General features: G+C 39.9%; 64 protein-coding genes (2 of these 64 only partly in view). 20 read left to right on the top strand and 44 right to left on the bottom strand.

Annotated features, from left to right (window positions below; all coding sequences use genetic code 11):
• Positions 1–5, bottom strand: the 5' portion of a protein-coding gene (locus tag NAF01_RS08380; protein WP_035328635.1) for a hypothetical protein. The gene continues 190 nt to the left of window position 1, outside the view; only the first 5 of its 195 coding nucleotides appear in the window; it begins with the start codon at positions 3–5; its stop codon lies beyond the left edge, outside the window.
• A 195-nt stretch (positions 6–200) separates the two neighbouring features.
• Here NAF01_RS08380 and NAF01_RS08375 point away from each other — a divergent pair, with 195 nt between their 5' ends.
• Entirely contained in the window at positions 201–821 is a 621-nt protein-coding gene (locus NAF01_RS08375) for a YktB family protein (protein ID WP_048010625.1), read from the top strand.
• A 79-nt stretch (positions 822–900) separates the two neighbouring features.
• Here NAF01_RS08375 and NAF01_RS08370 read toward each other — a convergent pair whose 3' ends face one another.
• A complete protein-coding gene (locus NAF01_RS08370; protein WP_048010626.1) occupies positions 901–1,176 on the bottom strand; it encodes a UPF0223 family protein in 276 nt (91 codons plus the stop codon).
• Positions 1,177–1,218: 42 nt separating this feature from the next.
• Positions 1,219–2,178 (bottom strand): NAD(P)H-dependent flavin oxidoreductase, encoded by a 960-nt coding sequence (locus NAF01_RS08365; RefSeq protein ID WP_048010627.1) that lies wholly within the window; start codon positions 2,176–2,178, stop codon positions 1,219–1,221.
• A 242-nt stretch (positions 2,179–2,420) separates the two neighbouring features.
• On the opposite strand from NAF01_RS08365, the gene NAF01_RS08360 reads away from it, so the two are divergent.
• Positions 2,421–3,890: an aminotransferase class I/II-fold pyridoxal phosphate-dependent enzyme gene (locus tag NAF01_RS08360; protein WP_048010628.1), complete on the top strand. Its 1,470-nt coding sequence runs from the start codon at positions 2,421–2,423 to the stop codon at positions 3,888–3,890.
• Between the two features lie 47 nt (positions 3,891–3,937).
• On the opposite strand, the gene NAF01_RS08355 is transcribed toward NAF01_RS08360, so the two are convergent.
• Together NAF01_RS08355 and NAF01_RS08350 are read right to left on the bottom strand one after the other, a co-directional pair.
• Positions 3,938–4,066 (bottom strand): GapA-binding peptide SR1P, encoded by a 129-nt coding sequence (locus tag NAF01_RS08355; protein ID WP_048010629.1) that lies wholly within the window; start codon positions 4,064–4,066, stop codon positions 3,938–3,940.
• Positions 4,067–4,277: 211 nt separating this feature from the next.
• Entirely contained in the window at positions 4,278–4,577 is a 300-nt protein-coding gene (locus NAF01_RS08350) for a DUF3055 domain-containing protein (RefSeq protein ID WP_035328617.1), read from the bottom strand.
• 175 nt (positions 4,578–4,752) lie between these two features.
• Here NAF01_RS08350 and NAF01_RS08345 point away from each other — a divergent pair, with 175 nt between their 5' ends.
• Positions 4,753–5,187, top strand: a complete 435-nt coding sequence (locus NAF01_RS08345) for a DUF1885 family protein (protein ID WP_172581917.1) — start codon at positions 4,753–4,755, stop codon at positions 5,185–5,187.
• A 37-nt stretch (positions 5,188–5,224) separates the two neighbouring features.
• Here NAF01_RS08345 and NAF01_RS08340 read toward each other — a convergent pair whose 3' ends face one another.
• The gene (locus NAF01_RS08340) at positions 5,225–6,073 is read right to left on the bottom strand and encodes a polysaccharide deacetylase family protein (protein WP_250802124.1); all 849 of its coding nucleotides are present in this window, start codon (positions 6,071–6,073) and stop codon (positions 5,225–5,227) included.
• Positions 6,074–6,438: 365 nt separating this feature from the next.
• On the opposite strand from NAF01_RS08340, the gene NAF01_RS08335 reads away from it, so the two are divergent.
• Positions 6,439–7,947: a glycine betaine uptake BCCT transporter gene (locus NAF01_RS08335; protein WP_048010631.1), complete on the top strand. Its 1,509-nt coding sequence runs from the start codon at positions 6,439–6,441 to the stop codon at positions 7,945–7,947.
• A 68-nt stretch (positions 7,948–8,015) separates the two neighbouring features.
• On the opposite strand, the gene NAF01_RS08330 is transcribed toward NAF01_RS08335, so the two are convergent.
• Positions 8,016–8,261 (bottom strand): hypothetical protein, encoded by a 246-nt coding sequence (locus NAF01_RS08330; RefSeq protein WP_250802123.1) that lies wholly within the window; start codon positions 8,259–8,261, stop codon positions 8,016–8,018.
• A 273-nt stretch (positions 8,262–8,534) separates the two neighbouring features.
• Here NAF01_RS08330 and NAF01_RS08325 point away from each other — a divergent pair, with 273 nt between their 5' ends.
• Entirely contained in the window at positions 8,535–8,912 is a 378-nt protein-coding gene (locus NAF01_RS08325; protein WP_048010633.1) for an NUDIX hydrolase, read from the top strand.
• Between the two features lie 56 nt (positions 8,913–8,968).
• Here NAF01_RS08325 and lpdA read toward each other — a convergent pair whose 3' ends face one another.
• The 5 genes from lpdA to NAF01_RS08300 all read right to left on the bottom strand — a co-directional run bounded on the left by lpdA (position 8,969) and on the right by NAF01_RS08300 (position 15,176).
• Positions 8,969–10,378, bottom strand: a complete 1,410-nt coding sequence (gene lpdA, locus NAF01_RS08320) for a dihydrolipoyl dehydrogenase (RefSeq protein WP_048010634.1) — start codon at positions 10,376–10,378, stop codon at positions 8,969–8,971.
• Positions 10,379–10,384: 6 nt separating this feature from the next.
• Positions 10,385–11,731, bottom strand: coding sequence for a dihydrolipoamide acetyltransferase family protein (locus tag NAF01_RS08315; RefSeq protein WP_048010635.1), 1,347 nt, complete (start codon positions 11,729–11,731; stop codon positions 10,385–10,387).
• A gap of 84 nt (positions 11,732–11,815) precedes the next feature.
• Positions 11,816–12,793 (bottom strand): alpha-ketoacid dehydrogenase subunit beta, encoded by a 978-nt coding sequence (locus NAF01_RS08310; RefSeq protein WP_250802122.1) that lies wholly within the window; start codon positions 12,791–12,793, stop codon positions 11,816–11,818.
• A gap of 3 nt (positions 12,794–12,796) precedes the next feature.
• On the bottom strand, positions 12,797–13,912 hold the full coding sequence (gene pdhA, locus NAF01_RS08305; protein WP_048010637.1) for a pyruvate dehydrogenase (acetyl-transferring) E1 component subunit alpha: 1,116 nt from the start codon (positions 13,910–13,912) through the stop codon (positions 12,797–12,799).
• A 595-nt stretch (positions 13,913–14,507) separates the two neighbouring features.
• On the bottom strand, positions 14,508–15,176 hold the full coding sequence (locus NAF01_RS08300; protein WP_048010638.1) for a YkyA family protein: 669 nt from the start codon (positions 15,174–15,176) through the stop codon (positions 14,508–14,510).
• A gap of 264 nt (positions 15,177–15,440) precedes the next feature.
• Between NAF01_RS08300 and NAF01_RS08295 the strand changes: the two genes are divergently transcribed.
• Positions 15,441–15,575, top strand: a complete 135-nt coding sequence (locus NAF01_RS08295; protein WP_082139011.1) for a YjcZ family sporulation protein — start codon at positions 15,441–15,443, stop codon at positions 15,573–15,575.
• A 176-nt stretch (positions 15,576–15,751) separates the two neighbouring features.
• Complete coding sequence (gene def / locus NAF01_RS08290) at positions 15,752–16,303, top strand: peptide deformylase (RefSeq protein ID WP_048010640.1); 552 nt, start codon at positions 15,752–15,754, stop codon at positions 16,301–16,303.
• Positions 16,304–16,370: 67 nt separating this feature from the next.
• Here def and NAF01_RS08285 read toward each other — a convergent pair whose 3' ends face one another.
• Positions 16,371–17,147 carry a Cof-type HAD-IIB family hydrolase gene (locus tag NAF01_RS08285; protein WP_048010641.1) on the bottom strand — a complete coding sequence of 259 codons (777 nt, stop codon included), beginning with the start codon at positions 17,145–17,147 and terminating at the stop codon, positions 16,371–16,373.
• A 611-nt stretch (positions 17,148–17,758) separates the two neighbouring features.
• Between NAF01_RS08285 and NAF01_RS08280 the strand changes: the two genes are divergently transcribed.
• Both NAF01_RS08280 and rnjA read left to right on the top strand, forming a co-directional pair.
• Positions 17,759–17,971, top strand: a complete 213-nt coding sequence (locus NAF01_RS08280; RefSeq protein ID WP_048010642.1) for a DNA-dependent RNA polymerase subunit epsilon — start codon at positions 17,759–17,761, stop codon at positions 17,969–17,971.
• Positions 17,972–17,974: 3 nt separating this feature from the next.
• Positions 17,975–19,642, top strand: a complete 1,668-nt coding sequence (rnjA, locus tag NAF01_RS08275; RefSeq protein WP_035328584.1) for a ribonuclease J1 — start codon at positions 17,975–17,977, stop codon at positions 19,640–19,642.
• A gap of 74 nt (positions 19,643–19,716) precedes the next feature.
• Here the strand turns inward: rnjA and NAF01_RS08270 are convergent, their stop codons facing one another.
• The 3 genes from NAF01_RS08270 to NAF01_RS08260 all read right to left on the bottom strand — a co-directional run bounded on the left by NAF01_RS08270 (position 19,717) and on the right by NAF01_RS08260 (position 24,130).
• Complete coding sequence (locus tag NAF01_RS08270; RefSeq protein ID WP_048010643.1) at positions 19,717–20,376, bottom strand: potassium channel family protein; 660 nt, start codon at positions 20,374–20,376, stop codon at positions 19,717–19,719.
• A gap of 164 nt (positions 20,377–20,540) precedes the next feature.
• Positions 20,541–22,364, bottom strand: coding sequence for an ABC transporter ATP-binding protein (locus tag NAF01_RS08265; protein WP_226620012.1), 1,824 nt, complete (start codon positions 22,362–22,364; stop codon positions 20,541–20,543).
• 11 nt (positions 22,365–22,375) lie between these two features.
• A complete protein-coding gene (locus NAF01_RS08260; RefSeq protein WP_226620013.1) occupies positions 22,376–24,130 on the bottom strand; it encodes an ABC transporter ATP-binding protein in 1,755 nt (584 codons plus the stop codon).
• Positions 24,131–24,373: 243 nt separating this feature from the next.
• On the opposite strand from NAF01_RS08260, the gene NAF01_RS08255 reads away from it, so the two are divergent.
• On the top strand, positions 24,374–25,234 hold the full coding sequence (locus NAF01_RS08255; protein ID WP_250802438.1) for a mechanosensitive ion channel family protein: 861 nt from the start codon (positions 24,374–24,376) through the stop codon (positions 25,232–25,234).
• Positions 25,235–25,577: 343 nt separating this feature from the next.
• Here the strand turns inward: NAF01_RS08255 and NAF01_RS08250 are convergent, their stop codons facing one another.
• The 8 genes from NAF01_RS08250 to NAF01_RS08215 all read right to left on the bottom strand — a co-directional run bounded on the left by NAF01_RS08250 (position 25,578) and on the right by NAF01_RS08215 (position 31,463).
• Positions 25,578–26,702: an N-acetyldiaminopimelate deacetylase gene (locus NAF01_RS08250; RefSeq protein ID WP_250802121.1), complete on the bottom strand. Its 1,125-nt coding sequence runs from the start codon at positions 26,700–26,702 to the stop codon at positions 25,578–25,580.
• A 109-nt stretch (positions 26,703–26,811) separates the two neighbouring features.
• On the bottom strand, positions 26,812–27,522 hold the full coding sequence (gene dapD / locus NAF01_RS08245) for a 2,3,4,5-tetrahydropyridine-2,6-dicarboxylate N-acetyltransferase (protein ID WP_048010648.1): 711 nt from the start codon (positions 27,520–27,522) through the stop codon (positions 26,812–26,814).
• A gap of 102 nt (positions 27,523–27,624) precedes the next feature.
• Complete coding sequence (locus tag NAF01_RS08240) at positions 27,625–28,509, bottom strand: transcriptional regulator CcpC (protein ID WP_048010649.1); 885 nt, start codon at positions 28,507–28,509, stop codon at positions 27,625–27,627.
• Positions 28,510–28,654: 145 nt separating this feature from the next.
• The gene (locus NAF01_RS08235) at positions 28,655–30,154 is read right to left on the bottom strand and encodes an MDR family MFS transporter (RefSeq protein ID WP_250802437.1); all 1,500 of its coding nucleotides are present in this window, start codon (positions 30,152–30,154) and stop codon (positions 28,655–28,657) included.
• Positions 30,155–30,285: 131 nt separating this feature from the next.
• On the bottom strand, positions 30,286–30,732 hold the full coding sequence (gene cbpB / locus NAF01_RS08230) for a cyclic-di-AMP-binding protein CbpB (protein WP_250802120.1): 447 nt from the start codon (positions 30,730–30,732) through the stop codon (positions 30,286–30,288).
• Positions 30,733–30,803: 71 nt separating this feature from the next.
• Positions 30,804–30,947 (bottom strand): hypothetical protein, encoded by a 144-nt coding sequence (locus NAF01_RS08225; RefSeq protein ID WP_175609180.1) that lies wholly within the window; start codon positions 30,945–30,947, stop codon positions 30,804–30,806.
• A gap of 59 nt (positions 30,948–31,006) precedes the next feature.
• A complete protein-coding gene (locus NAF01_RS08220) occupies positions 31,007–31,147 on the bottom strand; it encodes a hypothetical protein (protein ID WP_197207492.1) in 141 nt (46 codons plus the stop codon).
• Between the two features lie 79 nt (positions 31,148–31,226).
• Positions 31,227–31,463, bottom strand: a complete 237-nt coding sequence (locus tag NAF01_RS08215) for a YkuJ family protein (protein ID WP_035328567.1) — start codon at positions 31,461–31,463, stop codon at positions 31,227–31,229.
• A 183-nt stretch (positions 31,464–31,646) separates the two neighbouring features.
• On the opposite strand from NAF01_RS08215, the gene NAF01_RS08210 reads away from it, so the two are divergent.
• Both NAF01_RS08210 and NAF01_RS08205 read left to right on the top strand, forming a co-directional pair.
• Complete coding sequence (locus NAF01_RS08210; RefSeq protein ID WP_250802119.1) at positions 31,647–32,597, top strand: MBL fold metallo-hydrolase; 951 nt, start codon at positions 31,647–31,649, stop codon at positions 32,595–32,597.
• 60 nt (positions 32,598–32,657) lie between these two features.
• Positions 32,658–32,894 carry a glutaredoxin family protein gene (locus tag NAF01_RS08205; RefSeq protein WP_048010652.1) on the top strand — a complete coding sequence of 79 codons (237 nt, stop codon included), beginning with the start codon at positions 32,658–32,660 and terminating at the stop codon, positions 32,892–32,894.
• Between the two features lie 38 nt (positions 32,895–32,932).
• On the opposite strand, the gene NAF01_RS08200 is transcribed toward NAF01_RS08205, so the two are convergent.
• From NAF01_RS08200 to NAF01_RS08190, 3 genes are all read right to left on the bottom strand, one after another.
• The gene (locus NAF01_RS08200; protein WP_197214763.1) at positions 32,933–33,634 is read right to left on the bottom strand and encodes a DUF3993 domain-containing protein; all 702 of its coding nucleotides are present in this window, start codon (positions 33,632–33,634) and stop codon (positions 32,933–32,935) included.
• A 259-nt stretch (positions 33,635–33,893) separates the two neighbouring features.
• Complete coding sequence (locus NAF01_RS08195; protein ID WP_048010654.1) at positions 33,894–34,133, bottom strand: hypothetical protein; 240 nt, start codon at positions 34,131–34,133, stop codon at positions 33,894–33,896.
• A gap of 75 nt (positions 34,134–34,208) precedes the next feature.
• Positions 34,209–35,423: an EAL domain-containing protein gene (locus NAF01_RS08190; protein WP_048010655.1), complete on the bottom strand. Its 1,215-nt coding sequence runs from the start codon at positions 35,421–35,423 to the stop codon at positions 34,209–34,211.
• Between the two features lie 197 nt (positions 35,424–35,620).
• On the opposite strand from NAF01_RS08190, the gene NAF01_RS08185 reads away from it, so the two are divergent.
• Entirely contained in the window at positions 35,621–36,403 is a 783-nt protein-coding gene (locus tag NAF01_RS08185; RefSeq protein WP_250802118.1) for a C39 family peptidase, read from the top strand.
• 44 nt (positions 36,404–36,447) lie between these two features.
• Here the strand turns inward: NAF01_RS08185 and fadH are convergent, their stop codons facing one another.
• Positions 36,448–37,212: a 2,4-dienoyl-CoA reductase gene (gene fadH / locus NAF01_RS08180; protein WP_163142979.1), complete on the bottom strand. Its 765-nt coding sequence runs from the start codon at positions 37,210–37,212 to the stop codon at positions 36,448–36,450.
• Positions 37,213–37,640: 428 nt separating this feature from the next.
• Between fadH and NAF01_RS08175 the strand changes: the two genes are divergently transcribed.
• Both NAF01_RS08175 and NAF01_RS08170 read left to right on the top strand, forming a co-directional pair.
• Positions 37,641–38,516 (top strand): metallophosphoesterase, encoded by an 876-nt coding sequence (locus NAF01_RS08175; protein ID WP_250802117.1) that lies wholly within the window; start codon positions 37,641–37,643, stop codon positions 38,514–38,516.
• Between the two features lie 278 nt (positions 38,517–38,794).
• Entirely contained in the window at positions 38,795–39,292 is a 498-nt protein-coding gene (locus NAF01_RS08170) for a L,D-transpeptidase family protein (protein ID WP_226620045.1), read from the top strand.
• A 61-nt stretch (positions 39,293–39,353) separates the two neighbouring features.
• On the opposite strand, the gene NAF01_RS08165 is transcribed toward NAF01_RS08170, so the two are convergent.
• A complete protein-coding gene (locus tag NAF01_RS08165) occupies positions 39,354–40,763 on the bottom strand; it encodes an RNA-guided endonuclease InsQ/TnpB family protein (protein ID WP_250802436.1) in 1,410 nt (469 codons plus the stop codon).
• Between the two features lie 353 nt (positions 40,764–41,116).
• Here NAF01_RS08165 and NAF01_RS08160 point away from each other — a divergent pair, with 353 nt between their 5' ends.
• From NAF01_RS08160 to NAF01_RS08150, 3 genes are all read left to right on the top strand, one after another.
• Entirely contained in the window at positions 41,117–41,725 is a 609-nt protein-coding gene (locus NAF01_RS08160; RefSeq protein WP_163142976.1) for a PadR family transcriptional regulator, read from the top strand.
• The gene (locus NAF01_RS08155; protein WP_250802115.1) at positions 41,722–43,002 is read left to right on the top strand and encodes an MFS transporter; all 1,281 of its coding nucleotides are present in this window, start codon (positions 41,722–41,724) and stop codon (positions 43,000–43,002) included. The genes NAF01_RS08160 and NAF01_RS08155 overlap by 4 nt, the downstream gene beginning before the upstream one ends.
• A 78-nt stretch (positions 43,003–43,080) precedes the next feature.
• Entirely contained in the window at positions 43,081–43,566 is a 486-nt protein-coding gene (locus NAF01_RS08150; RefSeq protein ID WP_172581916.1) for a YkyB family protein, read from the top strand.
• Between the two features lie 119 nt (positions 43,567–43,685).
• On the opposite strand, the gene NAF01_RS08145 is transcribed toward NAF01_RS08150, so the two are convergent.
• The 4 genes from NAF01_RS08145 to NAF01_RS08130 form a co-directional block, all read right to left on the bottom strand.
• Positions 43,686–44,591 (bottom strand): chemotaxis protein, encoded by a 906-nt coding sequence (locus tag NAF01_RS08145; protein ID WP_284709501.1) that lies wholly within the window; start codon positions 44,589–44,591, stop codon positions 43,686–43,688.
• Between the two features lie 247 nt (positions 44,592–44,838).
• Positions 44,839–46,158, bottom strand: a complete 1,320-nt coding sequence (locus NAF01_RS08140) for an MFS transporter (RefSeq protein ID WP_250802113.1) — start codon at positions 46,156–46,158, stop codon at positions 44,839–44,841.
• A gap of 46 nt (positions 46,159–46,204) precedes the next feature.
• Positions 46,205–46,669 (bottom strand): DinB family protein, encoded by a 465-nt coding sequence (locus tag NAF01_RS08135; protein ID WP_250802112.1) that lies wholly within the window; start codon positions 46,667–46,669, stop codon positions 46,205–46,207.
• A 108-nt stretch (positions 46,670–46,777) separates the two neighbouring features.
• Positions 46,778–47,308 carry an RDD family protein gene (locus NAF01_RS08130; RefSeq protein ID WP_250802111.1) on the bottom strand — a complete coding sequence of 177 codons (531 nt, stop codon included), beginning with the start codon at positions 47,306–47,308 and terminating at the stop codon, positions 46,778–46,780.
• Between the two features lie 278 nt (positions 47,309–47,586).
• Between NAF01_RS08130 and NAF01_RS08125 the strand changes: the two genes are divergently transcribed.
• Both NAF01_RS08125 and NAF01_RS08120 read left to right on the top strand, forming a co-directional pair.
• Complete coding sequence (locus NAF01_RS08125; protein WP_250802110.1) at positions 47,587–47,790, top strand: hypothetical protein; 204 nt, start codon at positions 47,587–47,589, stop codon at positions 47,788–47,790.
• A 110-nt stretch (positions 47,791–47,900) separates the two neighbouring features.
• Positions 47,901–49,055: an aminotransferase A gene (locus NAF01_RS08120; RefSeq protein ID WP_250802109.1), complete on the top strand. Its 1,155-nt coding sequence runs from the start codon at positions 47,901–47,903 to the stop codon at positions 49,053–49,055.
• A gap of 98 nt (positions 49,056–49,153) precedes the next feature.
• Here NAF01_RS08120 and NAF01_RS08115 read toward each other — a convergent pair whose 3' ends face one another.
• From NAF01_RS08115 to NAF01_RS08065, 11 genes are all read right to left on the bottom strand, one after another.
• Complete coding sequence (locus NAF01_RS08115) at positions 49,154–49,333, bottom strand: hypothetical protein (RefSeq protein WP_048010668.1); 180 nt, start codon at positions 49,331–49,333, stop codon at positions 49,154–49,156.
• 74 nt (positions 49,334–49,407) lie between these two features.
• Entirely contained in the window at positions 49,408–50,286 is an 879-nt protein-coding gene (locus NAF01_RS08110; protein ID WP_250802108.1) for an NAD(P)-dependent oxidoreductase, read from the bottom strand.
• A 173-nt stretch (positions 50,287–50,459) separates the two neighbouring features.
• A complete protein-coding gene (locus NAF01_RS08105; RefSeq protein WP_250802107.1) occupies positions 50,460–50,921 on the bottom strand; it encodes a hypothetical protein in 462 nt (153 codons plus the stop codon).
• Positions 50,922–51,423: 502 nt separating this feature from the next.
• Positions 51,424–53,139, bottom strand: coding sequence for a phosphoenolpyruvate--protein phosphotransferase (gene ptsP / locus NAF01_RS08100; RefSeq protein ID WP_250802106.1), 1,716 nt, complete (start codon positions 53,137–53,139; stop codon positions 51,424–51,426).
• Positions 53,139–53,405, bottom strand: a complete 267-nt coding sequence (locus NAF01_RS08095; RefSeq protein ID WP_048010672.1) for a phosphocarrier protein HPr — start codon at positions 53,403–53,405, stop codon at positions 53,139–53,141. Before NAF01_RS08095 ends, ptsP begins: the two co-directional genes overlap by 1 nt.
• A 437-nt stretch (positions 53,406–53,842) precedes the next feature.
• Positions 53,843–54,133, bottom strand: coding sequence for a hypothetical protein (locus NAF01_RS08090; protein ID WP_250802105.1), 291 nt, complete (start codon positions 54,131–54,133; stop codon positions 53,843–53,845).
• Positions 54,134–54,217: 84 nt separating this feature from the next.
• On the bottom strand, positions 54,218–55,015 hold the full coding sequence (locus tag NAF01_RS08085; protein ID WP_048010674.1) for an ABC transporter permease: 798 nt from the start codon (positions 55,013–55,015) through the stop codon (positions 54,218–54,220).
• 410 nt (positions 55,016–55,425) lie between these two features.
• Positions 55,426–56,064 carry an ABC transporter ATP-binding protein gene (locus tag NAF01_RS08080; RefSeq protein ID WP_250802104.1) on the bottom strand — a complete coding sequence of 213 codons (639 nt, stop codon included), beginning with the start codon at positions 56,062–56,064 and terminating at the stop codon, positions 55,426–55,428.
• Between the two features lie 134 nt (positions 56,065–56,198).
• Entirely contained in the window at positions 56,199–56,570 is a 372-nt protein-coding gene (locus NAF01_RS08075) for a cbb3-type cytochrome c oxidase subunit I (RefSeq protein WP_227886633.1), read from the bottom strand.
• Between the two features lie 151 nt (positions 56,571–56,721).
• Positions 56,722–57,465: an SDR family NAD(P)-dependent oxidoreductase gene (locus NAF01_RS08070; protein WP_250802103.1), complete on the bottom strand. Its 744-nt coding sequence runs from the start codon at positions 57,463–57,465 to the stop codon at positions 56,722–56,724.
• Between the two features lie 149 nt (positions 57,466–57,614).
• Positions 57,615–57,671, bottom strand: partial view of a hypothetical protein gene (locus NAF01_RS08065; protein WP_048008078.1) — the final stretch only. It continues 138 nt past the right edge of the window; only the last 57 of its 195 coding nucleotides appear in the window; its start codon lies off the right edge, out of view; its stop codon occupies positions 57,615–57,617.

The raw sequence follows: 57,671 nt of genomic DNA, 5'->3' as shown, positions 1-57,671 counted from the left end.
TTCATTAGACAGTACACCCCTTCCAAAAGTGTTTAATTTTCTGACTATTTTTACTTTTATCATATGAAGGACAATTCTCAGTTGCAACTAATTTGTGCGATAACCTAAAACTTTATTTCGCCTATTCTATAGGACTTTAAATTTTTGGATTGCTCCCGGTTATGCTACAATATTTGACAAAGCATACAGGAGGTCAGCTTATGTCTTTTTCCGGTTTCACAAATGATGATTTTGATGTCTTTAAAATAGATGGATTGGATGAAAGAATGGACAGGTTAAAATCTGTTATTAGGCCTAAATTAGAAGAATTGAGCCACCATTTTGCACCATCCCTCGCGAACCTGTCAGGAGATGAAATGTTCCCTCATGTTGCCAAACATGCGAGAAGAACAAAGAATCCGCCAAATGATACTTGGGTCGCATTTGCAAGCAATCCTAGAGGGTATAAAATGCTTCCACATTTCCAGATTGGATTATGGGAAACGCATGTATTTATCTGGTTTGCCATCATCTATGAAGCACCAGATAAAATGGCTGCAGGCAAGTTATTTGAGAACAGCCTGGACAAGATTTATAAAGAAATACCCAATGATTATGTCTGGTCCGGCGACCACACAAAACCAGATGCTGTTTTGCATGAGCAAATGGACAAGGAAGAATTGAGATCCATGTTTCAGCGTCTGCAAAATGTTAAGAAAGCGGAAATTCTTTGCGGCTATCATATTTCTCGAGAAGATGCCGTACGCATGTCACCTGATCAGTTTATTGAAAAAGCTGAATCTGTATTTAGAAATTTATTACCCCTATACAAATTGGCATAAACATGTTTTCAGAACGTGGATTTGGCAGTAAAAAAAACAAAACCTTCAGCAAGTTGAAGGTTTTGTTTTTTTTCAAAGTCTATTTCTGCATTTTTAATTTGTCCCCGGCTGAACGTTCTTTAGCCAATTTTACTGTTCTGTATGAGGAATAGCCGCTTTGTTCTTCAAAGTCATCGCAGATGTTTTTCTCCTGAGCTTTCCCCGGAACGATTTCCTTGAAGCGTCTATATGCATTCATGAATTGTTCCCGCTCAATTCCTTTTTCGTATGCCATTTCAATGCTTTCAAAATATTTTATAACATCCACTATTTCTTCTGTTGACCAATCCTGGTCAATCGGGTATTGATATTCCATTGCCTTTCACCTCATTTATGATATTCATGATGCATTTTAACATTAATTTGTCCATTTCCCCCTGATGGTTTCACCTTCTGATATAATCCGCTCGAATAGTTCTTCCACAGTGGGGATATCCTTAATTAACCCCATAACTTGTCCAGCCCATGCAAACCCTTCCTGATCTTTCCCTTCATATATATATTTCTTATTAGCATTCCCGCTAATATAATCTTTTAACTGCTCATAGCCGCCATTTTGTTTTTCGATTTCCAGTATCTTATCCGACCATGGATTCGCAATCACCCTTGCAGGTGCACCTATTGTTCTCTTAATGACCACTGTGTCATTTTCTGTTCCTTCGACTAAGCGGTTTTTATATAATTCAGATGCATGGACGCATTCCTTTGTTGCAACAAATCTTGTCCCCATCTCAATACCCTCTGCTCCAAGACTTAATGCTGCCATAAGCCCCCTGCCATCTCCAATTCCTCCTGAGGCAATCACGGGTATAGAAACAGCATCAGCCACCTGAGGGACGAGTATGAAGGTTCCAATATCATCCCTGCCTAAATGCCCTCCGCCTTCCTGCCCTACAACCATTACTGCATCAGCACCAAGCTCCTCCGCCTTTACTGCCTGCCTTTTTGCAGCCACAAGAACAAGCTTCTTAACATTTACACCCTTTAATTGATCAAAAATAGGTGCAGGATTTCCACCTGTCATAGAAATAACGGGAACTTCTTCTTCAATGGCTATATCCAGATAATCAGAGAATGGCCTTCCATGCTGCCCAATAGCAAAATTAACCCCAAATGGCTTATCTGTCAATTTCTTAACCTTTTGAATCTCGTCTCTTAATTTTTCGGGACTGCTGAGAGACATTGCGGTAACCTGCCCTAAACCTCCTGCATTCGAAACAGCGGCAGCCAGATCTGAATAGGCAAGATGGGCAAGGCCCCCCTGTATAATTGGATATTTAATTTTAAGTAATTCTGTCACACGTGTATTCCAGTTCATTTATGTACCCTCCATTTCTTCATAATATTTTATTTCGATTTATGTGGTTTAATTTCCTGTTAACTTCTAAAACTAAACGGAAACTGAATTGTGGAGGCGAATGTCCGGAAAAGACACGCTTTAACAGAATGAAAAAACAATAGAACTTTCTATGCAAAGGGATTGAATAATGCTATAATGCAAATGTTTTAAATCAGCTTGAGCTTTCTGAAATATTATTATTAAAGAGGTGTGGGAATAAGTTGTCTCAATACAAAACACCGTTATTCAGCGGTTTGCTTGCGCACGCAAAGAAAGATCCCGTACAGTTTCACATACCCGGCCATAAAAAAGGAGCGGGGATTGATCCGGAATTCAGGGACTATATTGGAGATAATGCACTTGCCATTGATTTGATCAATATTGGCCCGCTTGATGATCTCCATCAGCCAAAAGGCATTATTAAAGAAGCCCAGGACCTTGCAGCTGAGGCCTTTGGAGCGGACAGGACATTCTTTTCCGTTCAAGGAACAAGCGGAGCCATCATGACCATGGTTATGGCTGTCTGCGGTCCCGGGGATAAAATAATTGTTCCGAGAAATGTTCATAAATCAGTCATGTCTGCCATTGTTTTTTCAGGCGCAACTCCTATCTTTATACATCCTGAAATTGATGAAAACCTGGGCATATCTCATGGGATTACAACTGAATCAGTATCGAAAGCCCTTGAACTTCATCCGGACGCAAAAGGGGTTTTAGTCATTAACCCTACTTATTTCGGTGTTTCGGCAGATTTGAAGAGAATCGTCGAAATTGCACATTCTTATAATGTGCCCGTGCTTGTGGATGAAGCCCATGGTGTGCATATTCATTTTCATGATGAGCTGCCCTTATCCGCCATGCAGGCAGGTGCTGATTTAGCCGCAACATCTGTCCACAAACTGGGCGGGTCCATGACGCAAAGTTCAATTTTAAATATGAAAGGAAATCTTGTTTCGGCCAAAAGGGTTCAATCCATTTTGAGCATGCTGACAACAACTTCCACTTCCTATTTATTGCTTGCCTCCCTGGATGTTGCCAGGAAACGTCTGGCTACTGAGGGAAAGGAGCTCATTCAAAAGACAATTGATTTGGCCCAATCCATTCGCCGCCGCATCAATGAGATTGACCGGCTCTATTGTGTCGGAGAAGAAATACTGGAAACCAAAGCCGCGCATGACTACGATCCAACCAAATTGATTATTTCAGTCAAAGAGCTTGGCATGAATGGTTTCGATGTGGAGAATTGGCTTCGGGAACATCATAATATTGAAGTAGAGATGTCTGATTTATATAATATCCTTTGCATTGTTACCCCTGGTGACTCTGAACGGGAAGCCGATATTTTAGTTACTGCTCTTGCCGAACTCGCCAGTGAGCGCAAAGGGAATACTGAAAAGCTTGAAACTCAAGTGCTTCTCCCTGATATTCCCGTTTTATCGCTTACACCTCGTGACGCATTTTATGCTGATACAGAGCTTGTTCCATTCGACGAGTCTGAGGGCAGAATAATTGCTGAATTCATTATGGTTTATCCGCCTGGAATACCTATTTTTATTCCGGGGGAAATCATAACCGGGGAAAACCTCCGTTATATAAAAACGAACATGGAAGCTGGACTGCCCGTTCAGGGACCTGAGGATTATGATTTCAAGTATCTTCGCGTTATTGAAGAGCACAAAGCCATCAGATAATATGCAAAAGAGCCTTCCATTTAGGAAAGGCTCTTTATGGTTAATGGCTATTTGTTTGTCTTCTCTGTTTTTTCTCCGTCACAGCAATTGCATTTTTTTGAATATAATACAGTTACTTTTTCATCCTCAAAGTGATCAATAGTTGAATTGCAAGCCTGGCATACGATTGTACCCATCTTTTCATTCTCCTTTTCAATGAGTTTTATTTGAAAGCGCTTTATCTTTAAATCTATAATAATATAACATTATTAATTTATCAAGCCTAATTGTATAACATAATTATTGCTTTATATTGGCATTCTCCTTATTACCCATTGAAACTCTTCATTAATAGTATGTCATAATATAAAAAAACAGACCGATTATGGCCTGTTTTTTTATATTATTTTAGTCGTATTGTTCCTCAAAACGGGCACCTGGGATTGCTTCTAAGAAAAATTCACTTAAATCTGCAGCCTGTTCATATAAATCAAGCTTGAATGCCTTTTGCAAATATTCGATGTCTTCGAGATCTTTAGGGTCGAGGAGAGTTGAGCGGCCTGTCTGCATACAAATAACCAGAGGCTTGGAAAAGAAGAGGTTTGTATATACAATTCCAAAATCATAACGTGTTGACTCCGTTGTAAAGCCAACAAAACGGACATTCACGTTTTCATGCTCATCATAGAGCTTCTCAAAAAAATCCATAAGATTCCTCCTTAGTTATAATAATATTTAGAATATTATTATAATTCATTATAGGCTCTTTGACAAGTAATATAAATTTACCTTACTATTTTAAGTTGTCATAAGATTTTATCTAATGCTAGAATGGAAGAGGATGTTCATTACCATAATTATTGGGATAATGGGGGGAAAGAAGTTGGCAGCTAATTCATTTATCAAGCTGGTTCCTTCATCAGCTAAGGAAAATATTTCAACAGAAGAGCTCAAAGAACTTTTTTTATATTACAGGGATATTACTGGAAAAACAGGCAGCCAGATTAAATGGGAATATAATGACGCCGCTTTTCCTTATGAGATAAAAGAGAAGCCTGAAGCAAAAGGAACCTGGTTTTACCTGCATTCTCAACATGACCGATATAACACCATATTGCTTGGCATTGACCAAGAAAAAGTGAAGGATGAAGACGGTTCTGAACGTGAGCAGTCTTACATACAAGTTACATTGCCGGAAGGTGCTACATTCGGGGATAAAGGCAAAGCAAATGAATTTTGCAAATTCCTCGCTAAAAAACTTCAAGGTGAATTGCATCTTTTCAATGGAAGAGTTATGTATTTTTATAAAAGAAAATAATCGCATTCTTAAAAAATGAGAACAGCAACGGCTGTTCTCATTTTGTTTCCGTGCTGATCAAAACTGGGTCAACTGGCGTAAATCCTTTATTTCTAAGCCCCTTCACAATATCCTCTAAAGCTTCTTTTGTCCATTCCCTATCATGCATCAATACGTTTGCACCTTTCGATAAATAGGGTGAATTAACCATTATATCTGCTAAAGCTTCTTTTGACTGATATTCCTTCTCCCAGTCATACCCGTATGTCCAATTCATGAGCACCATGTTTTCAGCTTCAGCAATTTTCCTGCTGTAGTCTGTAATAGACCCGAATGGTGCCCGAAAGAATTTTGGCCTCTCTCCAATAATCTCCTCAACTCGATCATTAAGGTCAACAATCTCTTTATACTGCTGCTCTTTAGGCAAGCTTTTCAGGTTTAGGTGACTATTTGTATGATTTCCAATAGCAAAGCCAAGTTCATGAATTTCCTTCAAAACTTTAGCTTCTTCCGGGGTATCTATGAAATGCCCATTAACAAAAAAGATTGCAGGTGCTGAAAGTTTCTTTAAAATCCTGGCCATTTCCAATGCATTTTTATCTGGAGCATCGTCAATGGTCAGTAATACAACTTTTGAATTGGCCTGATTAATTGGTTCTATTGACCAATTATGTTCATTTATCTTGTATTGCGGTTCTGGCAGGGATACCGCTTCTTCTTTTGGCTTTTCATCGGCATCAGCTTGGTTTTTTTCAGGTTTAGATGCCGGAACACTAGAATGATCAGCCAATTTATTTTCTTCTTGTTTTTCAAAATCTGATGGCTTATCTTCATCAGCAGAAAAATCCGTACATGCTGTCAAGATTATAACGAAAATAAAACAAATAAAAAATACAGCTTTTCTCATTGTTACCTCCCTTATGCATATTTCTTTAAACTCTCTTTCATAAGTGTTAGTATGTAACATGGCCTTTTTAAAAAAGTAGTTCCCCTTAGGAAATCTTACTATTACCTACTGATTTTACCCGAAACAGTCTCGGTTTGAACATTAAAAGTAAAATTTAGAAATTAGATTGGATTTCTACATCCTTTCGATTTTACTTTAAAGTCTGTTTTCGGGGAAGCTGCTCTCCCCTGCTGAGCTCCAATTGCTTAAAAAATCAAGCAAACACTATCAGGAAAGCGGGATATTTAAATGCCTGCATTTTTAGGATTGGAAGTTTTACAGAATTATTTTATTTAGGTTTATTTTATTGAGACTGGAGGGATTTGATGAAGAAACTGACACCCGTTTTTACGGTTTCAGTCATATTCACAGCAATATTTATTTTATGGGGATTAGTTCCGAAGACCATACTGCCAAAAGGCAACCTTGATTCTGTTACAGCAGCTGTTCAAGGATTCATATTGGAAAAATTCGGGTGGTTTTACCTTTTATCAGCTTCTATCTTTTTAATTTTTTCAATCCTATTAGCATTCAGCAAGTACGGAAATATTCGTCTGGGAAAGGATGCAGACAGGCCCGAATATAGCTACTTAAGCTGGTTTGCCATGCTTTTCAGTGCAGGGATGGGAATTGGCCTGGTTTTTTGGGGAGTTGCGGAGCCAATGTATCACTACTTTGCGCCACCTTTCCTTGAAGGGCAGACACCAGAAGCAGCAAGAGCTGCCATGAGGTACTCTTTTTTCCACTGGGGGCTTCATCCATGGGCTATATATACAGTTATTGGGCTTGCACTCGCTTATTTCCAGTTCAGGAAAGGTGCACCGGGAGTTATCAGTTCCATTTTGAGGCCAATTTTAGGGAGCAAAGTGGATGGTCCAATTGGAGTATTAATTGATTTTATAGCCGTCTTTGCTACTGTTTTTGGTGTTGCGACATCATTAGGTCTCGGGGCCATTCAAATATCTGGCGGACTTTCTGAAACATTTGACAGTATCGGCAATAATTTTACCACTCAGTTGATTATTATTTTGGTTGTGACAATTTTGTTTATGGTTTCAGCACAAACCGGTTTAAACAAAGGAATAAAATACTTAAGTAATTTAAATATTATTTTAGCTATCTCGTTATTGCTATTTCTGCTGTTTGTTGGCCCTACAAACTTTATTATGGATCTGTTTACAACAACGATTGGCTCTTATCTTCAAAATCTTCCTTCCATGAGCTTCAGGCTTAGTCCTTTTGATCAGGAGCTGACATGGTTTCAGGATTGGACCATTTTTTATTGGGCATGGTGGATTGCCTGGGCGCCATTTGTCGGCACATTCATAGCCAGAATATCACGCGGAAGGACAATAAGAGAATTCGTCATCGGCGTCCTTGCTGTTCCTACCCTCTTTGGAGCGCTTTGGTTCTCAGTTTTTGGAGGAACAGGCATATACCTTGAATTCTTTGAGGCAAAGCCTATTATGGAAACAATCGACCAGCAGGGAATGGAAGTTGCGCTGTTCACTGTGTTTGATAACTTCCCTTTCAGCACTGTTTTAAGCTTATTGGCTATATTCTTAATCAGTACATTCTTTATTACTTCTGCAGATTCAGCTACCTTTGTTCTTGGGATGCAGACGACAAACGGAAGCTTGAACCCTCCGGGCAAAGTGAAATTTGTTTGGGGCATAATCCAATCAGCCTCTGCAGCCATCCTTTTATGGACGGGAGGGCTGGAAGCACTCCAAAGAGCTTCAATTATAGCTGCACTTCCTTTTACAGTCATAATGCTCTTAATCGTGCTATCGCTGGCTAAATCGTTTAAAGAAGAAACCATACCAAAAAAATAGATGATAAAGACTAAAAAAATCGGCACCTGTAAATGGGTGCCGATTTTTTTTGCTTGTCACTTTGCCAATTACCAATGTGTAATGTAGGACATCGCAAAATGAAAAGAAGCATATAAGCTTAGGCTCATAACTGTAACCATAAATGTTTTCTTTGCTGACTTAATAACCCAATTTCCAATATTGATTGCCAAATAGAAAAAAACAAAAAACATAATAACTTTATATACGAGCTGATCATATTTTGACAGCCACTCAATGAAAGTATATCCGCTCCAGATTAACAACTGCAGTAAAAGAGCTGTGTAAATCTTCATACACTCCACCACCAAATTTTTTAATCATTACCCGTTTTATTAAAAGAAGAAACACTTGTGTTTGTAATATATGTTGAAAAGGATATTCTTATTTTTCATTTCTGTAACATTTGAATGACAAGCTAATATTTCCATTTACCATATGATAAAATACTCATAATTATTATGAATTGCTCACCTTCTGTCAAAAGGATGGAAAATTTTCATGACTTCTATACTGTTTTGGAGTCTCATGTAAAAAGGTGGAATTTATTATAAAGTGAGGGCAAAAGGATGAAAGGTCTGCCATTGTTATTGATTACTGCACTCTTGTTTGTGACCTCTTCATGCAATCATAAGGAAGTAAAAGAAGAGCTGAAGATAGACGATAATGTTAAGCAGCTTATTTTTTTTACTGATAATAAACAATATGAACAGGAAATTTCCTATTATGATGCCATCATAGAATTAAAGAGAAGCTATCCTGAACTAATTAAAGATATGAAAGTGATAACAGCAGCTGAAGCCAGTCACTTAAGCAATTATAAGGTAGAAAACTGCCCTGCCATTCTGCTGGTGTACCAGGACAAAGTATTAGTAGAAATAAAAGGCACTGTATCTAAAGATAAGATCATTTATCCGCTCGCCAAAGCCATGGATGAAAAGAACTAAAATCCGTAATCATCCACAAAAAATCCTTCCCTGACAGGGAAGGATTTTTTATAGTATTATTTTACAACGTGAATTGGGCTTCCAATAGCAACTTCTGCTGCTTCCATTGTGATTTCACCCAATGTAGGATGTGCGTGAATAGTCATTGCAAGATCTTCTGCAGTCATGCCTGCTTCAATAGCCAATCCAAGCTCTGCAATCATATCAGATGCACTAGCACCGGCGATTTGCGCACCAATTACAAGTCCATCTTCTTTGCGTGTCACAAGCTTTAAGAATCCGTCAGTGGAATCAAGTGCAAGGGCACGGCCGTTAGCTGCAAATGGGAACTTCGCTGCTGTTACTTCGATTCCTTCTTCTTTAGCCTGCTGCTCAGTATAGCCTACAGAAGCTAATTCAGGCTCAGAGAATACAACCGCAGGGATAGCCAAGTAATCAATTTCAGCGTTATGGCCTGCAATTGCTTCAGCTGCAATCTTGCCTTCATAAGAAGCTTTATGAGCTAATTGAGGACCTGCAACAATGTCACCAATCGCATAAATATTGCTCACACTAGTACGGCATTGTTTATCAATTTCAATAACACCGCGTTCAGTCATCTTAACGCCGGCTTGCTCTAAGCCAAGTTCGTCTGTATTTGGACGTCTTCCGACCATTACAAATACATAATCTGCGTCAAGAGACTTCTCTTCGCCTTTTTCTTCAAACTTAACGGTAACTCCATTTTCATTCTCTTCAACACCCTTAGCAAGTGCCTTCGTAATGAATTCAACGCCTTTTTTCTTCAGGTTGCGTTTAACAAGAGATGACATTTGCTTCTCAAAGCCGATTAGAATATCATCTGCACCCTCGAGAATCGTTACTTGTGAACCAAAGTTCGCATATGCTCCTCCAAGCTCGATTCCGATAACACCGCCGCCGATAACGACGATTTTCTCTGGAATTTCCTGAAGAGCAAGGGCGCCTGTTGAATCAAGAACACGTTTAGAGAATTTAAACGTCGGCAATTCAATTGGACGGGATCCTGTTGCAATAATTGCATTTTTGAATGTGTAAGTTTGTGCTGAATTTTCATCCATTACACGAAGGGTATTACCATCAACAAAGTATGCTTCACCGCGCACGATGTCAACTTTATTTCCCTTTAATAGTCCTTCCACTCCGCCTGTAAGCTTCTTGACTACACCGGATTTGAATTCTTGAACTTTTGTAAAGTCAACCTTTACGTTTTCAGCTGTAATTCCCATTACATCTGAGTGCTTAGCATTTTCGTAGCGGTGGCCTGCTGCGATTAAAGCTTTTGAAGGAATACATCCAACGTTTAAGCAAACTCCGCCCATATTTGCTTTTTCTACGATTGTAACTTTTTGTCCAAGCTGTGCTGCACGAATTGCTGCAACGTATCCCCCTGGACCCGCACCGATGACTATAGTATCTGTTTCGATTGGGAAATCTCCTACTACCATTTGTAATTACGCCTCCATTAACAATAGTTCTGGATCGTTCAGTAAACGCTTGATGTGATTCAATGCATTTTGTGCAGTTGCTCCATCAATAATTCTGTGGTCAAAGCTTAGTGATAATGCCAATACTGGAGCAGCAACAATTTCTCCATCTTTCACTACCGGCTTTTCAGCAATGCGGCCAATTCCAAGAATGGCAACTTCAGGGTGATTGATGACAGGAGTGAACCATTGTCCGCCTGCAGAACCAATATTTGTGATTGTGCAAGAAGCACCCTTCATTTCGTCTGGAGCAAGCTTGCCGTCACGTGCTTTACCAGCCAATTCATTGATTTCATTTGAAATGGCAAATGTAGATTTGCGGTCTGCATCCTTAACAACTGGCACGAGAAGACCTTTTTCAGTGTCTGCCGCAATACCAATGTTATAGTAATGCTTCTGGATGATTTCACCTGCTGCATCATCGATTGAAGTATTTAGTGCCGGGAATTCACGCAATGCACTTGTTAATGCTTTTACCACATAAGGAAGGAATGTTAGCTTAATTCCTTTATTCGCTGCAACTTCTTTAAACTTCTTGCGATGTGCAACAAGTTTCGTAACATCAATTTCATCCATTAATGTAACGTGTGGAGCTGTATGCTTAGAGTTTACCATAGCTTTTGCAATAGCCTTACGTATTCCGCTCATTTTCTCGCGAGTTTCCGGATATTGTCCAGCAGGAATCACCTGTGCAGCTGCCGGTGCAGTTTCTTTTGCTTCAGCTTGTGGTGCAGCTTCCTGAGCAGGCGCTTCATTAGCTTGAGTACCGCCATTTAAGAATGAATCAATGTCATCTTTCTGGATGCGACCATTTTTGCCGCTTCCAGCTACCTGGCGAATATCTACGCCTTTATCACGAGCGTATTTTCTGACTGAAGGCATTGCAATAATGCGGCGGTTAGGATCTACATCCGTGTCAGAAATGGCTACGCCTTCTTTTCGTTCACCCTGTGCAGGAGCTTCCTCTTTCTTTACATCCTGGCCAGCTTCAGCAGTAGCCTGTACCTGTGCTTCTGTTTTTTCTTCTTTAGGAGCCTCATCTTCATGGTCTCCCTTGAATTTAAGATCTTCATATCCCGGAGCATCAAAAGTGATCAAAACTTGACCTACAGTTGCGACTGTACCTTCTTCAACTAGGATTTCTTCAACTTTACCTTTAACTGGCGAAGGAATCTCTACAACCGCTTTATCATTTTGAACCTCACAAAGCACGTCATCTTCTTGTACTTCGTCACCCGGCTTTACAAACCACTTGACGATTTCACCTTCATGGATACCTTCACCGATATCAGGCAATCTAAATTGGAATGCCAATGGAATTCACCCTCCTATTATTTCAATCGTTCTAGTAAAACACGTCAGGGGGATATTTTCCCCCTTGTGTCATTAGTTATTCAATTAAAACTCAAGTACTTTTTTAGCTGTTTCAATTACATCTTTATAGTTTGGAAGCCAAACTGTTTCAGCCTGCGGGAAAGCAAATACAGTATCTGGTGCAGCTACACGCAGAACTGGTGCTTCCAGGCTTAGAATCGCACGGTCATTGATTTCTGCAACGACATTTGCTGCAATACCGGCTTGCTTTTGTGCTTCCTGAACAACAATCGCTCTTCCTGTCTTTTCAACAGAAGCAATAATTGTCTCGATATCAAGAGGAGCCACTGTACGCAAATCGATAACTTCAGCAGATTTCCCTTCTTTTTCAAGCTCTTCAGCTGCTTTTAAAGATTCATGGACCATTGCCCCGTAAGTTATAATCGTTACGTCAGAACCCTCACGTTTAACTTCTGCTTTGCCAAGAGGAATTGTATATTCTTCTTCAGGCACTTCCTGACGGAAAGAACGGTACAATTTCATATGCTCAAGGAAGATAACAGGGTCGTTATCGCGAATAGCTGAGATAAGAAGTCCCTTTGCATCATAAGGAGTTGACGGAATAACAACCTTTAGTCCAGGCTGCTGAGCCATTAATCCTTCAAGGCTGTCAGCGTGCATTTCAGGAGTATGTACCCCTCCCCCGAATGGTGAACGGATTGTAACCGGTGAATTATATCTTCCGCCAGAACGGTAACGCATACGTGCCAGCTGGCCGGAAATAGAATCCATTACTTCATAAACGAATCCAAAGAATTGGATTTCAGGTACCGGACGGAAGCCTTGTAAACCAAGACCGACTGCCAGACCGCCGATTCCGGATTCAGCCAGCGGTGTATCAAATACACGCTCTTCGCCAAATTCTTTTTGAAGGCCTTCGGTAGCACGGAAAACGCCGCCGTTAACGCCCACATCTTCACCGAATACCAATACATTCGGATCGTTGCGCAATTCTGTGCGAAGAGCATCAGTAATTGCCTGAATCATTGTCATTTGCGCCATGGCTTACTTCGACTCCTTTTCTTTGTATAGTTCATACTGTTCTTTTAGGTTGTAAGGCATTTCTTCATACATGATGTTCATAAGATCAGTAACCTTTTGCTTAGGTGTATCGTCAGCCTTTTTAATAGCTTCTTTAATATCTTCTTTTGCTTGTTCAATTACTTCGTTTTCCATATCTTCATTCCAGATTCCCTTATCTTCAAGGAACTTGCGGAAACGAACAAGAGGATCTTTCTTTTCCCATTCATTATCAAGGTCAGAAGTACGGTAGCGTGTTGGATCGTCACCGGCCATTGTGTGCGGTCCGTAACGATAAGTTAATGTTTCGATTAATGTAGGACCTTCACCATTCAATGCACGTTCACGAGCTTCGCGAACAGCTGCATATACAGCAAGCGGATCCATGCCATCAACCTGAATTCCTGGAATACCGGCCGCCACTGCCTTTTGTGCAATTGTTTTAGCTGCTGATTGTTTTTCAACAGGAGTAGAGATTGCAAAACGGTTATTTTGAACAATAAAGATAGCAGGTGCTTTGAATGCTCCTGCAAAGTTGATGCCTTCATAGAAGTCACCTTGTGAAGCACCGCCGTCGCCAGTATAAGTGATGGCAACTTTCTTTTCGCCGCGCTTTTTCATGCCAAGGGCAACCCCTGCAGTCTGAATATATTGTGCTCCAATGATAATCTGAGGTGAAATAACATTTACACCTTCAGGAATATTTCCGCCTTCGAAGTGCCCGCGGGACCATAGGAAAGCCTGGTATAACGGAAGGCCGTGCCAAATGATTTGAGGCACATCACGATAACCTGGAAGAATGAAATCTTCCTTCTCCAGTGCAAAATGAGATGCAAGCTGAGAAGCTTCCTGTCCGGCAGTAGGAGCATAGAAGCCCAAACGGCCTTGTCTGTTAAGTGAAATAGAACGCTGATCAAGAATACGGGTATAAACCATGCGGCGCATTAATTCCTGAAGCTGTTCATCGCTTAAGTCAGGCATTGCTGAATCATTAACAACCTTGCCTTCTTCATTTAAAATTTGTAGAGTTTGGAACTGTTCTTCAACTGTTTCGAGCTGTTTTTTCGCATCGAATTGTGCCTTCTTTGTTTTAGAAGCCATATCAGTCACCCTTTCCTTTCATAAAAAGACGTTAATTAAGAGTTTTTATACACAAAATTTAGGTTACCCAAAACGAAGCCATATTAGATACTCTTTCAAAAAGCAAAAAAGTACTTTTTCAGGCATGTTTTTATTAGCATCTCTAAATAGCAGAACGTTCTTTTCTGCCATATGCATACTTGTAACTAGTGTTCCACAGATCACTTCTAAAAAAACGTCTTTCTGTTCATCTTTAACTATCATATTCTGTATTAGTTTATTTTGCAACAAAATTGATACAGAAATACTTACGAGATTTAGTTTAATACACCTTCAGGACCTTCGTCAATTACCTTGCTTTTTGTTTTTCACAGTTATCATACTTTCTATATTTTTTATCAAATTCCAGAACTGTATTAACGTCTGCACCTGATCTGTATTATAAAAAACTATTATATTTTCATGTGTTATAGTAAAGAAATTTCACCTGTCATTATTTTGAAATAAAAACGTCTGCATACATTTAAGTAAGCGGATTCATAATGATCAGATGTCTCCATACGCATTAATAAACAAAAAACAAAAAATGCCGCGCATTTACATGCCGGCATTAATATTATTCTTTTGTATTTATTTCGAGCCCTGCTTCTCTATAAAAATCAAGTTTTGCTTCATTATACTCTTTTGTTTTTTCATTGAAATGCTTATTTGAAGACAGAATCTTTTCATACATTTCATTTATTTCACTAATTTGAGTTTCAAGCTGTTCGAGAGTAAGGTCTTCCTTTTTAAACATTGCGTACAGCTCTTTATCCAGTTTAAGCGCTTTTGAATAGTCCTCATAAAGAGTGTCATGTATTTTATATCTGCCCATCATTATTTCGTGCAGTTTTTTAGCTTTATCTCTCAGTTTTTGACTCTCTATTTCCTCTATGATCGGAGATAATGATTCAAATTCCTTTTTTGATGCCTGTATGCTTTTCTGCTCTTTCTCCATATGATTTTTCCGCTGGTCCACAATCGAGGAAGCCTCGTCAGACAGCTTCTTAATTTCCTCAAAATCCTTCATTCCCAGGTTGATAATTTTATCGTATAATTCCTTTTCTCTTTTCTCCAGCCTTACTAGCGGTTCCTGCTGCTTTTCAAAGTTCTTTTCTTTTTCAACTACATTCTCCAGAACATCATACACTTTTTCCTCTGGTTTTGGCTTGTTCATACAGCCTGAGAGGAAGATAGCTAAGATTATAAAAACAAGCAACAGTCTGCTTTTGTTCAAAATTGACACGTTGAAACCTCCTTACTTATAACATTTTTAACTATAAAGGTACCCGCCCTGTTTGACAATAGCCCTTTGGTTTGACACTTTTCACAACAGTTCACAGTTTGTCCTTTTTTGAAGTGTATTTAAAATTTATTCGCTTCGTTTTTCCTTTATGACTTGGGCAAAGGCCTACACCATTCATCATTTAAAACATAGGCTATATTAATCGTCCGATGTGGCAAGGCAAAAAAAATGGACGATAATCTTACTTTAGGGAGGTTATCCTTCATGTACGGATATGGCGGATACGGTTATGGATGCGGTTATCCAGTAGCGGGTGCCGGCTGCGGAAACGGCTTTGCGTTAATTGTAGTATTATTCATTCTCTTAATCATAGTTGGCTGCGCTTGCTGGAAGTTTTAATTACTTGAGAAGGTGCCAAAAGCGCCTTCTCTTATTAACTTTTTTCCGCCGCTCTGATAGACTGAATATATTAATATTAACGTAATGCCTGGCAAACCTTTGGCTTTGCCATATGGTCTTCTTGCCAACAATTTAGCCATTTTTTTATTCTTTATTACATAGCGGGAGTGATAATCATGCTGAGCATGCAAGATATTATACGCGACGGCCACCCAACATTAAGGAAAATTGCCGCGGAAGTAAACATGCCTCCATCTGCAGAGGAAAAACAAATCCTGAGGGAAATGATGGAATATGTAAAAAACAGCCAGGATCCTGAGCTTGCTGCTAAATATGGATTAAGGGCAGGCATTGGATTAGCCGCTCCTCAAATTAATATTTCCAAGAGGATGATTGCTGTCCATGTAACCTATAACGGCGAGCTGTTCAGTTATGCATTCTTCAACCCTAAGATTATCAGCCATTCTGTGCAGCGGTCTTATCTGGCTGCAGGAGAAGGCTGTTTGTCCGTTGATGAATCCATACCCGGTTTTGTGCCCCGATATTCAAAAGTGACTGTTAAAGGTATTGACCTGGATGGCAATGAAATAAAACTCAAGCTAAAAGGGTTGCCTGCGATTGTCTTCCAGCACGAGATTGATCATTTAAACGGAATCATGTTTTATGATCACATAAACAAACAAAATCCTTTTGAGCCAATCGAAAATGCCATTGCTGTAGAACGATAGAGTGCCGATGCATTCACGGCATTACAAAAGAAAGCCTCCAGCTATGAAATCGGAGGCTTTTTCTCTGCTATATTAATTGGAGTTCCTTTAGTCCCTTCCAGATTCCTTCCTGGTCCACTCCTGATGTTACGTGGTCTGCTGCCTTCTTAACCACTTCTTCCGCGTTGCCCATTGCTATCCCCGTTCCGACAGCATTCAGCATCTCTATATCATTCAGCCCATCTCCAAATGCATATACATCCTTCAAATCAAATCCAAGTCTTTTAATCATTTGCTTTATCCCTTCAGCTTTGGACCCCCCAGCAGGCAATACATCTACGGAATATGGATGCCATCTGATAAAGCCAAAGTCAGGATATGCAGATGAAGAAATATACTTTTCCTCATCTTTTTCCTCGCAGAACAGCAATGATTGATATAATTCCCTGCCGCTGTAAAACTCCCGGTCTTCCTCAGGATGCGTGAACTTTAAGCTCCCCATGCTTTCCTCTATAAATGGATGATGGGTAACTGAGGCTTTCATTGTTTTCTCATTCATAAACACTAATGGATGTCCGTTTGACTGTGCATGCCGATATAGCTTTTCAATTTCAGCCGTTTTTAGAGGATTCCGGTATATCGGCTCGTTTTCAAATACGACATATTGTCCGTTAAAGCTGACAAATGAATCAATATCAAGCTCACTGCGCAAGTTCTCATACATGAAAGGAGCTCGGCCGGTAGCAATCGCCACAAAGGTCCCATTCTTTTTCAGCTTTTCAATTGCCTCTTTCGTACTATCCGGTAAATTTTTTTCGTGATCCAACAAGGTCCCATCTATATCAAAGAAAACAATCTTTTTCATATAAAACAATCTTCCTTTCAAGCAGTATTCTGCTGGCTTTTATTACAATTTTATCGTAATAAAACACTAAACCCATAAAGTGAAAAAGTCAATTTCATTGCTAGAAAGAATGGCAATTTCCATTTTTACCCACGATAAATTCAGTTATTTTACCATATAATATAATTAAGAAAAGCGGAATCTCCTTGCCCGCGAAGGACGCAGACTAAAAAAGCAGCCCGGTGGAGCTGGACAGCAAGAAAAGCAGCCACATTAATTACAAAAAACGTGTGAAAACGTCCTTGCTGTCTTTACTTTGGACAAGGATCGTTTAAAATAGAAAGTAAGGAGTTGATCCACTATGTTAAAGAAGCTGAGAAAGAAGCTTTTAAAACAGTGGAATGATATGCTTCGAAAAAAATCTATTGCCTGACAAATTTGAGCCCTTCAAACTTGCGAAGGGCTCCTTCCTTATTGTAAATTGGTTATCAGTATACTTTTTACATAGATTCGGAAGCGTATTAGCATCTAAGAGAATTAATATTCATATCCCGCAGGAAAAAACATGTAATACATGTTATTATTTTTATATATTAGATAAAAGTTTTTTATCGGATTAAGGAGAGATAGAAATGATTTTTAAGGTATATTATCAGGAGTCCAAGACAGAAGTACCGGTTAGGGAAAAAACAAAAACGATCTTTGTGGAAGGCGATTCTGAAAGAGACGTTCGCAAAAAGCTGGCTGACCGCAACTATAATATTGAATTTGTAGCATCTGTTCAAGGAGATTTCCTGGATTATGAAAAACAAAGTGAAGACTTTAAAGTATTGGAGATTGAGTAATTTATGAAATTTGTTAAAAATGATCAAACAGCCGTTTTCGCCCTGGGCGGACTTGGCGAAATCGGAAAGAACACTTATGCGGTTCAATTCCAGGATGAAATTATCCTGATTGATGCCGGAATCAAATTTCCGGAGGACGAGCTTCTCGGAATCGATTATGTTATTCCTGATTACACTTACTTAGTTAAAAACGAAGACAAGATAAAGGGATTATTTATTACCCACGGACATGAAGACCATATTGGAGGAATTCCATACCTTCTAAGAGAAGTCAACATACCGGTTTACGGCGGAAAGCTGGCTCTCGGGCTTCTGAGAAATAAACTTGAAGAACACGGTCTATTAAGACAGACCACTCTTCATGAAATCAAGGAAGACGATATCATTAAATTCAGAAAAACTTCCGTGACTTTCTTCAGGACAACTCATAGTATTCCTGATTCATATGGAATCGTTGTCAAAACACCGCCAGGACAAGTTGTTCATACCGGGGACTTCAAATTTGATTTTACCCCTGTAGGAGAGCCTGCCAACCTGACGAAAATGGCCGAAATCGGTAAAGAAGGCGTCCTTTGCCTGCTTTCCGATAGTACAAACAGTGAAATACCTGAATTCACCATGTCTGAACGCCGAGTTGGCGACAGCATTCATGACATCTTCCGCAAGGTTGAAGGACGGATTATCTTTGCCACCTTCGCTTCTAATATCCACCGTCTTCAGCAGGTAACTGAAGCAGCCGTTACAAATGGCAGAAAAATTGCTGTCTTTGGCAGAAGTATGGAAGCAGCCATAAATATCGGTCAGGAACTAGGATATATTCAGGCACCTAAAGATACGTTTATTGATGCACATCAAATTAACAGACTACCAGCGAACCAGGTGACCATTCTTTGTACAGGAAGCCAGGGAGAGCCGATGGCGGCCCTTTCTAGAATTGCTAATGGAACTCATCGCCAGATACAGATCATTCCTGGTGACACTGTTGTATTCTCTTCTTCACCTATTCCAGGGAACACAATCAGTGTCAGCAGAACGATTGACAGACTTTCCCGTGCAGGTGCCGAAGTCATTTATGGTAAATTAAGCGATATTCACACATCCGGTCATGGCGGCCAGGAAGAACAGAAACTAATGCTTCGTTTAATAAAGCCCAAATTCTTCATGCCGATTCATGGTGAATACAGAATGCAGAAAATGCATGCCAAATTGGCTGTAGATTGCGGAGTAGAGGAAGAGAACTGCTTTATCATGGATAATGGTGAAGTTCTGGCTCTCAGCGAAGATTCTGCTCAGGTAGCCGGAAAAATCCCGTCTGGTTCTGTCTATATTGATGGAAGCGGAATCGGTGACATTGGAAATATTGTTTTGCGAGATCGCCGCATTCTTTCTGAAGAAGGTTTAGTGGTTGTTGTAGTGAGTATTAATATGAAGGATTTCAAAATTGCTGCAGGACCTGACTTAATTTCCCGCGGATTCGTTTATATGAGGGAATCCGGAGATTTAATCAATGATGCACAAGCACTCATCACAAAACACTTAAGCAAGGTTATGGAACGCAGAACAACTCAATGGTCAGAAATCAAGAATGAAATTACTGATACGCTTGCACCATTCCTTTATGAAAAAACAAAGCGCCGTCCAATGATTTTGCCGATTATCATGGAAGTTTAAAAGATCCCAAGAGCTATAAATATAAACTAAAAAAAGGCTGTATCGCTCAAAAGAGAGATACAGCCTTTTGCCTATTAAGACATCACTTTCTTTTCAAACCGGTTGATGTCCACGTCTGCTCCAATAACAATAAGAATATCGTCAAATTGTATTTTTTCATTCGCCTGCGGAGAAACGATAATTTCATTTTTTCTTTTAATTGCAACAATGTTGATTCCGTACTTTGCCCGGATATCCAGATCTATAATGCTGTGGCCGGCCAATTTTTCATTAGCCACGATTTCTACTATGCTATGTTCATCAGAGAGTTCCAGATAATCCAGTACATTATTTGAAACAATACTATGGGCAATCCTTCTGCCCATATCCCTTTCAGGATGCACAACATGATCGGCTCCTATTTTCCTCAATACCTTAGCGTGATAATCATTTTGCGCCTTAACCGTAATCTTGTTAACTCCCACCTCTTTTAAAATCAAGGTAGTCAGGATAGAGGCCTGAATATTATCTCCAATCGCTACAATAACATGGTCAAAATTGCGTATTCCCAAACTCTTGATTACTGTTTCGTCAGTGGTATCGCCAACTACTGCGTGCGAAGCAACTCTCGCAAATTCATTCACACGGTCTTCATTAACATCAATCGCCATAACCTCCATACCTTCTTCAGCAAGAGCATGGCAGATGCTTCCTCCAAAACGTCCAAGTCCGATTACAGCAAATTCTTTCTTCATCCTATCTTCCCCCAGCCAAGTTAGCAATATAGACAATAATACCATAATAGTGTACACAGCAGAATAGCTATTAGAAATACTTCCTGACAGAAGTAAAACCCCCGTCTGGAGGTTTTAATCTATTCATTAAATTACTTCAAGCATATTAAATTGCTTCAAGCATATTAAATTGCTTCAAGCATATTAAATTGTGCCTTAACCAAATGGAAATATTCACCTTTCGCATTCATCAATTCCTCATGATTCCCCTGTTCTAAAATATTTCCATGATCGAGCACGAAGATTCGATCGGATTCCCGAATAGTCGATAGCCTATGGGCGATAATGATAGCCGTTCTGCCCTTTAAAAGGGTCTTTAATGCCTGCTGGATCTTCATCTCTGACTCTGTATCAATACTTGCTGTAGCTTCATCAAGTATAAGAATACGCGGGTCTGCAAGCAATGCGCGGGCAAAGGAGAGCAGCTGCCTCTCACCGACCGATAATACATTCCCTCTTTCCTCCACTTCGGTTTCATATCCCTTTGAAAGTTTTTCAATGAATCCATGTGCACCGACAGCTTTGGCTGCTTCCACTACCTCCTCATCCGTTGCGTCTGGCCTGCCAAAACGGATATTATCGCAGATTGTGCCGGAAAATATGAAAGTATCCTGCAGCACAACACTGATTTGCTTGCGCAAACTTGATAAAGAAACATCCTTTAAATCATAGCCATCTATTTTTACAGTGCCTCCTGTGGGATCATAAAAACGGCTGATTAAATTCGCTATCGTTGTTTTTCCAGATCCTGTATGACCGACGAGTGCTGCTGTTTGCCCTGCTTTTATCTTAAGGGAAACTTCATTTAGGGCTATTCTTTTTTCATCATAAGAAAAAGTGACATTCTCAAATTCTATCTTGCCTTCTATCTCCTGCAAATTCACCGCATTGTTTCTTTCTGATACGATTGGCTTCTCATCAAGAAACTCAAAGATTCTTTCAGAGGAAGCCATCCCCATGAGCAGCTGGTTATAAACCATACCAAGCCGGGAAATAGGCTCCCAGAACATCCCTAAATAAAAGGCAAAAGAAACAAATACGCCGATCGATATTGACCCTGTCTGAATCAGATGAGCTCCAAACCAAATCAATACAGCAGTACCCAGGGCATTGGTCAATTCAACCAGCGGTCTGAACATAGCGTTTTTCTGGGAGGCAACCCTCCAGCTTTCAAAGTTCTCTGTGTTCACACCATCAAAGAATGCCATATTCTCTTTTTCCTGTGTAAAAGATTGGGTAATCCTTATCCCCTGTATACTCTCATTTAAATGAGAATTCAATTTGGATTGTTTTAACCGGACAGTTTGCCATGACCTGCGGATATTTCTCCGCAAACTGGTTGAAATAAAAAACATGATGGGCAGGATGACCATTATTGCCAAGGTCAGTTCCGGACTTAGTGTAAATAAAATAATGAAAATCCCTGCCAGCATGATCAAATCCATCAGCAGATTTATGACTCCATTAGTAAAAAGCTCCTGGAGAGAATTAATGTCATTCATGATCCTTACCAGTATGGATCCTGCCGACCGCTGATCAAAAAAACGATGTGAAAGTGTCTGTACGTGTGTAAATAAATGTTTTCGAAGGTCATAAATAACACTTTGGCCAAGCTTATTCATCCATTTAATCCTGAAGTAGTTTGCAGCGTATGAAATGGTGTAAAGCGCTCCAATCAATGAAACCAGGACGGCAAGCAGCCGGCCGTCTTTTTCAATTAATGCCTTATCTAACGTATACACACCAATCAAGATTGGAATGATTAGCCTGACTGCCGTATTTATTAATACCATTATAATAGAGAGCGGGAGTAAATTTTTCCTGTACGGCCCCATATAACTGAATAATCGCAGCATCTGCTTCCAATTAAATGGCTTCTCGATCACTTCGTCAGCAGAATATTGGAACCTGTTTAACACTTTGTCATTTTCTGTTTTAGCTTTTTTCAATGAAGACCCTCCTAGCCTGCATTTGATTGGAGAACCTTATCGCGGTCCTGATATTGAATATCGTAAATCCGCTGATATGGGCCATTATTTTTAAGCAGCTTTTCATGTGTCCCCCGTTCAGCCACTCTCCCGCTCTCAAGCACAAGTATTTCATCTGCATGCTTAAGGGAAGAAATCCGGTGGGCAATGATAAAAGTAGTTCGATCAGCCATTACTTCTCTCAAAGCTTTTTGTATTCTGAATTCTGTTTCCATATCCACGGCGCTTGTTGCATCATCCAGAACTAAAATGCTTGGATCAGCACAAATAGCCCTTGCTATCGCTATTCTTTGCTTCTGGCCGCCTGAAAGCCCCATGCCCCTCTCGCCAAGAACGGTATCGTATTGTTCAGGAAGCTCCATGATAAATTCATGAGCCTGTGCACGTTTGGCAGCTTCAATGATTTCCTCCATTGTTGAGTCAGGCTTCCCAAATGCAATATTTGCCTTAATCGAAGAAGAAAACAAGAAAGATTCCTGAAGAACAAAACTGATGTTGCTTCTCAGAGACTTAAGAGAGTAATCCTGCACATTTATCCCATCAATCATCACATTACCTTCAACCGGCTCATAAAATCTTGTCATAAGCTGTGTTAAGCTCGTTTTACCTGACCCCGTAGAGCCGATTAACCCAATTACCTTTCCCGGCTCAGCATGAAAAGAGATATTTGATAAAGCATCATTGTCATCCTTCGTATATTTCAGGGTAACATTGCGGAATTCCACCTCTCCCAGCAAACGTTCTGTATGAACAGATGAATCGGTATCCTCAATCTCATTATCTGCTTCAAGAATCTCAATGAGCCGCTCTCCGGATGCTTTTGACTGTGAAAATAGGTTAACAATAAAGCCTAAGTTCATAATTGGCCACATAATATACCAGACAAGGCTATAAAAGGCGACAAGTTCCCCTGGATTCAGACTGCCGGCCATAACAAGATAACCGCCGTAAGCCAGAAGCAGTACAACACTTAAATTACCGAGAAATTCCATTAACGGGAAGTATTTGGCCCAAATATCCGAAGTAAAGAGATATTTATCTCTGTAATCGCTGTTAGAGCCGTTGAATTTATTAATCTCAAAGTCTTCCCGTGATAATGACTTCACAGTATTAATCCCGCTTATATTCTCCTGAACTTTTGTATTCAGACGCCCGAATGATTTCCGGATGCCACGGAAAGCCGGATGTACAGCCTTGTCGAATTTAAAGGTTACTACTGCAAGAAAAGGGAGGGTAATAAGTGTGACAATAGCAAGTGGAACAGAATAATAAAACATGACCGACATACTGATGAGGATCAATAAACAAAAACGAATGAGTTCAGAAAATCCGAATGAAAGAAAGAACCGGAATCCCTCAACATCTGCAGTAAGCCGGGACATTAAATCTCCTGTTTTTGCATTATCATAATACCTGAAAGGCAGGAACTGCAGTTTTTCATATAGTACATTTCTAAGCTTATAGACCGATGTGATTCCAAATAAATCACCAGTGTACTGATGGATATAAGTCGCCGCCCCCTTCACGGCCATTATGGCAATAAAGCCTAAAGCCAAATAAGGGATCCACCCATAATTCCCTCCTATGATAACTTCATCAATGGTCACCTGCAGGATCATTGGATACACAACCGTTATCGCTGTCACAATAAACAGAAAAAATATGGACCAAATAAAGTAATGTTTAAATGGCCAATAATATTGCTTTAACTTTTTAAATGTTTCCATCTGCATTCCCCCTTTTAATTTGCGGAAAAATTAGAAAAGTTAGAACGTAATATTAAATATATCGAGTTTCGAAGTATTTTTCCACCCCTTTTTGGTTGATTTAACACTTTTTTTAAATTCATACTTATAAGCAGGAATCAGTTGTTCTCTCAATTATGAATCTGCTGGAAGGCTAACCATTTGCATCTAAAACACTGTTACGATAGAATGATGACTTTAATACTAATGAAAGGACAGTGGATGATGGAATATCTAAATTTTTCACAATTAAATTGGGAAGCCCTGCTGATTGATGCTGGCCTTCTTCTATTAAAAATTGCTGCTATCTACTTTGCATTTGTGATTGTTAAATCAGCTGGGAACAAAATCATCCAAAAAAGCTTTGAGGGGATTGCGAAAAAGGAAAGAATATCCCCCGGAAGGTCGAAAACACTTCTAAGTCTTGCTGAAAACATATTCTCCTATGTTCTTATTTTTATTTTCGCTGTTACGATTCTGCAAATTTTTGGAATAAAGGCAACTGCCATTCTTGCCGGTGCAGGGGTAATCGGTTTAGCAGTCGGCTTTGGAGCACAGGGTCTTGTCAGCGATGTAGTAACAGGATTTTTTATCTTGCTGGAGAGGCAAATTGACGTAGGTGATTATGTAACAACTGGAAATTACTCAGGAATAGTGGAGCAGATTGGATTAAAAACCACTCAAATCCGAGGATTTGACGGAACTTTGCATTACCTGCCGAACCGGGAGATTACCAGTCTGAGCAACCATTCACGCGGAAACATGCGTGCACTGGTGGATATAGGAATTTCTTATGATGACAATATTGATGAAGCTATCACAGTCCTTCAGGAAGCATGCGACAGGATCGCTCAGGAAAACCAGGCGATTGTTGAGGGCCCGAATGTCATTGGCGTCCAAACATTAGGTTCATCTGATGTTGTACTAAGAATCATTGCCAAGACTGAAAACATGGAACAGTGGGCTGTCGAACGGCAGCTTAGAAAAGTGCTGAAGGAAGCTTTGGATGCCAGCGGGATTGAAATTCCATTCCCCCATCAGGTGCTGATTCAAAAACAGGCAGGAACAGATAGTGCTGCCGGATAAAGTGAAACTTCAATCAGTGGGGATTTTTATCCCCACTGATTGTTAGTTGAGGCCCACAGGAAGTGGGTCACAAAGACGTTGCCACAGGATAAGGAAAGCTACGGCAGCGATACATCGCACGACCGAAAGCGGCAGCTTTTGGGAGGACGTGGCGTTCTTAGTCTTTGTTCGCTTTTCGGCCTTTACGGGCAGTTTGACCCCCACTTATCCCCCTTTGGCTCCTCTGAATCTTGTAATGGGGGTCTTACTGCCCGTTAGACTGCGATAAAGAGAAAGCAAAAAAGCTGATTTCGCAAATCCTAAAAGGGTTTATGAAATCAGCTTTATTATAGTTATATATGCTTTAGCCTTTATATTTTAAATATGCTGCAATCAATTCAATTGCAGTTTCGATTGCATTTTCATTCGGATTCAGTCTGGCATGATGAAGTCCATATTCTGAGTCGACGCCAAGCCAAAACATGAAGCCAGGAATTTCTTCAAGCATATAGCCGAAGTCCTCACCTGTCATGGCTTCACGGCATTCAACCACTTTTATGTCTGTATTGGTGCGTGCAAAATCCATGAATTCCCTTGCTAAGGTTTCCTCATTGTAAACCTGATGATACATGCTTCCGTAGTTAATTGATGCTTCACATTCAAACCCAACTTCAATACCTTTAACAAGTGCCTGAATTCTGCTTTTCACCTTCTTCATTGATTCTGGAGACAGAGTGCGAATGGTACCTTCAAGCCTTGCTTTTTCAGCTATGATGTTTTGAACAGTGCCACCTGTTATTTTTCCAATTGTAACGACTGCGCTGTCAAGGGGGTCAACGTTCCTCGAAATGATGGACTGAAGCTGGCTGACCAGGGCACATGCTGCCACGACCATATCATTGGTATTATGCGGATATGCTGCATGTCCCCCTTTTCCTTTTAAATCAATAAATAGCTCCGACGTATTTGCAAAAAGCAAGCCTTCCCTCAATGCGATGGTTCCGACAGGATATTCCGGAGCAATATGGAGGGCCAATATCATATCCGGTTTCCATTGCTTCATTATTTCAGATTTAAGCATAGGTTCTGCTCCGCCAGGCCCTTCTTCAGCTGGCTGAAATATAAACAATAAATCATCGTTAATGCGTTCTTCTATGAATTTTGTTATTAGGCCAAGTGCAATAGACATATGAAAATCATGCCCGCAGGCATGCATTTGTTCACTATGCTCGGATTTGAACGGCAGACCTGTCTCCTCTACAATCGGAAGGCCGTCTATATCAGCACGATACCCAATCATCCTGGATGGGTTCCTGCCGCTGATTTTCACAAAAATACCCGTTTTCCAAGTTTTTATTTCCAAATTGTCCTGAGGGAGAGAATACAGGTAATCTAATAGAAACTGCTGTGTTTTAAATTCACGGAACCCTAACTCCGGTATTTTATGCAGCTCCCGCCGTAATGAAACGAATGGATTGTTTGTGACCAAACTATTTTCCCCCTTTTTAAAAATGCCCCTATATATTCCTTCACACAATAGCAATCATGAATTATCCCTTTAGAAAAAGCGCGGATCGAGATCCACGCTTTTTAAACTATTATAATTGGCGAAGTTCCTGCTTAATTTCAGTCTTAGACTTAGTCTTTTCATCAATCTCTTTAATCACACGAGCTGGTGTGCCTGCCACCACTGTATATGGGGGTACATCATCAATGACAATGGCACCCGCAGCAACTACAGCACCCTTGCCAACAGTTACACCTTCGAGAACCACTGCATTGGCTCCGATTACTACATCATCTTCTACAACAACAGGTTTTGCTGAAGGAGGCTCAATAACGCCTGCTAATACAGTTCCTGCTCCAATATGGCAATTCTTGCCGACTGTAGCTCTTCCGCCAAGTACAACATTCATATCGATCATTGTGCCTTCACCGATCACGGATCCGATATTTATGGAGGCACCCATCATGATTACAGCGTTATCCCCGATTTCTACTTGGTCACGGATAATGGCACCCGGCTCAATGCGCGCTTTAATATTTTTCATATCAAGCAATGGAATCGCAGAGTTTCTGCGGTCATTCTCAATTACATAATCTTCAATTTTTGACTGGTTTGCTTCAATAGCCTGGCTAATTTCAGACCATTCACCAAACACTACCCCGGTGCTGCCATTTACAAAGGACTTAGCTGAAGCTCCGAAGTCGATTCCCTCTAAATCACCTTTAATATAAACCTTTACAGGTGTGGATTTTGTGCTGTTCTGGATAAAAGAAATAATCTCATTGGCATCCATCATTTTCATAATAAAAATCCTCCTCTATGTATAACATTGCAACTAGAATTACTTTAACAAACAAAAGCGCTGAAAACAAGAAAAAAAAATGACGGAAGAAAAAATGGGGTTTCACTGTCTTTCTTCTTCAATGTGCTCCTTTATCAACTCAACAAATGCCTGCACCTGCTTGAGCTGAAAGGCCGATTCGTATCCCAGAAGCCACGTATCACGCTTAATCGGCAAATTATTCTCGTCAAGCAGCGGGATCTTAAAAATATTTTTCTCTGCACCATTCAGCGTAATGGCCGGGAGAATGGCGTACCCTATTCCATTGAAAGTCATTTGCTTGCATGTTTCAATTTGGTCAACTACTATTGTTCTTTTTGGAGAAGTTTTGAACTGCCGCAGCCACCAGTCCTGAATTTCCTGATAATAGTTTGAATCACTCTTAAACTGAATAAATGGCCGATCTGTTTCAAGAACCTGCTCCGGCCTTGTAATTTCTGTATCAACCAGATAAAGACTGTCCTTAAATAAAGGGATTTTAATCCCCTTCCAATCCGGAGTCCCTCTGATAATTCCAATATGAACCTGATCATCATAAAGAGATTTTAATATTTCACTGCTCCAGCCGGTAATCAGAGATATTTTTGCCTGGGGATAGCGGCTGACAAACTTTTTAAGAACCTGCGGCAGCCAATTCTGTCCGACAATTGAAGCAACTGCAATTTTTAAAGTTCCATGAACCTCCGAATTAAGGGCAGTAATTGACTCCCTCACTTTTTCTTCTTTGGCCAGAACTTCATTTACAAATTGAATAACAATTTCTCCAGCCGGTGTCAGAGACAATCCCTTTTGGGAGCGGAGGAATAGCTTGTTGCCCCATTCCTTTTCAATATTCACAAGACGCTGTGAAAGCGCCGGCTGCGATACAAATAAACGCTCAGCCGCTTTTCTCATATTCATTTCCTGTGCCAGTACCGATAAAAGATGAAATTCTGTAAGTGAAGACATAAACATCTTCCCTTCATAACTTTTTCTTATAGTATATCTTAATTACTTTTGAATTTCTTTATCATCGATAATGGTTTGGTAGATAAAGTTCCAGAAGTGTAACATAAAAAATCTCTGCACGATAAATGCAGAGATTTACAGGCGCTTAATCGGCGATTTCCTTTTCATGCTTCGGCAGTGCAATGACCAATAAGAAGCTTATCACTGCAAATAACAGCACTGCATAATAAACCGAATGAAGCGAAACGGTAAGGCCATTTTGCAGAATTTCCTTTATTCCCGCATCCATGCTGTTTCTGGCATCTTCATTTAATAATACATTTGCTGAATCTAACGATAAGCTGGCGTCTATGCCTTCACCATTCTTCTGTATATATGATTTGATCTGACTGTTCAAAATTCCGCCCAGCAAGGCTGCTCCAATGGTGTTGCCCAGATTTCTCATAAACATATTGGCAGCAGTGGCAATGCCCCTTTGATTCCACTCCACTGTACTCTGAATGGATACAATAAAAGCTGTAGTGGTCAAGCCCATGCCTGCCCCCACCAGAAAGCTCCCCGCTGCAGCCCATACGGGTCCCGCTTCAGGAGTGAGGGTAACAAACATAATACTCCCCGCTATCAAAAACACTCCGCCTATGACAGATGTACTTCTAAAACCAATTTTTAAAAGCAGCTTGCCTGCCGCTGCAGAAGCAATCGGCCATCCAATCGACATCGTGGTAAGTGTAAAGCCGGCTACTATCGGAGATCTTTCCATGACACCCTGTACAAATGCAGGCAGAAAACTGGAAATCCCTATAAGCATGACACCGGTTGTTAAGGAAGCCAAATTAGCGATTAATATTGGCTTCTCCTTCCATATATTAAAAGGCATCATTGGCTCTACAGCTTTTTGTTCCTGCAGGATAAATAAAATAAAGGCAATTAAACTGACCGCTAAAAGGCTGATGGCTTCAATGGAATTCCATGCCCAATTAGTACCTCCCTCCACAAGCACAAACATGAGAGATGAAATGGAAACAGTTAATAGCACAGCTCCTGCATAATCGATCTGGTGTTTTTTCCTTTCCACATTCTCATGGAGGAAAAGCCACAAGCCTGCAATAGCCATGATGCCAAGCGGAATGTTTACCCAAAAAACATATCGCCAGCTGACGAATTCAACCAGCAGTCCGCCTATTGCCGGGCCCATGATAGCTGAAATTCCCCATACGCTTGATAAATAACCCTGCACCTGTGCCCTTTCCTCTTTAGTATAAATATCCCCGACAATGGTTGTTGCAATCGGCATTACGGCTCCGGCACCAAAGCCCTGGATTAACCTGAAAATGATCAGTGCAGTCATCGATTGCGCAAAACCGCATAAGATGGAACCAATTAAGAAGATGATAATCCCGAACGTTAAAACGGGTTTCCGTCCAAATAAGTCTGAAAGCTTGCCGTAAATCAAAACAGTCACAGCATTCATTAACAGATATGCTGAAAATACCCAGCTATATAAAGCAAATCCGCCTAAATCCCCAACAATGGCAGGCATCGCAGTTGACACTATGGTTGCCTCAATGGCCCCCATAAACATAGCAAGCATTACTGAAGCCAGCACAAAAGGCTTTTTGGTCACTTTCCTCTTTCCTTGAGGCATTTTTTTATGTAAAGTTTGACTCAAGTGTTTCCCCTCCATGAATAAACCCGAAAATAACGGCTATAAACCCGCCTGAATACTCGAATACTCAATTGAAAATAAAGCAAGCTCCCACTGCGGGGAGCTGATTTTTATTGTTTATTTAATCGTCTGATATGTTTATTTAGTTGATCCAATACTGTTCTGCGGGTAAGTATTCCCTCAAAGTAGCCTTCCTTGTTTTCAACACAAACAAATGGATGGTCAACTAATAGCGTGATGGATTGCTGTATAGAAGATTCAACATCAAGCCTTGGAATATTTGCGTTCATAGCCTCTTCAACCCTTTTTTTCTCCAGCTGCTCAAACTCAATCCGCTCAAGACCAAGAATGGAATCCATAATAATGGGTGTGCTAATTAAGCCCTGCAGCTTATATTGAGGGTCCAGTACAGGAATAGCTGTGTATCCGCTTTTCGTTAGTACTAAGAGGGCATGCTCCAGGTTATTGCCAACCTGCACATGTGCTACCCGTTCAGAAGGAATCATGAAATCACTAATGTTAAATTCTAAAAATTCCTCGCTATGAAGACTGATCATCACCGAAAACTCCTCAAAAATTAGTTATGCTTCTTAACCATTTTATCACAGTCTCCGGCATTTTGCGCCTATTATCCTTTACTGGTTTGAATGTCTTTAACTTCATAGCCGCAGTCAGGACAGTGAAAAATAACATTTTGATTGGATTGTGCAGTTAGTACGGCATCAATTTCTTTTTCTGCCCTGCAGCTCGGACATGTTACAGTTGGCATCATTCTGCTTCACCTCAACTTAAAGGATCATATACTGCTTATTATTCTCAATGCCTATTTTTTCAAGTCTTATTGTCTTTTAAAATTTCTTTCATTTCTTCAAGAGTTTTCCTGATCCGTATTACTTCTCTTTTTGTATTAATTAAATCTGCAAGCAAAAGCAGAACAGTAAAAAACAGCATAATCATGAGCAGGTAATACATTTCACACCTCTGGCAATTGGTTTATTATTAAAGCACATATAAGAAAAGGGGCCAAAAGGCCCCTTATGTATGTGGTGAATTATTGAATCAAATCGAAAATTTCGATTGTGATCATATCAATGTTGTCGAATTGATATCTTTTTGGCTTTTCTTTATCGTTATATACTTCCAGTTCAAATGTTTCATTTTTCGGATGAAAAGTTACCTGGCATTTTCTTTCACCATTCACCTCAAAAAATCGTTGCATTGGCTCTCCGCCTGTTGCTTGTTCCTGTAAGCTCTTTAAGCGAGTTAATATACCTTGAAGCTGTGACATGCTCTCTCTCCTTTCCAAAACAAAACCCATAATTAACATTTAGGTTTCTCTTTTGGCATGTTTCTATCCTTAAGAAATAAATTCAGAATATTCAAGCTGAATGCTTTACATACCAATATTAACAGAATAAAATATTGTCAGGTGTTTGTACAAGCAAAAGCTTTATAAAGGACGTGATTTTTTTTGGCAAAACCTGAAAAATTAGCGGAAAACCTATATTTAATTGATGATTTTGACCTATCAATGGAAAAACGTACCGGTACATATGTCTTAACAGAACAAAAGCTGACTTTGATTGAAACCTCGGCCAGCCCCTCTATCCCCTACATTTTGGAAGGACTGAACCAGCTTCACTTTACACCGGAGGAAGTTGATTATATCATCGTGACACATATTCATCTTGATCATGCGGGCGGCACAGGGTTATTATTAACTCACTGTCCAAACGCAAAGGTAATAGTCCACCCGAAAGGTGCAAGGCACCTAGCAGACCCTTCACGCTTAATTACCGGTGCAAAAGCAGTTTATGGTGATCAATTCGATGGACTGTTTAATCCAATATTGCCTGTTCCAGAGGATAAGATTATCACTAAAGAACATGAAGAAGAGCTTGAAATAAGTCCAGATTGCACCCTAAAATTTTATAATTCGCCCGGACACGCCAATCACCACTTCAGTATCTTTCACCCTGCCTTAAATGGGATGTTTACGGGAGATACAGCTGGTGTATTTTATCCGCAGTTGAAAGAGCTCGGGATTGAATTGTATCTGCCCTCAACTTCACCAAACCAATTCAGTCCAGGCAAAATGCTCGAATCCATTGACATGTACGAAAAAATGGACCTTGAACTCATTTTCTTTGGCCATTACGGCATGAGTTCAACCCCTAAAGAAGTCTACAGGCAAATAAAGGATTGGCTTAAGATTTTCATGAACGCAGGGGAAATTGCCTTTTCTGGCGGGGGCTCAATTGATCAGCAGTCACAGGCAGCACAAGCCATCCTCAAAGAGAAAGTTAAAACTTATCTTAATGATAATGGCATTCCATCTGACCATCCTGTATACGAGATTCTTTCTGTAGACATAGCTGTCTGCTCGATGGGATTGATTGATTACCTGCATAAGGCAAACTGATTGCCTGTTTGATCATCCTGCTTTATGATAGAGTAACAAAAGGCAGGGAGGATACAAACATTGAAAGAGATTGTTATATATACACAGCCGGATTGTCCGCCCTGTGAAATCACAAAAATGTTTTTGAATGAGAATGGATATGCCTATACAATTAAAGACATAAAAAAAGATGCCGCTGCACATAAAGAGCTGACAAAGCAGTTTAGCTCCTTTTCTACGCCAACTGTGGTTATCGGGGATACCGTCATTAGAGGATTTGACCTGGAAAAACTTAGATCAGTTCTGGGAATGGAATAAAAAAAGAGCTTAAAAGCCCGTTAAGCTTTTAAGCTCTTTTAATTGGCTGCCAGCTGTCCGTTCAGCTCCTGCTGTTCAAACAAAGCTAATATACCTTGGTTATCTGATAAAAGCATGCTTCCTGACCGAAACATGACATCAAATGGATTTAACAGAAATCCGAATTGATAGGAAGGCTTATTTTGCCAATTTGTTTCAGGAGTTTTAAAAGAGGTTTGTTTTGCCGCTTTTTGCCCACCCTCAGCTTTTTTTATTATTTTCCCGGGAATATTTTCACCCAGGAATTTAACGACTTTCATCTTCCCTCCTTGCTCCGTCAGCAAAATTCCCTCATAGTGGCTGTCATACCCTACAGGTCCTTCATGGTTTTCCGGAAAATATTCATACACATAAACTTTCCCTTTTTCTTCCACAACTTTTGTATTATCCGAATACGTGAAAAACGGAATGTAGTATGCCGCTGCATCTCCTCCAAGAGTAAAGTATTTGCCATTTTCTGAAACAAGGTTTTCTTTCAGAAACTGATTTTTAGCTTCTTCAGAAAAATATGGCTCAAGCAATTCATCGACTTCATTCATGCTTCGCTCTTCCCCGCTAAGCTCAACCTGTGCTTGAAAGGCATTCTGCAGGAATTCGTATACCTCTTCTTTATTAGTATCTCTCTCGGCATAAGTATGAGAAGGAATCGCTGCGATCATGACTGCAATTGTGATAATAATTCCTGTTATATGCTTGTACATTCCACTCTCCCTTTCTTTATCGATCACTTAGTTTGTACCCTCAATTTTACCAGCAAATAAATTTCCTGATACCTGCTTTCGTTCCCCAAATTCCCGTGTGTTTTGACAGAAAAATTCTTTTCTTGTTAAGAATCTACCCGTATTGACAAAGAATTAACGCAGCAGATGGAAAAGCCCATAATTAATTTGGATGTAAATATTGTAAATTGATCAATTTCATTTCTATACGTCAAAAGAAGACCCTCCAAGTGGAGGGCCTTTACCAAGTCCATGTAAGTGCAAAATAAGTAATCATGACAAGAAGGATTCCAAAACAAATGGCATATGTCAAAAAAATAGGATTTCTGATATATGCATGCTTTTGAACATTATCCGGCAGTTCTGCATCGATATCGCCCTTTACTGCCTTTCTTTCTTTTCCAATAAACAAAGTGTAAACTAAGGAATATACAAGTATCCCAAGTCCGATCAGTAGTATGATCAATGTGTACATGCTCATGGTTAATCTCTCCTTGAGGAAAGTTCTACACTTACATTTCCTCAAACCAAGCATGTTTATACTTAATATTTAATCTTATAGTAACCCATCATGCTCATATAAATATTCATATGATAAATCCACAAATAAGTAATCACTGGCATTAAGAGGAAAGGAAAAAGTCCTTATGGTTTCACCTGTCTCAATATCGGTATATAAATCAGAGAGGATGCCCTTTTTATTTATTCGCATTTTCATTATATTTTCAAGGAAATACGGACGCCAGCTCCAATTTTTATGTAGATATTCATTTTGGGTTAACCATCCTCCATCCCTTTTGAAGTAATTCGCAGATTTCTGAAATCCGTCTTCATCGCAGATATACAGGCGAAAAGCTGCCCCGTCCAAAAGAAGGGCAATCTGCTCCAAGGTTTCTTCATAAGCAATAACCTTTTTATTTTTATTTACAAAATCAATCAGCTTGTCATTGAACTCAAGTGTAACCTGATACAGCGATTCCAATTTTTTCTTTTCATGCACAATAAACCGGTGACATTCGTTTCGTAACTTTTCCTTTAAAATATCTCTATCCGGAAAATTTTCTGCAGGTTTTTGCAAATAATATCCCTGATAGTAACGGCCTCCATTTTTCCATGCATATTGAAGCTGGTAAACCATTTCAATATTTTCAAAAAGCAAGCTAGCTCCAATTTTCCTGGCAAGCATGGATAAGGAATAGAGGATATCATTAAAATTATAAGCAGATGCATTGGATTTCATGGACTCCAGATCCACCTTTAAAATGTCAGGAGCCAATTGTCCGATTCGATCGAGATGACTGCTTTCATTTCCAAGTTTATCTATTGCTAACTTGATTCCATATGTCCTGTAGTAATTTAAAAGATGGTCCAGATGGTCAATATCTCCCTTGTAATTCCTTTCGGTAATTTCCAATACAATCCGGTCAAGGCTTATGCCTTTTTTTTCATATTCCTGGAGGGTATTTAAAAATTGTTCCCCATCATTATACATGAGCAAGTCAGCATCTCTATTTATAAAAATCAGAACATCTTTATCAAGATGCTGCGCCTTGCCTAGAGCCTTTTTTAATATTTCATAATCTACCTCAATCCGGAATTCTTCGGGAATATTCTCATCCTGAAAGAATGGCCCCAGACTGATAACCCCATTAGAACCTTTATATCGGCCTAATACCTCATAACCAATGACACGATGCTCATCTGCACTGAATATTGGCTGGAAATAGGGAAATACATTATCCAAATCTGTAAGGATATCCAATGCATCCATGTCCTAGCCTCCCTATGTAAATAAAGTGAAACTGCGATTAATGAGTTATTATACCATATTCGCTTAAAACTTTTACTATTCAAAATATAACTTCCACTTCTTGATGAAACATGTTTGTTTGGCAAAAGCTTTGCATCATATTGCCGTGTTATACTCCACAAGCTAATATCAGGACATCAAAAGAAAGAGGGTATTTCATGAGGAACTTCCTATTTATATCCCTTCTTATTCCTTTGCTTGGCTGCGGACATTCAGAACCGGCCAGTCCTGTACAAGAGACTGGCATGGATTCAAGAGAGCTGACTGCTAAAATACCTGTCAACGCAGAAAAGGACCAGCAGAAAGTAACAGCCCAAAATATGGACACCACTACGGCTGTTAAAAAACGATCTGTCATTATTGATGTTCCACTAATCAGACAAAATCCCGAATTGAAGTATGGATGTGAAGTAACCAGCTTGACAATGCTTCTGCAGCATGCAGGTGTCAAAGTCGGGAAAATGGATTTGTATGATGCAGTAAAAAAAGATAATGATCCGCTGATTCGCTCAAAAGGTGATATTTTAAAATGGGGTAATCCTGAAGAAGGATTTGTGGGTGATATGACAGGGAGAACTGCCGGATACGCAGTTTTCGATAAACCAATTGAAGAATTGGTGAATAAATACCTGCCAGGAAGAGCCGTTAATTTAACCGGCAGGGATTTTGATGCAGTTCTTATGCATGTTTCCATAGGATATCCTGCTGTCGTCTGGACGACAGGAGATTATAGGCTTCCTGACCGCTGGGAATCCTGGACTCACTCCGGCAAAACCATTAAAACTCCATTAGATCTTCATGCAGTCGTATTGGTCGGGTATGATGATCAGTTTGTTTTCCTAAACGACCCCCTTTCAGGAAAAAAACAGGTGAAGGTTTCAAAAGAACGATTTATTTCATCATGGAAGGCTTTGCAGTCGAGAGCTGTAAGCTATCAATAGATATGCCAGCCGGCTGAAAACAATTCAGCCGGCTTTTATATACATTAAAACGGAAACTGGTTTAGCCACTGGCCGCCATCCATTGTGATGCACTCCCCATTAATATAACCTGCATGTTCTGAGAAAAGGAAGAAGGCCAATTCTGCAATTTCCTCCGGCTTCCCAAGCCTGCCAAGCGGTACACTTTGAAGTGTCCTTCTTGCAGCTTCCTCCGACTCCCACAGCCTGTCAGCCCCCCCTGTCCTTTCAATTGGACCTGGAGCTATGGCATTTACCCTGATACCATATTTTCTTCCCCATTCGACAGCCAATGTTCTTGTCATGGATAATACTCCTGCTTTTGCGGCAGCCGAGTGTATGACTCCCGCACCGGCGTCCCATGCATATGTAGCCACCATATTGATTATGCTTCCCTTAATCCCCTTTTCAATCCAGTATTTACCGACTTCGCTTGAACAATAAAAGGTTCCATTCAGGACAATATTAATAACAGAATTCCATCCATTTGCACTCAGCTGCTCTGCAGGGCAAATAAAATTTCCTGCAGCATTATTAACGAGAAAATCAACTTGCCCAAATGTACTCAGCGTTTCATTAAGCATATGTTTAACATGTTCAATCTCACGGACATCCATTTGAATGGTTAAAACTTGTCCATTGGCTGTCTCAATTTCAGCTTTTGCTGCCTCCAGGCGTTCCGGGTTTCTTCCTGTTATCACCACATTGGCTCCGGCTTCAGCAAACCTCTTTGCCATATACTTCCCCATGCCGCTGGAACCGCCGGTAACAATGACTGTTTTATTCTTCATCCTAATTCCCCTCTCAAAAAATGAATGATCATTCATTTATATTTTACCATTAAATAGAGAATTTTCGAACTATTATTTATAAAAAAATTAATTTGGCTCTTTTCGTATATATTGTTGGTTTTCATCTTTCAATGTTGTCCGTTGATTTCCGCTCCAGCCTGCCAGCTACTCCCGCTGGACGTTGAATAAGCTCCTCGAGGATCTTGCACCTTCCTCTCCAATCAACTCAGTAAATAAGATACAGAAAAGCAGCAAACCTTGCGAAAACAGCCATTTATTTAAAGGAAAATGAAGGATAAAAACAAGCATAGTTAATTCTTCTTTTTAATAGGATAGTTTGATAGTATTAAAGATACTGTATGAAAAGGTTATAACTCTCTTCTCATGCAGACTCCAGAAAAATTTATATAGATAGGTTGGTATGCCCAATGGCGAAAAAAGTGTCCAGAAGATCTTTTTTAAAAAGAGCTCTCGGCTTTTTTGCTGCTATGTTTGGTATTAGTGCAGGCGGCTATTATTATGCACGGGATATTGAGCCCCGGCTCCTGGAAATCACAAACTACAAAATCTCTGACAGCGCAATTCCTCAAGCGTTCGATAATAAAAAAATCATCCAATTCAGCGACACCCATCTAGGCTTTCATTATGACCTGAAACAGCTGGAAGAATTGATTGAAAAGATAAACAGTCTGAAGCCAGATATTGTTTTCTTTACAGGTGACCTGATGGATGAACCCAATAAATATCAAAAAGCAGACCAAATAGCACCGCTCCTGAAAAAAATTCAAGCACCTCTCGGCAGGTTTGCTATTTATGGGAATCATGACCACGGGGGCTATGGTTCAGATATCTATAAGACCATTATGGAAGAATCCGGCTTTATTCTTTTACTGAATGAAAATCGCAAACTCGAGTTTTCCGGAAGCAGCATCGGGATTATAGGCATTGACGATGCCATGCTCGGAAGGCCGGACATAAAGCTTGCCAGCGAAAATATGGACGGTGGATCATATAACATTTTATTGTCCCATGCACCGGATTTAGCAGATGCAGCCTCAGCCTTCAGCATAAATCTGCAGTTGAGCGGTCATAGTCATGGCGGCCAAATAAAACTGCCGTTCTTTGGAGCCTTAGTTAAACCTCCACATGCTGAAAGATACTATGAAGGTTTCTATGAAATTGGCAGTCAAAATCCATTAACTCTTTATGTAAACAGAGGGCTTGGGACAACCCGTCTGCCCTTCCGCTTTTTATCCAGACCGGAACTGACGGTGTTTACCCTTCAATCCGACAGCGGCAAGTAAGGGAAAGCAAATCATTGCAGCTTTCCCTTTTTTGCTGCATTCAGAACATTATTTAAGCAATAAGTTACAAGATCATTTTCTCAGGCATATATTTAAATAAAGTGAAACTTCAATCAGTGGGGGTTTTCCTTATCCCCCACTGATTGTTAGTTGAACCAATCGGGCCTTTACGGGCAGTTTGACCCCCACTTATCCTCCTTTGATTCCTCTGAGTCTTGAAGTGGGAGTCTTACTGCCCGTTAGACTGCGATAACCCTTTTCAGAAAGAGGTGGCTGCTATTTACCATATAGTAAAGCCCGGTGAGACAATGTCAGTCATTGCTCAAAATTACCGCCGCCCTTTAAGCGAGCTTTTGGCGGCAAATCCTGCCATTGTAAATCCAGGACTGATTTATCCCGGCCAGCGAATAATAATACCGGGACTGCCTGAACCAGATTCAATACCATATACAATCATAGTTTCAAGAGGCAAAAAAAGCTTAACACTTTTATCTAACGGTGCCGTACAAAAAGTCTATCCCATTGCGGTGGGAAAAATGCTGACGCAGACCCCAATTGGAGAGTTTGTAATAGTGAACAGAGAACCAGACCCCGGCGGTCCATATGGGGTCATGTGGCTTTCCCTGTCAAAGTACGGCTACGGAATCCACGGAACCAATAACCCTTCCTCAATTGGCCAATCTGTTTCCAAAGGCTGTATAAGAATGTATAACCAGGATGTCCTCCAATTGTCACGCATAGTACCAAATGGCACAAAGGTAATAATACAACCATGAATACTCCCGCCACTTAATTTACTAATGTAAATTTGAAGTGGGGGTTTCTTTCGTGTCGAACTTAACGAACGATTAACGAAAGTGGAGTTGACACGTTGATGGACTGGTTACCATCCAACCCCTCTATCCCATTTGCGAAAACATTTGGGAATGCTTTTCTTAAAATATTGCAAGCGCCGTTCACATCTGCATTGAGTAGCGTTCCGTTCGAAGAACGGTACAGTCCTCGCTTGATGCGTTTGCCGGAGAATACCTGTTTTTCCTTGGTTTTTACCCCGTATGCAGGGAAAACGTCGTTATCCAAAAAGCTCGCCTTTGAGGTGTACCACTCTTCGCAGATTTCAACAGTAATACCGTATTCCGCAGCCTTATATTCAACCATATTTAATAACATTCCGTGCGGAATGCTGGTGAACGATTGGTTGTTCTTTTTGGACATACTCGTTTCCTGTTTCCATTGTTTGTTGAGTCCAATTACAATGGTTGAAACGTCTTCTTGAACAGCCAGGTTAACGATATTACGGCTCGCTTTGTGGAATAAATCTTTTACTTTTCGTTGGCGTTTTTGGTACAGATGTGTGAGGGCATTTGATGAAAATGACCCTTCTTTTGGACCTTTGCCTTTACGCAGAATTCCATACAAATGAGCTCGTTTCTTATTGTAATATTGATTGATGGATTTGATATTTCTGCCCTTTAACAGAACAGGTCGATGACCTGTGTTTGTTATAATGGTTGCTAAATTATCAATTCCCAAATCGATGGACATGTACTTATTGTTGTCCGCTTTAAGTTCACTCTTGCGTTGTGTCTCCATAATCACTTCCACAACGTACTGGCCGTGGCGAGGGATAACTCTGACTTGTTTCAGCTTACCTTCGGTAAGCCCTAACTTGCCAATGTTTAATCGTTGCTTAGTTTTAGGAAACTTTAAGAAGCGTTGCTCCTTAACAACGCAATCTTGATTACTAAAGACAACTTCTTTTTGGTTGGCCCGAGAGTAATTTGGAATTCTAGGCCTTCCTTTATATTTCTTAGGATTCTTTTTGTAGTCTTTCAGACTACTAAAAAACGACTTCCAGTTTTGAAAAACGTTCTTCATTACTGCCTGAGCTGATTGTGTAGGCAACGAACGATAATCATTCTGAACCATGGATTTGAACAATGCATCAAAAAAATTGTAATCAACAAAAGGCTTCTCTTTTGTTGGTCCTTCGAAAAGATTGCACTTCAACTCTTTGCGTTTCTCTTTCGGTTTTGATTTTTCTTTTTCTGCTTTTCGAAGATAAGCAGCTAGTTGTACATCGTTCATTTTAGGTAAGTGTTTTTGGATATTCTCCAACACTTCGCGTTGTAGAGGTTGTAACTCTTTATCACTTTTCAACGCTGTATAAACCTGACGAATATAAAAGTTTGTTGTATTAAACAAGTTCTTCGCGTTGGAGCTGGATTGTTCAAAATAATTGAACATACGATGACCTTTTTTAATCAAAATTTGATTTGTTTTGTATTGTTTTTCTGTTGCGGCCAAAGTGTCCACCTCCAAATGCGAATGTATGTTTGTAAGTCTATATTACCAAAAATGAATTAAAAAGTCTTTGCTTTTGGAAAGAAAATAAAAATTGTCATTCACCCCGCCACTTAGCAAGCTTGAAATGGGGGTACTCTGGACGGTGTTGATAGAGACGATCATCCCTTTAGAAAACTTTCGCTGAAAAATTGCGAAAGTTTTTTATTTTTTGTTGATTCTTTTATTAACATAACATATCATAGTGATATATCAAAGTGATATATCGTGTTGATACATTGAAAGGAGTTGCAATCTTGTCTATAGAACATACCATCCTTGCTGTATTAAGCTTTTGGCCCAGCACAGGGTATACAATTAAATCAGAATTTGAACACAAAGCTGCTGGTCTTTACTGGGGAATGAGCTATGGGAGCATATACCCAAAATTAAAAAAGCTTGAGGCAGAAGGATTTATCTATGCAATCGAACAAGAAGATGAAGGAAGAAAGAAAAAAATGTATGAGCTTACTGCTAAAGGCTGGAAGGAGTTTGAAAATTGGCTGAAGACACCTCCTTCTTTCCCTGTGATTAAAGATGAACTGCTAATGAAAATGTCAACCTGGCATGAAGATATGGATAATGAAGTGTTAATCAGCCATTTATTAAAAAGAAAAGAAGAAGCTTCTGATATTCTTAAATTCGTAAAGGAGTGGCCGAGAAATGGTTATTCCTATGTCAGCAAGCTTGGCACCCTCTCGATCCGATATGCAGAAATGAAGCTGGAAACAGAAATAAAATGGATCGATGAATCAATCGAAGCGCTGCAAAAAGATAATTTACCAGATGGCCAGGATCCTCATGGCAATACTGAAAAGCTTCTGAACAGGAGAAGGATGGCCATCGGAAGGGATGAAGGGAATTGACAGCGAAACCAGGTATTTTTAAACCGCTCAAGCTAAAATCCTTTCGCGCACTTTTTGGCGCCCAGTTATTTTCAGACTTGGGTAACTGGCTGGATTTAATTGCTTTGCAGGTTATTGTCGCTTATCACTGGGGTCTGGATGAAACGGCAATTGCCTCTGTCATTATAGTTCTCGGTCTTCCCTGGGTCATCATTGGCCCATTTGCAAGTGTGTTTGTGGACAGAATGCCCAAGAAAGCAGTTATGATTGTTTGCCTCCTTTTAAGAATAGTCTTTGTAGCAGGTTTATTTTACTCTCCTAACCTATACCTTCTGCTATTATTTGTGTTTTTAAAAGGAACCGTATCAGCACTTTATGATCCTGCAAGGCAGAGTGCAATCCGTATGATTGTACCTGAAATCATGCTGCCTGAAGCAGTAACTCTAAGCCAGCTTTCAGTCAACACAATGAAAATTGCGGGGCCCGCATTAGGAGGAGGGATTATAGCTGTTTTTGGACCAAAAAGTCCATTTCTGTTCGAAGCAGCAGGGTTCTTTATAGCTGTAATTTTTCTGCTGTTTCTTCCCAGCTTAAAGTCCTTTGAGGAGTCAGATAAAAAAATGGCTGGCGACCAAACAGGCAAAGGTGAATTTTGGAAAGATTTCTCCGAAGGCATCAAACATATTTTTCATACTCCCCTTTTAAAGATCTCGATTATTCTTTCTTCTGCAGCGTTTTTCATTATTTTCCTTTATGATGGGTTATTTGTTTTTATTGCAAAGCAGATAGGATTCAATGAGGGGAATTTTGGATTGCTGATAAGTGCAGTGGGAGCAGGAAGTGTTGCGGGTTCACTATTGCTGGGCCAATGGACAGGGTGGAACCGGAAACCCATTCATTTAATGAGTTCTTCAGCCATATTGAGCGGCATTTTTATAGCAGCTGTTGGGCTTGGAGGCTTAGGTTTTCTTAATTTACCACAATTGGCCTGGATAATCGGTGCATGTTTTTTAGGCCTTTTAGGGGCGGGAGAATCTGTCCCCTACGGCTATGTTCTTCAATCTGAAACACCGAAGCAAATGATGGGCAGAGTTTCTGCTGCCGCCATGTCCCTGCAGACTTTTTCCATGCTTATAGCACCTGCAGCCGGAGCTCTTCTTGCCAAACAGCTGGGTGTCTCTTTTGTTATGATTGGCGCTGGTATGGCAACGACATTATTAGGCTTCACCATGCTCATAGTTATATGGAAAAAATCAGGATTCTTACAGTCCATAGGCGGAAAGCAGCTGGATGGATAAGCTTTTCTAATATAAGCCCTATCCTAAGTTGGTTTTATTGACTAATAGGGGTATAATATGTTTATACCCCTTTAAAATATGAAAGGAGATTGGAAATTGAATTCTGATAAGAAACAATATCCCCATCTGCAGCCAACGGTTGAAAACCTCTCTCAAGCCATCTTCACCGTTAACCGCCATGCAAAGACAGCACCAAGTCCTAAATTTTTGTATAAATTAAAGCACGATGCACTGCACAAGCTGATCAAAGAAGGTAAAGCCCAAAAAGCAGGCCTGCACTATTCCGGCAATCCCAAAAATAGCCAGCAGCAATCAGATGTACTTGTAAAGTGCGGGAACTATTCTTTCCATCTCCCGCCCTCTAAAGAGGATTTTTCTGAGCTTCCCCATTTGGGCAAGCTGGATTCCTTCGTCCGAAATCCTAAGTCCTCCTTATCACTTAACGCAGCGAAAAAATTGCTAATGTCATATACTGGACTAAAAGAGCTTAATAGCCCGCCGAATGAAAAAAAACAGCGCTATCAAAAGCCTGTATTTAAGAAATTAGGAGAAAGTTACTTTTAATCAAGAGAAGCGGAAGCGCTTGTTCACCCCCGACGACCTCGAGGGGGTAGGCGCTGGAGCTAGACTGTTATCAAAGTACAAAAAGCTGGAAGGTAGACTCCAGCTTTTTTTGTTATGCCTTATAACGCATGCTGATCAATTAATAGCACTAATTCTGCAATTTCAGGCTTGCTCACCTGTGCATCTGCCCCAACCATTTGTCCTTTATGGCGAAGATCTTCGGTAATCAATGAAGAAAAAATAATTACCGGGATTTCTGCAAGCATCGGGTGATCTTTCACCTTCTTTGTGAGGTGATGCCCGTCCATTTGCGGCATTTCGATATCAGTGATTATGACCTGTACTTCATCAGTGACATTCCGTCCGGATTCTGCTAAAGAATGCAGATATTCATAAGCCTCATAACCGTTCTCAAAAAATTCAATCCGGGAAAAGCCCGCTTCATTTAATGTATCGTTCAAAAGCTTTCTTAATAATGGAGAATCCTCTGCAATAATCAGCTTCTTATCAGATCTTTCACGCTTTCCAAGTTTTTGCACTTTCTGGATGCTGATCCCTGAATCAGGATTAATTTCAGTGACCATTTTTTCAAAATCAAGCAGCAGGACCATTTCTTCACCAAGCTTAATGATTCCAATAATCTGGCTTTCCTGTCCCTGGTACATTTCAGATGGTTTTTCAATTTGGTTCCAGGAAATACGGTGAATTTTCGAAACATTATGAACATGAAAAACAATTTTCTGCTGATTAAACTCTGTAACAATAAACTTATCCTGCTGGGGTGTTTCCGATGGAGCCATTTTTAATGAAGAAGCTACATCAACTACAGGAAGCACCTCACCCCTCAGTTCAATGATTCCTTCAATATTTCTATGAGAATGAGGGACAGGAGTGACCGGTACAGGGTTTATAATTTCCTTTACTTTAATCACATTAATGCCGAATTTATTCCTGCCTATTGAAAATTCAACAATTTCAAGTTCATTCGTTCCGCTTTCAAGTAAGATGCCTTTTTTCTGATCCACTTTTTTTCGCCCTTCCTTTTTCATCTGCCTATATCTAAATCAGTGCTTCAAATTATGTCTCCTATAGCAGAGCGCATGCCATTTGATTCTTTTTCTCTATTAATATACCATGAATGGGTAAAATTTCTTATTAAAATTTGATATTTTTTGTCATAAGCCCCCATTCTGAAGCAGAAGTCTGGAATGCTAAAACAAAAAAAGCAAGCCTGGAGCGGCCTGCTTCTAAAATGCTATACAAGATATACGGTTAATCAGGAATGCTGTCGTCTTTAATTTTTGAATGAACGAACAGTCCGATTATAGTCAAAATCATTAATGAGCCTAAAGCCATTCTGCTCGCCATGTTTCCGTAGCTTGCGAAGATCAGTGTAATGCTTCCGTAAATGAGCGGACCAATAATGGATGATACTTTTCCTGAAAATGCAAACAAACCAAAAAACTGTCCTCTTTTATTCTCAGGAGTTAATTCCACAATATACGTCCTTGTGGTTACCCACATGGAACCGAGGGCAACCCCAAACATGCTGCCTGCAATCCAGAACATTGCTTCATTGACAGCGCCAACCGCAATTGCCAATGCAACAAGAAGAAGGATTCCAACATACTTAACCGCTTTATTTGCCCCTTTCGCCTTGGTTATATAGCCAAATACAAAAGAACCAATTATACTGGACACCGTGGAAACCAGATATAACAAAATGAATTTGCCAGTGGTAAAGCCGACAATTGTTTTTGCATAAACGGCCATCATCGCAATCGTGGTGGCAATTGCATCATTTAAGAAAAAATAAGCAATCATGAAAGTGAAAATTGATTTATAATGTTTCATTTCTTTAAAAGTCTGCCAAACTTCCTTATAGCCTGATAAAAATGTTTGTTTTTCTTTTGCCTGTTGGGGCTTATCTTTTACAAAGAAAAACAGCGGCAGTGAAAACACCAGAAATAAAATAGCAGTTGGTATGAACGATTCGTGAAAACCGTCATCACCTACAAATAAATAGACAGTCAGCCCTACAAGGGTTCCAATATAGCCGACAGCTACTCCAAAACCTGATATCAGCGGAATATCCTGCTTTGTTCCCAAGTCTGAAATCATTGCATCGTAAAACACCAGACTGGAATGGAAAAAAAACTTTGCAATTATAAAACAAATAATAACAAGTGCAAGGTAAACAGGCAGTCCAAATATTTTCCCGCTAATCTGGCTGGATGCAAAAACACCCATCAATATCGTTGCCATGACAGTAATAAGCGTAAAGATCACTATATATTTCTTTTTTCTTCCTGTCCTGTCTATCATAACTCCGAACAAGGGTGAAAACAGGACAAGAAAAAAGCTTGCCAATGCATTAGAATAAGATATAAAAGTACTTGCAATCTGATTTAAAACTTCATTCTCCCCTATTACTTCCTGCAGGTAAAAAGGAAAAAATATCGTATTAATATTGGATGAAAAAATGGTATTCGCAAAATCATATAGTGCCCATGATACAATCGGCAGGGTCATATACAGGCGCAGGGAATTAAATTTCCCCGGCTTCTTGAGCTCCGTTTTCTCTATTTCCATGCCATCAGCTCCTTCATGTAAAAAACAGTGAGACTGTCACCGCAAATTAAACCCTGATGCCGGCAGCCTGGATAATTTGCTTTTTATGGTGAATGTCATGTTCTATAAAATCAGCAAAATAATCACGCACAGTTAAGGCAGTGCTGCCTATTGTAAATGCTGTATCCAGTTTTTCTTCAGTCATTCCTTCAAGTATATGAAGGAATTTTTCTCTGACTGATAATAGTTCTTCAATAATTTCCAGTTGTGCATGCTTTTGAGCATATTCTGCGGCAGCATCATTCACATACTGAAAGTCAGGATAGCTCTCAAGCTCCGCACCCTCTTTAAAAAAAGGGAAACGCTTCTCAAGGGAATATCTATCCCAAAATAACAGGTGGGCAACTACTGCGGCAACCGCCCATTTTCCTTCTTTAACAGACTTTAGCCAGGTTTTCTGGTCAAGCTCTTTTAAAGACTCAAGCCACACTGAAAAAGATTCATAGTGAGTAATAATGTCCTTCTTTTGCATTTTCATCCTCCCTTTCTAAAAATATATTCTGCATGCAATCAATAAATCCTTTTTAGTCCTGATCCTCAAAAAGCTGTATAGCAGCTAGGCCATACAGCTCTTTTTGAGTTATTTTTTTACTACAACTGTGCCTGCGATTAAATCGTGCAGTGCCTGTTTTTTCTCTGTAAAGGCAGCAATGATGTATCCGATAAGGAAAATTCCAGACAAGATGGCCATGGTCAAATATCTCCCAAGCGCTCTCCAGAAGGAAATGCGGTTACCGTTTAAGTCAGTCACTTTTAATCCCAGCAGCTTTTTCCCCACAGTACCCTGCCATGCGGATGCATGCAGGCCTGCAAAATAGGCAACAGCGATGACAAGATTGACAATAAAAGTTACTCCAAGTGCACCAAAATATGACCCCATGAATGCAAGAGCTTCTGCATCGGTCATTTCTGCTTCCATATAAGATGGGTCACTTATCATCGTGTTAAAAGCGTCAGAAGTGCCAAAGAAGATCATAAAAATAACGATGCTTAGAATGGCAAGCGGGATTCCAACAATAATAGAATCAATTAAATAGGCCGCAAATCTGAGCCAGAATCCGCCATATTCCTTTGTGCTTTCATAAGGCTGCTTCTCTAAAGATGTCTCCACTTAAAAACCTCCTTAAATTAATTAAGCAGGAAACTTATAAACTAAAAATATAGTTTCCACTATCTACTAATGTTAATCTCTAAATGAATTATATTCAACTATTTGTAAAATCTTACACAGATTTATTTTCATCAAATATTTTTTTAAAACGTTTTCATCTTGACTATTCTGTGAACACTCTTCTAACACTGTAGACACCCTTTTACTCAAGGCATAAAATAAGTCTGTAAAGCAGAAAGCAAGGTTTTACATAAATAAAAAAAGAGGTGCAATCAGGCATGAAAGGTACAGTAATCCTTTACCATGATGAAAATAAAGTTACGATTCTTGAAAATGTGGAACATTCAGTGTTTGAGGAAATGAAAGATCAATGCGGCGATAAACATTGTCATTGTCATATAGAAAGTAAAATAATCGACTTTGGTGCAGTATACCCGGTTTTATGGCATGAAGATGAAGTTGATTGGGATTACGGATACTAATTATTTTTTTTGCAGGCTCTGAATAGAACTCAGGGCCTGTTTTATTTTTTACTGTTTACTGCTGTACCAAAGTGTTAGAATAAACAGTATGATGATGCGAGGTGAATACATTGGAACATTTAATCAACCAAAGAGTGAAGGACATAGAAATTTCCGGAATCAGAAGGTTTTTCAATATGGTTGCCGGCACCAAAGATATGATTTCTCTTACAATTGGACAGCCTGACTTCCCTACGCCGCTGCATGTTAAAGAAGCAGCAAAACAGGCAATCGATGAAAATTTTACCTCCTACACACACAATGCGGGCGATATTCGATTGCGGGAAGCTGCCGCTTCTTTTGTAAAAACAAAATATAACCTTACATATAACCCTGAATCTGAAGTCATTGTGACATCGGGAGCGAGTGAAGCAATTGATATTGCCTTCCGGACACTTTTGGACGAAGGATCGGAAGTAATCCTGCCTGGTCCTGTTTATCCCGGATATGAGCCAATCATAAAACTTTGCGGTGCAGTTCCGGTACATACTGATATTTCGAAAAACAAATTCAGATTTACTGCTGATATAATCTCGAAACAAATGAGTGAAAAAACAAGGTGCATTGTTCTTCCATACCCATCGAATCCGACAGGTGTCAGCCTGACACTGGAAGAACTTGATCAAATTGCAGCTCTTGTGAAGGGCAAAGATATCTTTATCCTTGCTGATGAAATTTACAGCGAACTGATCTATGATCACACCCACCACTCAATCGCTTCCCTTTTAAAGGAGCAAACAGTGGTCATTAATGGTTTATCCAAATCCCATTCAATGACAGGCTGGCGCATTGGGCTGTTATTCGCTCCGGAAAATCTGGCAAAGCATATCTTGAAGGTTCATCAGTATAATGTGACTTGTGCAGCATCTGTCTCCCAAATGGCGGCTCTTGAAGCACTGACAGCAGGGATCGACGACGCCCTGCCAATGAGACGGGAATATGCCAAGCGCCGTGACTATGTTTATGAGCGATTAGTACAAATGAATCTGGATGTAGTCAAACCTGATGGCGCCTTTTACTTTTTTATAAAAATACCGGATGGTTCCATCACCTCCTTTGAATTTGCCCTTTCGCTTGTTGAAGAGGCAGGAGTTGCAGTAGTTCCGGGCAGTGCATTTTCCTCATATGGAGAAGGCTATTTCCGAATATCTTTTGCCTATTCCATGGACACATTAAAGGAAGGGCTTAACCGGATCGAAAAGTATCTGGAAGGCATAAAAATGTAAATATCTAAGCGCCAAATCCCTGTTTAAAGAGATGGCGCTTTTTTTAGCATATTCCATTAAAAAAGCAAAAAGGCAAGCTCCAGCCTGCCTTTTTGCTACTATTGCCCCTGATATTCCCCGTTGTTTTTTGACGCTTTTTCTTTTTTAGCTTTATCCTTCTGAATTTTATTTGTATCAGCACTTCCAAATTCGTGAGAGAATTCAGAATCAATGGCAGCAGAATCGAAACCTTTTTTGTTCTTCTGCTGAGGATCATTTTTCTTGTTTCTTTTAGCCAACTGTCTAACCCCCTTTTCACTTTCTTTATTAGTTTGAAGTGAAAAAAGAGGGTTTATTCATAAAATGGGGCTTATTACTTTTCCCAATATTTATATAATGCCTGTGTACCGCTGTTTTCTTCTCCGTTTTCAGCAAGCTCAGCATACATTTTCTTTGCGAGCGAGAGTCCCGGAGTCATCATCCCCATTGCTTCTGCTTCATTTAAGGCTATATTCATGTCTTTTATGAAATGTTTAATATAAAAGCCCGGTTCAAAGTTTCCTTCAATCATTCTAGGTGCCAGATTGGATAAGGACCAGCTGCCTGCTGCTCCAGATGTTATGCTTTGAAGCACTGTTTTCGGGTCCAAACCTGCTTTTTCAGCATAAACAACCGCTTCACACACCCCGATCATATTGGATGCTATCGCAATTTGATTGCACATTTTCGTATGCTGTCCGGCTCCCGCATTTCCTTGATAAACGATATTCGTTCCGAGGAGATTGAAAATCGGTTCTACAGCCAGAAATGCGTCCCTGTCTCCTCCTGCCATTATTGAAAGCTTTGCATCCCTTGCGCCGATATCTCCGCCTGAAACAGGGGCATCTATTGCATATATGCCGATTTTGCGTGCTTCTTCATATATCCTTTTGGCTAATGTAGGTGTAGAAGTGGTCATGTCAATTACATATGTATTTTCTCTGCCATTTGTGATAATGCCATTTTCCCCGAGATACACTTCCTCTACATCTGCGGGATAACCAACAATGGTAATAATAACATTTGCTTTCTTTGCAACTGCTGCAGGAGTCTCTGCCCAATCTGCCCCCTTCTCTATCAGTTCAGAGGCTTTTTCTTTGGTTCTTGTATACACGACTAACGGATAGCCGGCTTTCAACAGATGTCCCGCCATGCTCTTGCCCATAACCCCTGTTCCTACAAACCCGATAACTGTATTTTCAGATGAAACCATGGTACCCTCTCCCTTGAAATATCTGAATTTTTATTTTAATTCTACCATTCCTTTTGTTTGAATAAAAATATTAGGATTTACAAAACGACAAAAGACCAGGCCAATACCTGGTCCATCCCCAATTTTATGCGCGTAATTTATAATACCCAACTCAGGTTAAAATAAAACACCCTTTAAAGCTGAGATGAAAAATTGTTTAAGAATGCTCTCGCTACCACTTCATCCTCATTTATAATTTCTACGGAAACTGCATCTTCATTCACAATCATTTTTTCTATTTCGAACACATGCAAGTCCTGAGTAAGAGGAATGGGATTCATAAAAATATAGTTCCCCTTTTCATTATTTACTTCTATATATTCCCCATTAATAATAGTGTCCTCCCCGTAAACAAACTCATCCGTTCCCAGGGCAGCAGCCAGTTTTTCATTATGTATGGTCACTTTTACCTTGTATAATTCTTCTTCCGAAAGAATTTTATCATTAATTTTAAACCGGAACTGCAGCTCATTGTTTTTAGTCAGCAGGGCTTCAGCATGACTATTGACGATTGAATTCTGTGTACCCTGCATGCAGCCTGTCAGAAGCAATGCCAATAGGGCGGTGAGCATTAGGCTAATGATTTTTTTATTCATGAAAAATTCCTCCTTTTTCATTACCTTTTCCTTTACCGCCTGACAATAAACCCCAATCTGTAAAACTTAATTCTAATCTTTTGAAATAACAGAAATTAACATGAAATAAAAGAAGCCCTTTCTCAGGCTTCTTTAGTGCAGAACGCGGCTTAAAAATGCGCTTTGTTTCTCATATAAGTCGTTCTGCTGTTTTTCTTTAATGCATCTATATCGATCTTGAAAGAGAAAGCTGATTATTATGGTAACCATTTTCCATCTCTCCTTTTTGTTGTTGTAGCTTTATTATAGGAGAGTTTCTTATTTCGGATAACAACCATAAGATGTGATTTAAGTCATCCTTAGGACTGAGAACCGGTAAAAGCAAAAAATAAACCGGCCTTAACAGGCCGGTTTAAAAAGGGGGGAAAATGAGAATGATCAGCTTAGATAAGTCTGACCTAAGTGCTTACTTCTAATTTACCCGCGAGATTATATTTAAAACTCACAAAATATTACAGTTTGATTACAGGTTAGCTGTTTCTTTTACCGCTTGGACTACTTCTTCAGCTGTATTCATATGAAGCGCTTTTTCAGCCAGGGCTTCCATGTCCTTTTTGTTCAGACGGCTGATTTGAGAACGGGCTTTAAGAATTGATGTAGCGCTCATGGAGAACTCGTCAAGACCTAATCCCAGCAGCAATGGAATTGCCGTTTCGTCTCCAGCCATTTCACCGCACATGCCAGCCCATTTTCCTTCTTTGTGCGCTGCGTCAATTACCATTTTAACTAAACGCAGAATCGCAGGATTATACGGCTGGTAAAGGTAAGAAACACGCTCATTCATGCGGTCTGCAGCCATAGTGTACTGAATTAGATCATTTGTGCCCACACTGAAGAAATCTACTTCTTTAGCGAATTGCTCAGCCATAACAGCAGTTGAAGGAATTTCAACCATAATGCCAATTTCAATGTTATCGGCAACTTGTGTGCCTTCGCTGACAAGCTTCTGTTTTTCTTCTTCAAGGATTGCTTTACCCTGACGGAATTCATCAAGAGTGGCAATCATAGGGAACATGATTTTCAGGTTTCCATAAGTACTTGCTCTTAATAAAGCCCTTAATTGCGTCCTGAACATATCCTGTTCTTCCAGACATAGGCGAATCGCACGGAAGCCTAGGAATGGGTTCATTTCCTTTGGAAGATTAAGATAAGGAAGCTCCTTATCCCCGCCGATATCCAGTGTGCGGACTACAACCGGCTTTCCGCTCATTCCTTCGAGTACAGCTTTGTAGGATTCAAACTGCTCCTCTTCTGTTGGAAGCTGATCTCTTCCCATATATAAAAATTCCGTACGGTAAAGACCAACGCCTTCTCCGCCATTTCCAACTACACCCTTCAAGTCTTTAGGAGTACCAATATTGGCAGCCAATTCAACATGATGTCCATCAGCTGTCACTGATTTCTCATTGACAAGCTTGGCCCACTCAGCTTTTTGCTCCTCGAATTTTCGGTGCTCTTCTTTGTATTCAGCGATAGCCTCCGGGGTCGGATTAATATGTACCAAACCTTTTAATCCATCCACGATAACCATATCGCCATTATTAATTTGCTTCGTAGAATCCTTTGTTCCAACTACTGCTGGAATTTCCATGGAACGGGCCATAATGGCTGAGTGAGATGTTCTTCCGCCAATGTCAGTTGTAAATCCTTTAACGAACTGGCGATTTAACTGAGCAGTATCGGATGGTGTCAAGTCTTCAGCGATGATGATAACTTCTTCTGCAATCGTGCTGGGATTCACTACTTGTACTCCGAGCAAATGTGAAAGTACACGTTTCGTTACGTCACGGATATCCGCTGCACGCTCTTTCATGTATTCATTGTCCATTTGTTCAAACATAGCAATGAACATATCCGCAGTCTCTTTTAAAGCAGATTCAGCGTTTACATTTTCTGTTTTGATTTTATCTTCAATTGGCGAAATTAATTCCGGATCACTCAATACCAGGAGATGAGCATCAAAAATAGCTGCTTTATCTGCACCCAGCTCTTTATGGGCATTATCGCGAATAACTTCCAATTCACCTTTAGATTCAGCTAAGGCTGATTGAAAGCGTTTCACTTCCTGTTCAGCATTTTCGACTGTCACTTTATCAAAAGAGAGATCTGGCTCAACCAAACGGTAAGCCTTGGCAATAGCAATACCGCTTGACGCCGCAATACCATTTAAAAAGCTCATTATTCAGCCAATCCTTCTTTTTTCAATGTTTCTTCAAGGCTGTTAAGAGCATCCTGTTCATCGCTGCCTTCAGCAATAATTGTAATATCGGCACCTTGTCCAACACCTAAAGACATAACGCCCATGATTGATTTTAGGTTTACTTTCTTTTCTTTATATTCAAGGTGAATTTCTGAGTCGAATTTGCTTGCAGCCTGTACAAGCATTGTTGCTGGACGAGCGTGAATTCCTGTTTCTGCAGTTACATTAAATTGTTTTTGTACCATATGAGATCAATCTCCTTCGTATTATTGAATATGAATTAAGATGTGCAAGGCGTTGCCTCACGAACTTAATGACGGGAACTGGAATTTTTTCAGCAAAACCAGCAGCAGGATGAAACCTTTATATTCCGTCCTATATGCTGTTTTATTTTTTCCAATGCCCTATTATTCATGTATATAGTTGTTCAAAAAGGCTGAGAAAATTAGTTCAATCATTTCCTCTCGAAGCTGCTCTGCTTTTCGAACACTTCCATAGAATCAGGTAAGATTACCGGGCTGTAATTAAGTCATCGGACAACTTACATCTCAGACAAAAGAATAGCATTTCACATTCATTTAGACAATGAAAAACCCTTAATTTTTAACGTTTGTTCACATTTTTTTGAGTAAAACGCTTTCATTTGCTAAGGATTTCTACTCAGTTATATTTTTCTTTAAATCTATGGCATTTGATGGTACTTATCTTGTTTTCTAACCATCTTTGATGTTTCTTTGTATTGAAGTACATTATAGCCTATTCTCATTTTTGAAATAGTCCCTTTTAGAGCCGTTTCATGATCGGCTTCCCGTTCCGTATAGAGTGTAACAAGATCTGAGACGGATCGGGCCAGCATTTCTATTACATGTTTTAAGTCTTCATGACGATAAATTGTGTTGTCTTCCATTAGGTGCTCGAGGATATCCTGAGATAAGCTTTTCACTCTGTATGCTTTTTCTTTTTCATTTTTCATCTCTTAATCCCGCCTTTTTGATTAATTTCTCAATTATATGCGGGCAAGAAGGGTGAAATGCTGTGAGCAAGGCTAATAAAAACACTAGCTTTTTCCTTCAGGGAAAAATTGGGCATCCTGATTGAAAAAGTTCTTATAAGATAGAAGGATAAATAAAATTACAGATAAACCTACACTGCCCAAAATCCCCAGCAGAATAACAATCTGATATTCAATCGCAAGCAATGGACTTACTCCCGATAATATCTGCCCGGTCATCATACCAGGCAAAAAAATAATGCCCATTCCAAGCATATTGTTTATAGTCGGCAGAACAGCGGAATCAAAAGAATGATTAACATATGGCTTAACTGCAATTTTGGGTTCAGCACCAAGCATCAGGGCACCCTCGATCATATCTCTTTGGGTGGTAAAGGAATTTAGAAGCTCCTTTACACTCAGCGTGATGCCTGTCATGGAGTTGCCTATTATCATGCCTGCAATTGGAATGAAGTAGCGGGGATCATACCAGGGCTCAAAGTGAATAACAACAAAATTAAAAAATATTAAACAAAATGCTGTACCTGTTATCATGGAAATCGCAATGGTTTTTTTGAGGCTTACTGACAGTCTGATTCCAGCCTGTTTATAGATTGTGTAAATTGCAAAACCTTCCATAATACAAATCACACCTAACGTTAAGAACGGATCGGAAAGTTCAAATAGATAGGTTAATACATAGCCTGCAATCACAAGCTGAAGTGTCATTCTGAAAGCAGCCATTGCCAGCATTTTTTGACGTGCGATGCCTCTCACCTTGAAGATTAAGATTAGAAGCAGCACAAATAGGTAAGCTGATATTAGTCTCCAAAGTTCAATATCAATAATTGAGCTATTTTCCATCAGACTCCTCCATAGGTGTTTTCTCCACCTCTTCCGCAGACCGGGATAAAGTGAAACTTCAGTCAGTGGGGGCTTTCCTTATCCCCCACTGATTGTTAGTCGCGTTCTAGTGTGGCTAAGATCTCCGCTAGCGCTTCGATCAATCGACACTACGAACCCGATTGGTTCAACTAAGCCTCTGCCTGCGCGTCGGCAAGTTTCACTGTATCTCACCAATCGGGCCTTTACATTATAAAGCGAGGCGACTTGCCTTGGGGTGACAAGCATAAGACGAGCAGATGGTGGGAAGTGCTTTTCTTCCCATCAGCTGATTGGCTTATGACCTCGAGCCCCTAGGAGCCGCAGCTAGATTGGGCAGTTTGACCCCCACTTATCCTCCTTTGATTCCTCTGAGTCTTGAAGTGGGGGTCTTACTGCCCGTTAGACTGCGATAAATATATTCTTTCTTCTGCGAATTGTTCATTGACTGTATTGGAGTGGGTTATCATGAGTAAGGAAGCTTGTTTCTTTTTGATTTCACGTATAAAATACTCCAAAATCATCATCTCAGTGTCTTCGTCAAGTGCAGAAGTCGGCTCATCCAGAAGATAAACATCTGCTTTAAGGAGCAGGATCCTTGCTAATGCCAGGCGCTGTTTCTCCCCGCCTGAAAGAGTTCCTGCATCATCATGAAGCTCCTTAGTCATCTGCATATTATGTAGAGCCTGTTTAAGTATTTCATCATCACAAGGTTTCTTTCCGTTAAGCTTATAACCCATAATCAGGTTCTCTTTTATTGTGCCCGGAAAAATTAATGGAGCCTGTGATAGCATGATTACTTTTCTCCTATGCTGGACAGAATCGATTTCTTTCAGCGGAGTGCCTTTATAAAATATTTCACCTGAATCGGGGGTAATCATTTTGTTCAGGGTCTTCAAAAGAGTTGATTTTCCAGCACCGCTCTCTCCGGTGATGCAGGTTACTTTATCTTTTTTTATGTCAAGATGATTCACATTTAGAATGTTATTAACTCTTAATTCTCTAATGGCGAACAGCAAATCTGTTGTCATATGCAGCTCCTTTTTCAGTTTCCGTATACCCTCTAGCTTATCCCCTTAATCCCAAAAGTTTGCCATGGTTTTTAAAAATATTCCATAAAGAAAAAAAACGCACAGATTAAAAATCCATGCGTTAAATATAGTTGCTATTGTGCCTTTAAATTCTTCAGAATGTTCCATACGAAAATTAAAATGCCGACAGCTGTAATTGTAGCTCCAACAGCAGTACCAGGAAGAAAAGCATTATTTTCTGTAACCAGGACTAGGGACAGTGACAGCATCATGATTGGCAGGCCGATATTATGAAGCCAAAAATGCCATTTCCCGGCTTTCCCTTCTGCAAGAGCAGGAAACAAGTAGTATAGAATTCCTGCCAGAGTCAAGGACGTCCACCCGAGTAAATTAATATGGACATGAACAGGACCTAACAGGTAAGAATGAGTACTCGACATATAATACCCCAGCAATATCCCCACAGCAAAGTATACGGATGAAATCTTAATCATAGTAATGCCCATTGAACCCCTCCCCTTAAATCATCCTAAAGCACTAATAAAATATGAGCATTTAGAATCATTTAGAACAGAGGACTTGTTCCTCTTCCTTACTTTTTCACCATCATTATAATTAATTTACAAAGGGTTTCTATTCAAAGGAGAATAGAGACTATTATTCTTCATACATCATTTTCCTCGTCATGCCTCCATCCACTGTAATATTTTCACCTGTTATAAAGTCGTTCTCCGGATGGGCTAAAAATAGGCAGGTCCTTGCAATGTCGCCGGGTTTTCCAACTCTGTTGGAAAAATGCTGTTTATGGTCAATCTCTCTGAGACCTTCATAATCTCCTGTTTCAATCCAGCCGGGGCTTATGCAATTAACCCTGATCCCCTTTTCAGCGAGGGTACTGGCCATCGCGTGGGTAATTGACGCAATTCCTCCTTTTGAAGCTGAGTATGCTTCTGTTCCGCTTTCTGACATTACCGCTCTCGTAGATGAAAGATTGATAATACAGGAACCTTGCTTCATCAATTTGGCACCCTCCCTGCTGCACAGGAATACACTCCGAAGATTCGTATTGATTACTTCCTCCCACATTTCCACACTCAAATCAAAGAACGAATGAAACTTTGATATGCCTGCATTATTTATCAGGATATCTATAGCACCAAACGCCTCAAATGATTTTGTGATTAGTTCCTTAATTTCCGTTTCATTCTTAACATCTGTTTTAATGAACAGGCTGTTCATGCCCAGTTGGTTGAAATGTTCTTCTAATTTTTTTCCCTTCATTTCATCAATGTCGGCAATAACAACATTGGCCTCCTTCCTCGCGAATGACTCGGCAATACTCTTGCCTATTCCGCTGGCTCCTCCTGTAACAATGACTGTTTTTCCTTTAAAATCGCTCATGCTTTGCACATCCCTTCGAAATTATCTATTGCTTTTATACCCAGTTTCCTTTGCTTTCTATTCAATTACATTGCATAGACATAGCAAAGACACCTGATATGATCAAGTGTCTTTGCTATGTGCTATTTATTTAAGCTTCATTTCCTTTATCAGCTTCGGGGTGATTCTAAATATTGATAAATAACATGTCCGCCTCTCTGTGCGAT

The sequence above is a fragment of the Cytobacillus firmus genome, assembly GCF_023657595.1.
GTDB classification, from domain to species: Bacteria; Bacillota; Bacilli; order Bacillales; family Cytobacillaceae; genus Cytobacillus; species Cytobacillus firmus_B.
The sequence above is the reverse complement of the archived record's forward strand: the minus strand, read 5'-3'. Positions and strand labels throughout refer to the sequence as shown.

Coding starts and splice junctions, on each gene's coding strand:
- NAF01_RS08375 (WP_048010625.1), top strand. CDS start 201: ATGTCTTTTTCCGGTTTCACAAATGATGATTTTGATGTCTTTAAAATA.
- NAF01_RS08370 (WP_048010626.1), bottom strand. CDS start 1,176: ATGGAATATCAATACCCGATTGACCAGGATTGGTCAACAGAAGAAATA.
- NAF01_RS08365 (WP_048010627.1), bottom strand. CDS start 2,178: ATGAACTGGAATACACGTGTGACAGAATTACTTAAAATTAAATATCCA.
- NAF01_RS08355 (WP_048010629.1), bottom strand. CDS start 4,066: ATGGGTACAATCGTATGCCAGGCTTGCAATTCAACTATTGATCACTTT.
- NAF01_RS08350 (WP_035328617.1), bottom strand. CDS start 4,577: ATGGATTTTTTTGAGAAGCTCTATGATGAGCATGAAAACGTGAATGTC.
- NAF01_RS08340 (WP_250802124.1), bottom strand. CDS start 6,073: ATGAGAAAAGCTGTATTTTTTATTTGTTTTATTTTCGTTATAATCTTG.
- NAF01_RS08335 (WP_048010631.1), top strand. CDS start 6,439: ATGAAGAAACTGACACCCGTTTTTACGGTTTCAGTCATATTCACAGCA.
- NAF01_RS08330 (WP_250802123.1), bottom strand. CDS start 8,261: ATGAAGATTTACACAGCTCTTTTACTGCAGTTGTTAATCTGGAGCGGA.
- NAF01_RS08325 (WP_048010633.1), top strand. CDS start 8,535: ATGAAAGGTCTGCCATTGTTATTGATTACTGCACTCTTGTTTGTGACC.
- lpdA (WP_048010634.1), bottom strand. CDS start 10,378: ATGGTAGTAGGAGATTTCCCAATCGAAACAGATACTATAGTCATCGGT.
- NAF01_RS08310 (WP_250802122.1), bottom strand. CDS start 12,793: ATGGCGCAAATGACAATGATTCAGGCAATTACTGATGCTCTTCGCACA.
- pdhA (WP_048010637.1), bottom strand. CDS start 13,912: ATGGCTTCTAAAACAAAGAAGGCACAATTCGATGCGAAAAAACAGCTC.
- NAF01_RS08295 (WP_082139011.1), top strand. CDS start 15,441: ATGTACGGATATGGCGGATACGGTTATGGATGCGGTTATCCAGTAGCG.
- def (WP_048010640.1), top strand. CDS start 15,752: ATGCTGAGCATGCAAGATATTATACGCGACGGCCACCCAACATTAAGG.
- NAF01_RS08285 (WP_048010641.1), bottom strand. CDS start 17,147: ATGAAAAAGATTGTTTTCTTTGATATAGATGGGACCTTGTTGGATCAC.
- NAF01_RS08280 (WP_048010642.1), top strand. CDS start 17,759: ATGATTTTTAAGGTATATTATCAGGAGTCCAAGACAGAAGTACCGGTT.
- rnjA (WP_035328584.1), top strand. CDS start 17,975: ATGAAATTTGTTAAAAATGATCAAACAGCCGTTTTCGCCCTGGGCGGA.
- NAF01_RS08270 (WP_048010643.1), bottom strand. CDS start 20,376: ATGAAGAAAGAATTTGCTGTAATCGGACTTGGACGTTTTGGAGGAAGC.
- NAF01_RS08260 (WP_226620013.1), bottom strand. CDS start 24,130: ATGGAAACATTTAAAAAGTTAAAGCAATATTATTGGCCATTTAAACAT.
- NAF01_RS08255 (WP_250802438.1), top strand. CDS start 24,374: ATGGAATATCTAAATTTTTCACAATTAAATTGGGAAGCCCTGCTGATT.
- dapD (WP_048010648.1), bottom strand. CDS start 27,522: ATGAAAATGATGGATGCCAATGAGATTATTTCTTTTATCCAGAACAGC.
- NAF01_RS08240 (WP_048010649.1), bottom strand. CDS start 28,509: ATGTCTTCACTTACAGAATTTCATCTTTTATCGGTACTGGCACAGGAA.
- NAF01_RS08235 (WP_250802437.1), bottom strand. CDS start 30,154: ATGCCTCAAGGAAAGAGGAAAGTGACCAAAAAGCCTTTTGTGCTGGCT.
- cbpB (WP_250802120.1), bottom strand. CDS start 30,732: ATGATCAGTCTTCATAGCGAGGAATTTTTAGAATTTAACATTAGTGAT.
- NAF01_RS08225 (WP_175609180.1), bottom strand. CDS start 30,947: ATGATGCCAACTGTAACATGTCCGAGCTGCAGGGCAGAAAAAGAAATT.
- NAF01_RS08220 (WP_197207492.1), bottom strand. CDS start 31,147: ATGTATTACCTGCTCATGATTATGCTGTTTTTTACTGTTCTGCTTTTG.
- NAF01_RS08215 (WP_035328567.1), bottom strand. CDS start 31,463: ATGTCACAGCTTCAAGGTATATTAACTCGCTTAAAGAGCTTACAGGAA.
- NAF01_RS08200 (WP_197214763.1), bottom strand. CDS start 33,634: ATGTACAAGCATATAACAGGAATTATTATCACAATTGCAGTCATGATC.
- NAF01_RS08195 (WP_048010654.1), bottom strand. CDS start 34,133: ATGAGCATGTACACATTGATCATACTACTGATCGGACTTGGGATACTT.
- NAF01_RS08190 (WP_048010655.1), bottom strand. CDS start 35,423: ATGGATGCATTGGATATCCTTACAGATTTGGATAATGTATTTCCCTAT.
- NAF01_RS08185 (WP_250802118.1), top strand. CDS start 35,621: ATGAGGAACTTCCTATTTATATCCCTTCTTATTCCTTTGCTTGGCTGC.
- fadH (WP_163142979.1), bottom strand. CDS start 37,212: ATGAAGAATAAAACAGTCATTGTTACCGGCGGTTCCAGCGGCATGGGG.
- NAF01_RS08175 (WP_250802117.1), top strand. CDS start 37,641: ATGGCGAAAAAAGTGTCCAGAAGATCTTTTTTAAAAAGAGCTCTCGGC.
- NAF01_RS08165 (WP_250802436.1), bottom strand. CDS start 40,763: ATGTTCAATTATTTTGAACAATCCAGCTCCAACGCGAAGAACTTGTTT.
- NAF01_RS08150 (WP_172581916.1), top strand. CDS start 43,081: ATGAAAGGAGATTGGAAATTGAATTCTGATAAGAAACAATATCCCCAT.
- NAF01_RS08140 (WP_250802113.1), bottom strand. CDS start 46,158: ATGGAAATAGAGAAAACGGAGCTCAAGAAGCCGGGGAAATTTAATTCC.
- NAF01_RS08135 (WP_250802112.1), bottom strand. CDS start 46,669: ATGCAAAAGAAGGACATTATTACTCACTATGAATCTTTTTCAGTGTGG.
- NAF01_RS08125 (WP_250802110.1), top strand. CDS start 47,587: ATGAAAGGTACAGTAATCCTTTACCATGATGAAAATAAAGTTACGATT.
- NAF01_RS08110 (WP_250802108.1), bottom strand. CDS start 50,286: ATGGTTTCATCTGAAAATACAGTTATCGGGTTTGTAGGAACAGGGGTT.
- NAF01_RS08105 (WP_250802107.1), bottom strand. CDS start 50,921: ATGAATAAAAAAATCATTAGCCTAATGCTCACCGCCCTATTGGCATTG.
- ptsP (WP_250802106.1), bottom strand. CDS start 53,139: ATGAGCTTTTTAAATGGTATTGCGGCGTCAAGCGGTATTGCTATTGCC.
- NAF01_RS08095 (WP_048010672.1), bottom strand. CDS start 53,405: ATGGTACAAAAACAATTTAATGTAACTGCAGAAACAGGAATTCACGCT.
- NAF01_RS08090 (WP_250802105.1), bottom strand. CDS start 54,133: ATGAAAAATGAAAAAGAAAAAGCATACAGAGTGAAAAGCTTATCTCAG.
- NAF01_RS08085 (WP_048010674.1), bottom strand. CDS start 55,015: ATGGAAAATAGCTCAATTATTGATATTGAACTTTGGAGACTAATATCA.
- NAF01_RS08080 (WP_250802104.1), bottom strand. CDS start 56,064: ATGACAACAGATTTGCTGTTCGCCATTAGAGAATTAAGAGTTAATAAC.
- NAF01_RS08075 (WP_227886633.1), bottom strand. CDS start 56,570: ATGGGCATTACTATGATTAAGATTTCATCCGTATACTTTGCTGTGGGG.
- NAF01_RS08070 (WP_250802103.1), bottom strand. CDS start 57,465: ATGAGCGATTTTAAAGGAAAAACAGTCATTGTTACAGGAGGAGCCAGC.